Here is a 55924-nt window from a genome sequence, read left to right on the forward strand (position 1 = left end):
CATAGTCCTCAACCCGCGCTGGAAGCAGACTGAGTTGCTCTCGGCTCTCGCCGGACTTGAATGTGCGATTCGTCATGAACAGAATCGTACATCAACTCCCCGAAATGCCGAGTTCTTGCTCGGCCTCGTCGGGCAAAACACCCCAGCGGTCGGTCAATTAGCTGCGGTGAAAATATTCCACTTTACCGAAATTCGGAAACGGCGTATCCATTGCCGCAACCCGGCCCAAGGAAGAGGGGCGTATCGCGATCGTCACGACACGCGGGCCGGGCGGCGGTGGACGTGGGCCGCATCGGCGCGACAGGCTTCGCAGGGCGGGCAACCGTGAGCGAAGACCTCGCGCCAACGACGGATGCGGTTCGCGTACGGCAAAATCGTGTGGTCCTGACGCCCGGGGTCTGTGCGTCAAGTCTTGCGGTGATGCGTGCGGCCCAACCGGGCCCGCGCATCAGTCATCGGCAAGGCGACGGGGGCAATAGTGCATCGCTCCCCGGGGAGCGCACGACATAAGCCGTTCCAACCATCGCGCAGGGAAGGCCGGGATGCTCCGGCTGCCCTGTTTCCCCGCTGTGCATTGTAGCGCAATCTGCTTCTTCGCATGGCGGTCAATGGGAGCCAGCCGGCTCCCGGCCTTCCCTGCGCCCTCTTTCATTTGAGGGTGAGACGATGAAGCAAAGCTCGGGCGAAACAAGCCGCGAGGATGCGAAGGTGTGTCTGCGGCCGTAGGATGGGTAGAGCACTTGCGAAACCCATCATGTTTCAGCGCGGAGAAAGCGTTGATGGGTTTCGCTTCGCTCTACCCATCCTACGATTTTGCGCCAAACTCCGCTCTCGTGCCCCGGCTCTGCGCAGCAGCGCCATAAGCGCGTTCACGCGCGTCTTCGACACGCTATGGCGCTGCAGCGCGTCCGGGACGCGAGACCCTCGTTAAACCGGCTTGCCCGTATACGGCATCGACGCGGTCAGGCCGCCGTCCACGGGGAATGCCTGGCCGTTGACATAGGACGCCTCGTCGCTCGCCAAGAACAGTCCCATCGCGGCGAGCTCGTGCGGCTGGCCGGGGCGCTTCAGGGGGTTGAGCTGGCCGATCTTGTCCTGGGTGCCGCGCTCCTTGGCGCGGTCGAAGATCGGCTTGGTCATGCCGGTTTCGATCAGGCCGGGGCACACCGCGTTGATGCGCACGCCGGTGCCGGTGAGCGAATACGCGGTGGTCTGCACCAGCGAGATCACGCCGGCCTTGCTCGCCGCATAGGGATGTCCGCTCGCGCCGGCCTTGAGGCCCGCAACGGATGCGGTCAGCACGATCGCGCCGGACTGCTGCTTCACCATGTGCGGCATCGCATGCTTCACCGCGAGGAACGGTCCAATCAGATTGACGCGCAGCACCTCCTGCCACTGTTCCACGGTCTGCTCGCCGAGCGGAACGAGCCCGCCGGAGACGCCGGCATTGGCCCAGATCACGTCGAGCCGTCCGTGCGTCTTCACCGCCTTGTCGATCACGGCCATGACGTCCTTCTCGGAGCCGGCGTCGGCGATCATCGCTTCCGCAATGCCGCCGGCCTTCTTCACCTCGTCGACGGTCTCCTTCACCGCCTCGGTGCGATCGACCGCGATCAGCTTTGCACCTTCCCTGGTGAATAGCAGCGCAGCCGCACGGCCGATGCCGCTGCCGGCGCCGGTGATGATGACGGATTTGCCTTGCAGACGGCCCATGCGTTTCTCCCTTTGGTTCGTCCCGACGCTTGCCGCGCGACGGAATTTCAAACAGAATTTCAAACGGTAAAGTGTCTTGAGACACGTTAGCTACTGACGTACAGCGACATCACACGGGATGGAAGAGGCTCATGACAACCGCAGACAAGCCGAAAGTGGTCACGACACGCTGGTGGTGGGTTCGTCATGCGCCGGTGCGCAACGACGGCGGCAACATCTACGGACAGAGCGATCTCGCCTGCGACACCAGCGACACCTACGTGTTCAATGCTGTTGCCAAGGTGCTGCCACGCAAGGCGGTCTGGTATTCGAGCAATCTGATGCGCACGCATCAGACCGCCGAAGCGATCTGGGATGCCGGCTATCCGCGGCCCGCATCGATGAAATGGGAGGCCGACCTCGCCGAGCAGAATCTCGGCCGCTGGCAGGGCATGAACCGCGCCGAGTTCATCGCCAGCCGTCCCGTCGGCTCGAGCTGGTTCGCCGACATCAACGAGCCCGCGCCGGGCGGCGAGAGTTTCATGGATCTCTACAACCGCACGCGCCGCACCGTCGAGCGGATCAACAATGAGGCGGCCGGGCAGAACGTGATCGCGGTCGCGCATGGCGGCACCATCAAGGCGGCGATCGGCCTCGCGCTCGACGGCCAGGTAGAGCGGGCGCTGTCGTTCGACATCGACAATGTCTCGATCACCCGGCTGGATTATTTCGCAAGCCCCGAACGCTCGGTCTGGCGGCTGCCGATGGTGAACCAGCAGCCCTGGATCGCCGATGACGCGCATGCCGAGATGCATCAGCTGGCGGGGCCGGAAGTCAAGAAGCTCGCCTAAGTCTGCTGTCCGTTCGCGCCGGCGCGGCGTAAGCTTCAAGCAATCAAATCACACTCTGGGAGAGAAACATGACCTTGTTCGACATGAAGGGGAAAGTCGCCGTCATCACCGGATCGACGCGCGGCATCGGGCTCGCGATCGCCGAGCGCATGGCCGAGCACGGCGCCAAGGTGGTGATCTCCTCGCGCAAGGCCGATGTCTGCGAGCAGGTGGCGAAGGACATCAACGACAAGTTCGGCAAGGGCATCGCCGTCGCGGTCGCCGCCAACATCTCGTCGAAGGAAAATCTGCAGAACCTCGTCGACGAGAGCAACCGCGCCTTCGGCAAGATCGACGTGCTGGTGTGCAACGCCGCGTCGAACCCGTATTACGGTCCGCTCGCTGGCATCTCCGACGATCAGTTCCGCAAGATTCTCGACAACAACATCGTTGCCAACAACTGGCTGATCTCGATGGTGGTGCCGCAGATGATCGAGCGCAAGGACGGCTCGGTGATCATCGTCTCCTCGATCGGCGGATTGAAAGGCTCGACCATTCTCGGCGCCTACGCGATCTCGAAGGCGGCCGACATGCAGCTCGCGCGCAATCTCGCCTGCGAATACGGCAAGCACAACATCCGCGTGAACTGCATCGCGCCCGGCCTGATCAAGACCGACTTTGCGAAAGCGCTGTGGGACAATCCGGATAATTTGAAGGCCTCGACCTCGCGCTCGCCGCTGCTGCGCATCGGCATCCCCGACGAGATCGCGGGCGCGGCCGTATTCCTGGGCTCTGCGGCCGGTGACTTCATGACCGGCCAGACCATGGTGATCGACGGCGGCGCGACGATTAGTTGAGCGTCTCGCGGGGAGGGGCACGCAGACCGCCTAACAACAGGTGTCATCGCCCGCGAAGGCGGGCGATCCAGTATCCCAGAGACCGGCAATAGAGAGCTCGCTCTCGCCACATCCGCCGCGGCGTACTGGATGCCCCGCCTTCGCGGGGCATGACAGTGAAGGTGGGGATGCGGCGTCGCGACGAGACGTCGCGCGACCGAGCTACGTCAATCCACCGCCGCGTAAACCAGGTCCCGCACCAAGGTCCGCGTAAAATCACGTTGTCCCGGGCCCTGCGTCATGAACACCGTGAACAGATCCTCCTTCGGATCGATCCAGAAGAACGTCCCGGCAATGCCGCTCCAGAAATACTGGCCGACGCTGCCGGGGAAGGGCGCGATGCCGGCCTCGCGGCGCACCGCGAAGCCGAGTCCGAAGCCGTGGCCGGGCGAGAGCAGCGTGCCGTTGGTCACGACGTCAGGCCCGAGGTGATCGGACGCCATCAGCTCCAGCGTCTTGCGGCCGATGATCCTGACACCGTCGAGTGTGCCGCCATTGCGCAGCATCAGCGCGAAGCGAGCGTAGTCCATCGTGGTCGAGACCAGACCGCCGCCGCCGGACTCCATCACCGGCTGCTCGAGCATGTTGAACAGCGCGACCTTGTCGCCGGTCCAGGGATCGGCTTCGAACGGCTGCGCGAGCCTGTTGGCATTGGTTTCGCTGGTGGAGAAGCCGGTCTCGGTCATCTGCAGCGGCGCGAGGACGCGCTCGGTCAGGAACGTGCCGAGCGATTTGCCGCTGACGACCTCGATGATGCGGCCGAGAATGTCGGTGGAGCGGCTGTAGTTGAACTCCTCGCCGGGATGGCAGACCAGCGGGAAGCTCGCCACCAGCGCGGCGTGCTCGGCATTGGTGATCTTGCGGCTGCGGACGCGGGATTCCTGGTAGAGCTTGTGTACGGGGCCGTCGCCCTGGTGCTCGTAAGTGAGACCCGAGGTGTGGCGGAGCAGGTCCTGCACCGTCATCGGGCGCTTCGGCGGAACGAGGTCCAGTCTGCCGCCGCTGACCACGCCGACCTTCTGGTCCGCAAACTCGGGAATGAATTTGGCGACGGGATCGCCGAGCAGCAGGTGGCCGTCCTCGACCAGCGCCATGATGCCGACCGAGACGATCGGCTTGGTCATCGAGAATATCCGGAAGATCGAATCAAGCGCCATCGCCGGGCCCGCCGGGGCCTGCTTGCCGAGCGCCTCGAACCAGCCGACCTGGCCGCGCCGGGCCACCAGCACGGTCACGCCGGGAACGGTTCCCTTGTCGATCTCTCGCTTGAAGGCGTCCGACATCGCCTGGAGGCGGGAGCGCGACAGGCCCAGCGTTTCGGGCTTGGCCTCGGGAAGGGGCGGGGTTTTCGGCGCGGTCGAGGGGCGGGCGGCGGTGGCGGTCGTCATGGGGGCTCCCGGTTGTTCTTGATTATCGGGGACGGACTGTGGCCCAGAAGCCGTTGCATAAACAAGCGAAGCCAGCGCGCTTCACCCTTGCAATCCGGCCGTCCCCTGTGCTTGAAAGCGCCGTGACCCGTGGCGACGCGGGTCCGTAGGAGTGTAGCTCAATTGGTAGAGCACCGGTCTCCAAAACCGGGGGTCGCAGGTTCGAGCCCTGCCACTCCTGCCAGCGTCGCTTTATCCCGCTGATTTAATGCCGGCATTGTTGGTGCGACGATCTCGTTGCGCCATTGCGCGAGACGTTGCGGACCCGCGCCGGCGTCGTCACGAGCTTGGCGCGCCAAATCGGAAATGAAGCTGATTCCGAATCGGCGACAGCGCGCGGAAGCCCGGCGACGGCGGTCGCCACGAAACCATTCCGGCGCGCGTACGAAATGATCCCGAAATACATGCCTTCGACAATCTCCTGGGTCGCTGGGGGAGTTGATCATGAAACGGATTCCGCAAGTCTGCCGATCGCAAGCCATTGAGGCCGGCGGTCAATGGCAATCCGTGAGCCGACCGACTTTCCTTTTGGCCCGCGGCGGGCAGGAAAGCCTGCATGCGAACCCTGCCGACACTTTTCAGCAAAGAATGTTCTGGAGGTTCAAATGAAGCTTGGTGTTTGGCTATTCGCACTTGCCATGGTGCTCGGGACCAAGGCGAATGCCGCTGCGACGATCTACGGAAACTATTACGACGAGACGACCTATGTCAGTTGCGACAACAATGTCGGCTGCAGGGCTTCGTTCTCTCAGACGCCGCCTGACAAGCTAATCGAGATCACCAATGTCGCCTGTTACGGCAACACCAGCAAACAGCTGGTATTGGTAATGCTGGGGGTCGCGGCTACGGCTGGTGGCTTTGGGATGCAGCGTCAAGTTCCTTTGCAGTTGCCTCAACCGTACGTCTACAATTCGCTCAATATTGTTTTCTCATTGAACCATCCGGTTCGCTTCCTTGTGGGCCCGGGGAGATTTCCCTTCATACAATTTTCGGCGTTTGATAACGTCTCAGTCACTGGCGGCACCTGCCATATCGTCGGAAATATCATGGCCCCAGTCCAGTAGTCGTCGAACAGCCCTGCAAGCTGCGGTCGCATCTGGCACCGCGCCAGCCTTGGCGGCTGACGCAGGCGAGGCCCCCCGATATGAGCGGCCGATTCGACGCTCGTCTGGCGCTTCATCGGGGGCGGATAACCCCTTGATCCTGATCGGCTCTCGCGGGGCTGCCGGGGCGCCGGGCGTTTCGGGGGGCGAGCGCGCGCACCTTGACCTTTGGCCCCATCCGCAGTAGATACCCCGCACTCGCAGCCGGCCCGTTAGACGCGGATTTCCGGCGCGGCTTTGAAATCCCCCGAACAATCGAGCCCGGTTTTCCGGCTCATCCTTCGAGACAGAGGGCTGGGCCACAGGCGGCTGTTCGGATCCCTGAAATCCTTAATCGCGTCTGGCGACGGACGTTGGACCTCAAACGATGGCAGTCAGCCCGTTCAAGTTCTTGCAGGAAGTGCGCTCGGAGACCGCCAAGGTCACCTGGCCGACCCGTCGTGAGACCACGATCACCACCATCATGGTGTTCGTGATGGTCGCCGTGGCCTCGGTCTTCTTCTTCGCCGCCGACCAGATCATCCGTTACCTCATCACCTTCCTTTTGGGCATTCACTGATGGCAACAGCAACCGCTCAATTGTCCGACAAGCGCTGGTACATCGTCCACGCCTATTCGAACTTCGAGAAGAAGGTCGCTGAATCGATCCGCGAGCAGGCCAAGCAGCGTGGTCTCGAGGAGCTGTTCGAGCTGGTGCTGGTTCCGACCGAGAAGGTCACGGAAGTGCGCCGCGGCCGCAAGATCGACGCCGAGCGCAAGTTCTTCCCGGGCTACGTGCTGGTGAAGATGAAGCTGACCGACGAGGCGTTTCATCTGATCAAGAACACGCCGAAGGTCACGGGCTTCCTCGGCGCCGAGAACAAGCCGATGCCGATCTCGGAGAGCGAAGCCATGCGCATCCTGCACCAGGTGCAGGAGGGCGTGGAACGGCCGAAGGCGTCGGTGTCGTTCGAGATCGGCGAGAACGTGCGCGTGGCCGACGGCCCGTTCGCCTCGTTCTCGGGTGTGGTCGAGGAAATCGACGAGGCGCGCTCGCGCGTGAAGGTCGCGGTGTCGATCTTCGGCCGCGCCACGCCGGTCGAGCTGGAATTCGGTCAGGTCGAGAAGGTCTGACCGGGTAACGCGGGACGCCGAAAGGCTTCCGGCAAAGAGAGGCCGTGGGAGGGAGAGGGCGGTTGCCAGCCGCATCCGACCCAGACCACGAACCTGAAACCGCCGGCACTCGCCGGCACAACAGGAGTGATACATGGCAAAGAAAGTGACCGGATACCTGAAGCTTCAGGTCCCGGCCGGTGCGGCGAATCCCTCGCCCCCGATCGGTCCCGCGCTCGGTCAGCGCGGTCTCAACATCATGGAGTTCTGCAAGGCGTTCAACGCCCAGACCCAGAAGGAAGAGAAGAACACCCCGATTCCCGTCGTGATCACGATCTACGCCGATCGTTCGTTCACGTTCGAGATGAAGACCCCTCCGATGTCCTTCTTCCTCAAGCAGGCCGCCAAGATCCAGTCCGGCTCGAAGGCGCCGGGCCGTGACAAGGCCGGCAAGGTGACCAAGGCGCAGGTGCGCGAGATCGCCGAGAAGAAGATGAAGGATCTCAATTGCGACACCATCGAATCGGCCATGAAGATGGTCGAGGGCTCTGCCCGTTCGATGGGTCTGGAAGTGGCGGGGTAAGCGGTCATGGCAATCGGAAAGCGTTTGAACAAAGCCCGCGAAGGTGTTGACCGCGAAAAGCTTTACCCGCTCGCGGACGCCATCAAGATGGTCAAGGAACGCGCGAAAGCGAAGTTTGACGAGACCATCGAGGTCGCGATCAATCTCGGCGTCGATCCGCGTCACGCCGACCAGATGGTCCGCGGCGTCGTGACCCTGCCGAACGGCACCGGCCGTACGCTCCGCGTCGGCGTGTTCGCCCGCGGCGCCAAGGCTGACGAGGCCAAGGCTGCAGGTGCCGACGTCGTCGGCGCCGAGGACCTGGTCGAGAAGGTGCAGAACGGCTCGATCGATTTCGACCGCTGCATCGCCACCCCCGACATGATGCCGCTGGTCGGCCGTCTCGGTAAGGTGCTGGGCCCGCGCGGCCTGATGCCGAACCCGAAGATCGGCACCGTGACCATGGACGTCACCGGTGCGGTGAAGGGTGCCAAGGGCGGCTCGGTCGAGTTCCGCGTCGAGAAGGCCGGCATCCTGCAGGCCGGCGTCGGCAAGGCCTCGTTCTCCGAGGACAAGCTGGTCGAGAACATCAAGGCCCTGGCTGACGCCGTCACCAAGGCGAAGCCGGCCGGTTCCAAGGGCACCTACATCCAGCGCGTTGCGGTGTCCTCGACGATGGGCCCGGGCGTGAAGGTCGAGCCGGGCACCATTCTCGGCTGAGGTTTGGAATTTGCATGAGGCGAGGGGCGGAATTGGGCAACCGATTCCGCCCCTCGTCGTTTGTGGCGGCGTTTACCGGAAACAAGAACAATGGCTGACAAGGTCCTGATCTACTCGCGCTTTCCCAAGACGATGATGGCGCGCTTCGCCGAGCGGTTCGAGCTGCTCGACACCGGTGGCAAGCCTGCTCATGAGGTGTTTTCGGCCGGCGAGCTCGGCGGCATCCGCGCGATGCTGACCGCGGGCGGCTCGCCGCTGGGAGCCGAGGCGATGGACCTGTTTCCAAAGCTCGGCGCCGTCGTCTGCTACGGCACCGGCTATGACGGCGTCGACCTCAAGGCGGCAGCCGCCCGCAACATCGCGGTCGGCCACAGCCCCGGCGCGAATGCGGCCTCGGTCGCCGACATCGCGATGACCCTGATGCTGGCGACGACGCGGCGCATTTTGGTCGCCGACCAATATGTCCGCAGCGGCGATTGGGCGGCCTCAAAACAGTCGCCGATGATGCGTCCCCAGGCCGGCATGCCCGGCCGCCGCATCGGCGTCTACGGCATGGGCGAGATCGGCCGCAAGATCGCCGCCCGCTGCGCCGCCTTCGAGAGCGAGGTCGGCTATTTCAGCCGCACCAGATACGATCTGCCCTATCAGTATTTCTCCTCGCTGGAGGCGCTGGCCGAGTGGTGCAGCGTGCTGATGATCGCGGTCCGGGCAGGGGCCGACACCCAGCACGTCGTCAACGTGGACATCCTGAAACGGCTCGGCGCGGACGGGTATGTCGTCAACATCTCCCGCGGCTCGGTCATCGACGAGAAGGCCCTGGTCGCGGCGCTCACCGACAAGACCATCGCCGGCGCCGGCCTCGACGTGTTCGACAAGGAGCCGCACGCGCCCGACGCGCTGACTGCGCTCCCCAACGTGGTGTTCGCCCCCCATATCGGCGGCCATACCCTCGAATCGCACGTCGCCATGCAGAACTGCGTGCTGGCGAACCTGACCGCGTTCTTCGCGGGCAAGCCGCTGCCCCATGGGGTCAAATCGGCCTGAATCGGCCTGAATCGGCCCTTATCGGCCCGCCTCAGGCCCTGCCGGCAACGGATTGGAACTGGTGCGAATTTTGCTCTTGGCAAGCCGGCAGAGAGCGGTTAAAGAACCGCTTCCGGACGTGCCGGCCTCGGCTGGCGCGTTCGTGCACGCATTCCGAAAACCCGACACGACAGGAGATCATTCCTTTTCAGGACGTCCGTAAGGATTTGCCGGAAAAGGAAGGAAAATCCGTCGGTTGGCTGGGGTGCGGGCAGGGGTCGGGCGGTTCGCCGGCTGACCTTGTCCTGTCCAAGACTGCAGGCGCCCGCGGGGAATTTCGATTTCTCAACGGCTTAATCGCATGGCCTGCATAGACGGGTGAAGACCGGATTTCACTTCGCACCCAGCTTTAAGGGCTGGTTTCGCGAAAAGGGTCTGGTTCGGACCTCGACACGCCGTGGGCCCTTGGGCTCCCGGAGGGCAGGCTTTGAATTGTCGTCTTGCCCGGCGTGTCCGAAGGGTTTTGGCCCCGAGGTTCAGGTTTGGGCGGGACGATGGGTGCAACCCGGCGGTCCCGCTTTCGCGATGGCCGCCAACCGGAAAGAGCTTGCTGTGGAACGAGCGGCAAAAAAAGACGCGGTCGAACAGCTCAATGGGGTCTTCAAGACCACGAGCGTCGCGATCGTTGCTCAATATTCCGGCCTGACCGTTGCCCAGATGCAGAAGCTGCGCATGCAGATGAAGCAGGCTGGCGCCTCGGTGAAGGTCTCGAAGAACCGTCTCGCCAAAATTGCTCTTGAAGGCACTGACGTCGTTGCCATCGGTCCCATGCTGAAGGGACCGACCGTGATCGCCACTTCGAACGATCCGGTAGCGGCGCCAAAGGTCGCCGTCGAATTCGCCAAGGCGAACGAAAAGTTCGTCATCATTGGCGGCTCGATGGGAAAGACCGTCCTGAATGTCGACAGCGTGAAGGCGCTTGCCTCACTGCCGTCGCTTGACGAACTGCGCGGCAAGATCGTCGGCCTCATCGTGGCCCCGGCGACCAAGCTGGCTCAACTCGCCAACGCGCCCGCGGGCAAGCTCGCGCGCGTCATCCAGGCTCATGCCTCAAAGGGCGAAGCGGCCTGACGCCCTTCGCAAAACTCAAACCCGAACCAGACTTACACCTAAGGAAACTGAACAATGGCTGACTTGCAGAAGATCGTTGACGACCTCTCGAGCCTCACCGTGCTCGAAGCCGCTGAACTCGCGAAGCTCCTCGAAGAGAAGTGGGGCGTTTCGGCTGCCGCGGCCGTCGCCGTGGCCGGCCCGGCTGGCGGTGGCGCTGCCGCTGCTCCGGCGGAAGAGAAGACCGAGTTCACGGTCGTTCTCGCCTCGGCTGGCGACAAGAAGATCGAAGTCATCAAGGAAGTCCGCGCCATCACCGGTCTCGGCCTGAAGGAAGCAAAGGACCTCGTCGAGGGTGCTCCGAAGCCGCTGAAGGAAGGCGTGAACAAGGAAGAAGCCGAGAAGATCAAGGCCCAGGTCGAGAAGGCTGGCGCCAAGGTCGAGCTCAAGTAAGCACCGCTTACTGGTACAAGATCCCGGGCGCGCCTCAGGCGGTGCCCGGGATCTTGGTCCACCCTCAAGAGGGCGGGCCGGATGCAAAAGGCGTGCGACGGAACGTCCCGACGCGGGCCGAACACGAAAATGTGTTGGGATTTGAGGGTTTACCCCTCGAATCTGCACTATGGTCGCCCCATATCGGGTCGACAGCACGAAAGCGCGGTGGGCAGGGAGGCCGGATTTCCCTGTAAGCCGTTGGGAGAGCAGGCTATTTCGGGCTTTTGCAGTCCGTGAAGACGATCGTTGTGACGGGCGGGCGCGCCTATGCGCCCCGCGCGTTTCTTTGCGTTTTGAAGGTCTGAAGAACAGATTCAGGACATTCCCACCTGAAACTGAGTCTCCGGCCCCCAAAGCGGGTTCGAAAAATTCAACCCGGGGAGCGGCGGCAGCCGCGTTCCGGACGGCGCGCCCAGAGCGGGCGACGAAAATGAGAGGCCACGATGGCGCAGCAGACATTCACCGGTCGCAAACGTGTTCGCAAGTTCTTCGGACACATCAAGGAAGTCGCCGAGATGCCGAACCTCATCGAGGTTCAGAAGGCGTCTTATGACCAGTTCCTGATGGTGGATGAGCCCGCCGGTGGCCGTCTCGACGAGGGTCTGCAGGCGGTGTTCCGCTCGGTGTTCCCGATCTCCGACTTCTCGGGCACCTCGATGCTGGAATTCGTCCGCTACGAGTTCGAGCAGCCGAAATACGACGTCGACGAGTGCCGCCAGCGCGGCATGACCTTTGCGGCTCCCCTCAAGGTGACGCTGCGCCTCATCGTGTTCGATATCGACGAGGAAACCGGCGCGAAGTCGGTGAAGGACATCAAGGAGCAGGACGTCTACATGGGCGACATCCCGCTCATGACGATGAACGGCACCTTCATCGTCAATGGCACCGAGCGCGTCATCGTCTCGCAGATGCACCGTTCGCCCGGCGTGTTCTTCGACCACGACAAGGGCAAGACCCATTCCTCGGGCAAGCTGCTGTTCGCTGCCCGCGTGATCCCGTATCGCGGTTCCTGGCTCGACATCGAGTTCGACGCCAAGGACATCGTCTATGCGCGTATCGACCGTCGCCGCAAGATTCCGGTGACGTCGCTGATGTTCGCCCTCGGCCTCGACGGCGAGGCGATCCTGTCCACGTTCTACAAGAAGATCCTCTACAAGCGGACCAAGGAAGGCTGGCGCGTTCCGTTCGACGCCAACCGTTTCCGCGGCTACTCGACCGTCAACGATCTGATCGACGCCGATACCGGTAAGGTCGTGCTCGAGGCCGGCAAGAAGCTGACCGTCCGTGCCGCCCGCCAGCTCCAGGAAAAGGGGCTGAAGGCGCTGCGTCTGTCGGATGAGGAGCTCGTCGGCAACTATCTCGCCGAGGACCTCGTCAACCCGAAGACCGGTGAGATCCACGCCGAAGCCGGCGAGGAAATCACCGACAAGAACATGAAGGCGCTCAACGAGCACGGCTACAAGGAGCTGCCGCTGCTCGACATCGACCACGTCAATGTCGGCCCCTACATCCGCAACACGCTCTCGGCCGACAAGAACATGACGCGCGAGGATGCGCTGTTCGACATCTACCGCGTGATGCGTCCGGGCGAGCCGCCGACGCTGGATTCGGCGCAGGCCATGTTCCAGTCGCTGTTCTTCGACGCCGAGCGTTACGACCTCTCCGCGGTCGGCCGCGTCAAGATGAACATGCGCCTCGACCTCGATGCGCCCGACACCCAGCGTACGCTGCGCAAGGAAGACATCCTCTCCGTCATCAAGACGCTGGTGGACCTGCGCGACGGCAAGGGCGAGATCGACGACATCGACCATCTCGGCAACCGCCGTGTGCGCTCGGTCGGCGAGCTCATGGAGAACCAGTACCGCATCGGCCTCCTGCGCATGGAGCGCGCGATCAAGGAGCGCATGTCCTCGGTCGACATCGACACGGTCATGCCGCAGGACCTGATCAACGCGAAGCCGGCGGCTGCCGCCGTGCGCGAGTTCTTCGGCTCCTCGCAGCTCTCGCAGTTCATGGACCAGACCAACCCGCTGTCGGAGATCACCCACAAGCGCCGTCTGTCGGCACTTGGACCGGGCGGTCTGACCCGCGAGCGCGCCGGCTTCGAGGTGCGCGACGTGCATCCGACGCATTACGGCCGCATCTGCCCGATCGAGACGCCGGAAGGTCCGAACATCGGTCTGATCAACTCGCTCGCGACCTTCGCGCGCGTGAACAAGTACGGCTTCGTCGAGACGCCTTATCGCAAGGTGAAGGACGGCCGCGTCACCGACGAGGTCGTGTACCTCTCGGCGATGGAAGAGGGCCGCTACACGGTCGCGCAGGCCAACGTGCCGCTCGACCCGAAGGGCCGCTTCACCGAAGATCTCGTGGTCTGCCGTCACGCCGGCGAAGTCTTGCCGGTGACGCCGGACAAGGTCGACTACATGGACGTGTCGCCGAAGCAGCTCGTTTCGGTCGCAGCAGCCCTGATCCCGTTCCTCGAGAACGACGACGCCAACCGCGCGCTGATGGGCTCGAACATGCAGCGCCAGGCGGTGCCGCTGGTTCGCGCCGAGGCGCCGTTCGTCGGTACCGGCATGGAAGGCGTCGTTGCGCGTGACTCGGGTGCTGCGATCGCGGCGCGCCGTTCGGGCGTGATCGACCAGATCGACGCGACCCGCGTCGTCATCCGCGCCACGGAAGATCTCGATCCGACCAAGTCGGGCGTCGATATCTACCGTCTGATGAAGTACCAGCGCTCGAACCAGTCGACCTGCATCAACCAGCGTCCGCTGGTGAAGGTCGGCGACATCGTCAAGAAGGGCGACATCATCGCCGACGGTCCGTCGACCGATCTCGGTGAGCTCGCGCTCGGCCGCAACGTGCTCGTCGCGTTCATGCCGTGGAACGGCTACAACTTCGAAGACTCGATCCTGCTCTCCGAGCGGATCGTGAAGGAAGACGTCTTCACCTCGATCCACATCGAGGAGTTCGAGGTGATGGCCCGCGACACCAAGCTCGGACCCGAGGAAATCACCCGCGACATTCCGAACGTCTCGGAAGAAGCGCTGAAGAACCTCGACGAAGCCGGTATCGTCTACATCGGTGCGGAAGTGCGCGCCGGTGACATCCTGGTCGGCAAGATCACGCCGAAGGGCGAAAGCCCGATGACGCCGGAAGAAAAGCTCCTGCGCGCCATCTTCGGCGAAAAGGCCTCCGACGTTCGCGACACCTCGCTGCGCGTCCCCCCGGGCGTGCAGGGCACGATCGTGGAAGTCCGCGTGTTCAACCGCCACGGCGTCGACAAGGACGAGCGTGCGCTGGCGATCGAGCGGGAAGAGATCGAGCGTCTGGCCAAGGACCGCGACGACGAGCAGGCGATCCTGGACCGCAACGTCTACAACCGTCTTGCCGAGCTCCTCGAGGGACGGCAGGGCATTGCGGGCCCGAAGGGCTTCAAGAAGGACACCAAGATCACCCGTGCGGTGCTCGAGGAGTACCCGAAGTCGCAGTGGTGGCTGTTCGCCTCGCCGAACGACAAGCTGATGGCCGAGATCGAGGCCATGCGGAAGCAGTACGACGAGTCGAAGAAGGGGCTTGAACAGCGCTTCCTCGACAAGGTCGAGAAGCTTCAGCGCGGTGACGAATTGCCGCCCGGCGTGATGAAGATGGTCAAGGTCTTCGTCGCGGTGAAGCGCAAGATCCAGCCCGGCGACAAGATGGCCGGCCGCCACGGCAACAAGGGCGTGGTGTCGAAGATCGTGCCGATCGAGGACATGCCGTTCCTCGAAGACGGTACGCACGCCGACATCGTGCTCAACCCGCTGGGCGTGCCCTCGCGCATGAACGTCGGACAGATCCTCGAGACCCATCTCGGCTGGGCCTGCGCCGGCCTCGGCAAGCGTATCGGCCAGACGGTCGATGCCTATTTGTCGAAGCAGGACATCAAGCCGCTGAAGGAAACCTTGAAGAAGGTCTACGGCGAGGACGAGACCATCAAGACGCTCAACGACAACGAGCTGCTTGAACTCGGTCACAACCTCAGCCGCGGTGTTCCGATCGCGACGCCGGTGTTCGACGGCGCCAAGGAAGCCGACATCGAGGAGATGCTGAAGCTTGCCGGTCTCGACGCTTCGGGTCAGTCGACCGTCTATGACGGCCGCACCGGCGATCCGTTCGATCGCAAGGTGACGGTGGGCTACATCTACATGCTCAAGCTGCACCATCTGGTCGACGACAAGATCCATGCGCGTTCGATCGGTCCGTACTCGCTCGTCACCCAGCAGCCGCTGGGCGGCAAGGCGCAGTTCGGCGGCCAGCGCTTCGGCGAAATGGAGGTGTGGGCGCTCGAGGCTTACGGCGCGGCGTACACGCTCCAGGAGATGCTGACGGTGAAGTCGGACGACGTCGCCGGCCGTACCAAGGTGTACGAGGCGATCGTGCGCGGCGACGACACGTTCGAGGCCGGTATTCCGGAATCGTTCAACGTGCTGGTCAAGGAAATGCGCTCGCTCGGCCTCAACGTCGACCTGCACAACTCCAAGATGGGTCCGGCGCCGACGTCGGAAGCGGCCGAGTAATTCGACCTTTCATGCCCGGCCGTCACGGCCGGGCATTGGCGCCCTTCCCGAGGCCTTGAGGGCAGGGCGCCCCGCTAAGTGATTTTCGAATTTGCGGCCGGAGGCGACCGGCACGCGAGGAGAAGACGATGAACCAAGAAATTATGAATCTCTTCAACCCGACGACGCCGGCTCAGGTCTTCGACCAGATCCGGATCTCGATCGCGTCCCCAGAGAAGATTCTGTCCTGGTCCTACGGCGAGATCAAGAAGCCGGAGACCATCAACTACCGTACCTTCAAGCCCGAGCGCGACGGCCTGTTCTGCGCCCGCATCTTCGGGCCGATCAAGGACTACGAGTGCTTGTGCGGCAAGTACAAGCGCATGAAGTACAAGGGCATCATCTGCGAGAAGTGCTCGGTCGAGGTCACGCTGTCGCGCGTCCGGCGCGAGCGCATGGGCCATATCGAGCTCGCTGCCCCCGTCGCCCACATCTGGTTCCTGAAGTCGCTGCCCTCGCGCATCGGCCTTCTGCTGGACATGACGCTGAAGGATCTCGAGCGGATCCTCTACTTCGAATATTACGTCGTTCTCGAGCCGGGTCTCACCGCGCTCAAGGACCGTCAGCTGCTGTCGGAAGACGAGTATCTGAAGGCGCAGGACGAATACGGCCAGGACAGCTTCACCGCCATGATCGGTGCCGAAGCGATCCGCGAGCTGCTCAAGGGCATGGACCTCGAGAAGCTCGAAGCTTCCTTGCGCATCGAGATGCAGGAGACCGACTCCGACATCAAGCACAAGAAGCTCGCCAAGCGCCTGAAGATCGTGGAGGCGTTCCGCCACTCCGGCAACAAGCCGGAATGGATGATCATGACCGTGGTTCCGGTGATCCCGCCGGACCTGCGTCCGCTGGTGCCGCTCGACGGCGGCCGCTTCGCGACCTCGGACCTCAACGACCTCTACCGCCGCGTCATCAACCGCAACAACCGCTTGAAGCGGCTGATGGAGCTGCGCGCGCCGGACATCATCATCCGCAACGAGAAGCGCATGCTTCAGGAAGCGGTCGATGCGCTGTTCGACAACGGCCGCCGCGGCCGCGTCATCACGGGTGCCAACAAGCGTCCGCTGAAGTCGCTCGCCGACATGCTCAAGGGCAAGCAGGGCCGGTTCCGTCAGAACCTGCTCGGCAAGCGCGTCGACTATTCGGGCCGTTCGGTGATCGTGGTCGGTCCCGAGCTGCGCCTGCATCAGTGCGGCCTGCCGAAGAAGATGGCGCTCGAGCTGTTCAAGCCGTTCATCTACTCGCGGCTTGACGCCAAGGGCCTGTCCACCACGGTGAAGCAGGCCAAGAAGCTGGTCGAGAAGGAGCGGCCCGAGGTCTGGGACATCCTGGACGAGGTCATCCGCGAGCACCCGGTGCTGCTGAACCGCGCGCCGACGCTGCATCGCCTCGGCATTCAGGCGTTCGAGCCCGTGCTGATCGAGGGCAAGGCGATCCAGCTTCACCCGCTGGTCTGCTCGGCGTTCAACGCCGACTTCGACGGCGACCAGATGGCCGTGCACGTCCCGCTGTCGCTCGAAGCGCAGCTGGAAGCGCGCGTCCTGATGATGTCGACCAACAACATCCTGCATCCGGCGAACGGCCAGCCGATCATCGTGCCGTCGCAGGACATCGTGCTCGGTCTCTACTACGTCTCGATCATGCGCGAAGGCCTGCCCGGCGAAGGCAAGGTGTTCGGCGACATGGCCGAGCTCGAGCACGCGCTGCACGCGAAGGTCATCCACCTTCACACCAAGATCAAGTACCGGTGGGAAGGCATGGACGAGACCGGCAAGGTCTCCAAGCGCTGGATCGAGACCACCGCCGGCCGCGTCATGCTCGGCAATCTGCTGCCGAAGAACCCGCGCGTCACGTACGAGATCATCAACAAGCTGATGACCAAGCGCGAGATCTCGGGCGTCATCGACCAGGTCTACCGTCACTGCGGTCAGAAGGAGACGGTAATCTTCTGCGACCGCATCATGGCGCTCGGCTTCTACAACGCGTTCAAGGCCGGCATCTCGTTCGGCAAGGACGACATGGTCGTGCCGAACTCCAAGTGGAAGATCGTCGACACCACCCGTACGCTGGCGAAGGATTTCGAGCAGCAGTACAACGACGGTCTGATCACCCATGGCGAGAAGTACAACAAGGTCGTCGACGCCTGGTCTAAGGCCACGGAAGAAATCGCCAAGGCGATGATGAAGGAGATCTCCTCCACCAAGAAGACGGCGAGTGGAGCGGATGCCGACATCAACTCGATCTACATGATGGCTCACTCCGGTGCCCGCGGTTCGCCGGCCCAGATGCGCCAGCTCGCCGGCATGCGCGGCCTGATGGCCAAGCCGTCGGGTGAGATCATCGAGACGCCGATCATCTCGAACTTCAAGGAAGGCCTCTCGGTTCTCGAGTACTTCAACTCGACCCACGGCGCCCGCAAGGGCCTCGCGGACACCGCGTTGAAGACCGCGAACTCGGGCTACCTGACCCGTCGTCTGGTCGACGTCGCGCAGGACTGCATCATCACGCAGTCGGACTGCGGCACCAAGCTCGGCATCAAGATGCGCGCCATCGTCGATGCCGGCACCGTGGTCGCTTCGCTCGGCTCGCGCATCCTCGGACGCACGGCCTGCGAGGACATCCGTGACAGCTCCGGCAAGGTGATCATCAAGCGCGATACGCTGATGGAGGAAAGCCATCTGGACGCCATCCAGCAGGGTGGTGTGCAGGAGGTGAAGATCCGCTCGGCACTGACCTGCGAACTCGTCAACGGCATCTGCGGCAAGTGCTACGGCCGCGACCTCGCCCGCGGCACGCCGGTCAACCACGGCGAAGCGGTCGGCGTCATCGCGGCGCAGTCGATCGGCGAGCCGGGTACCCAGCTCACTATGCGCACCTTCCACATCGGTGGTGCGGCGCAGCTCAACGAGCAGTCCTTCGTCGAAGCCAATTTCGACGGCAAGATCGTGATCAGGAACAAGGCCATCGCCCGCAACAGCGAAGGTCACCTGGTGGCGATGGTGCGCAACATGGTGGTGGCGATCGTCGATGCCGACGGCACCGAGCGTGCGACGCACCGCGTCCAGTACGGCTCGCGCCTGCACGTCGACGAGGGCGACATGGTCAAGCGCGGCCAGCGCGTCGTCGAGTGGGATCCCTACACCCGTCCGCTCCTCACCGAAGTCGAAGGAACCATCGGCTTCGAGGATCTGGTCGAGGGGCAGTCGATCTCGGAAACGCTCGACGAGGCCACCGGTATCGCCAAGCGCGTGGTCATCGACTGGCGCTCGACCCGCGGCGGCTCGGACCTGCGTCCGGCCATCGTGGTCAAGGGCAAGGACGGCAAGGTGCTCAAGCTCGCCCGTGGCGGCGATGCCCGCTACATGCTGTCGGTCGACGCCATTCTCTCGGTCGACGTCGGAGCCAAGGTCAATCCGGGCGACATCCTCGCCCGTGTCTCGACCGAAAGCGCCAAGACGCGTGACATCACCGGCGGTCTGCCGCGGGTGGCGGAACTGTTCGAGGCACGGCGTCCGAAGGATGCGGCGATCATCGCCGAAATCGCGGGCACCATCCGGTTCGGACGCGACTACAAGAACAAGCGTCGCATCTCGATCGAGCCGATGGACAAGACCGAGGAGCCGCGCGAGTACCTGATCCCGAAGGGCAAGCACATCCACCTTCAGGACGGCGACGTCGTCGAAAAGGGCGACTTCATCGTCGAAGGCAACCCGGCGCCGCACGACATCCTTGCGGTCAAGGGCATCGAGGAGCTCGCGGCCTACCTGGTCAACGAAATCCAGGAGGTCTACCGGCTCCAGGGCGTGCTCATCAACGACAAGCACATCGAGGTGATTGTCCGTCAGATGCTCCAGAAGGTGGAAGTCACCGACCAGGGCGACACGGACATGATCTCCGGCGAGCAGGTCGACAAGATCGAGTTCGACGCGCTGAACGAGAAGGCCAAGGAAGAGGGCAAGAAGCCCGCCACGGGAACGCCGGTTCTGCTCGGCATCACCAAGGCGAGCCTGCAGACCCGCTCGTTCTTCTCGGCGGCTTCGTTCCAGGAGACCACCCGCGTCCTCACGGAAGCGGCGGTCAACGGCAAGGTCGATCCGCTCGAGGGCCTCAAGGAGAACGTCATCGTCGGCCGGCTGATCCCGGCGGGCACCGGCGCCTCCATGGCCAAGATCCGCGAAGTCGCGATGAAGCGCGACAAGCTGATCCTGGACGAGCGCGAGAAGCAGGCGGCCGTCGTGCCGCCGGCCGCGCCGGAAGCCGAGCCGATGGCTCTGCCGCCTGCGGAATAATGGTTCATCCGTAGGAATACCGAGGACAATGAAAAGGCCGGCGAAAGCCGGCCTTTTTGCTGCTTTGTTTCCCTGTTGCGTTGCGGGATCAACCTTTGTTCATCTTTCCTTCAGACGCAAAAGCGCTTCTGCTAGGGGAGCTTAGACCGGTGGATCCCGTGACGGGGGCAGGGCCGGAGACCACGGAACTGATATGCTTGATCTCGCAATCGTAGGCGGCGGCCCCGGCGGGCTGATGAGCGCCTGGTACCTGAAGCGTAAGCTCGGCGATCTCTGCCGCATCACCATCTATGAGGCGTCCGACCGGCTCGGCGGCAAGATCGTCACCCGCAAATTCGATTCGGCGCCCGCGATGTACGAGGCCGGCGTTGCCGAGATCTACGACTACTCGATGACGGGTCCGGATCCGCTGCGCGAGTTGATCCAGCATTTCGGCCTGCAGACGATTCCGATGGACGCCGAGCAGGTGCAATTCGGCGGCGAACTGCTCAACGACGTTCCGGGCATGCGCCGCAAATACGGCGCCAAGACTGCGGACGCGATCGAATCGTTCCGCAAGCGCTGCGCCGAGGCGATGTCGCCGATCGAATATTACGAAGGCGTCGGCGCGCACGACAACGAGAACCCCTGGGCCTACAAGACCGCCGAGCAGGTGCTCGACGAGGAGGTCGAGGACGAGACCGCCAAGCGATTCTTCAAGGTGATGGCGCGCTCGGACATCGCGACCGAGAGCCACAACACCAACGGCCTCAACGCGCTCAAGAACTACCTGATGGACGTCGACGGCTATATCGGCCTCTACTCCATCCAGAACGGCAACGAGCAGCTGATCGAGTGCCTGCAGTCGGAGGTCAACGCCGACATCCAGCTCAACCATCGCGTCCTCACCGTCGGCAAGGCGCCGACCGGCCGCTACCAGCTCAAGATGATGAACGGCAAGGGGCCGGAGACGCGCGATTTCGATCTCGTGCTGGTCTGCCTGCCGCACTCCTGGCTGGCCACGCTCGGCTGGGAGGGCGAGCAGCTGCGCAAGTCGATGGTCAAGCACGTCTCCTATTTCGACCGTCCCGCGCACTATCTGCGCGTCTCGATCCTGTTCGAGTCCCCGTTCTGGGGCGAGAAGATTCCCGGCGCCTGGTTCATGTCGGAAGCCTTCGGCGGCTGCTGCGTCTACAACGAGGGCGCGCGCCACGACGTCGGCAAGCACGGCGTACTGAACTGGCTCATTCCCGGCTCCGACGCACTGGCCTTCGCCAATTTGTCCGATCAGGAGCTGATCGATGCCGCGCTGAAATCGCTGCCGGCCTCGCTCGGCGATGCGCGTGAGCATTTCCTGGAAGGCAAGATCCACCGCTGGCTGTCGTCGGTGAATGCGATTCCGGGCGGTCTGCCGGTGCGCGACGTCATGACCAATCACCGGCCCGAGCCGAAGGAACATCCCGGCATCGTCGTGGTCGGCGACTATCTGTTCGACTCGACGCTGAACGGCCTGCTCGACTCCTCGGACGCGGCGACCGACATCATCCTGACCGAGATGATGCGCCTGCGCCGCGAGCGTGCGCAGGAGGATGGCGAGCCGATCTCGGACAAGATCGACCGCGACTATTTCGAGAATTATCGCGGCCTCGGTCCCTATCACGAGGTGTGGCAGCAGTTCACCGATCCCGATTACCTCAGCAAGCTGATCGGCATCGTCTGGGGCAAGGCCAGGGGCGCCAAGCTGCTGGTCGCGGGCTCCGCCAGCGGCGAGCTGGTCGGCGCGCTGCGCGATCGCGGCATCGACGCCTGGGGCATCGAGAACAACCGCGCCATCCACGCCAGGACGCCGAAGGCGCTGAAGAAGTACAACAAGCTCGGCTCGATCACCGACATGCCGTTCAAGGACGGCTCCTTCGACTTCGTGTTCGAGACCAGCCTCTGCCACGTTTCCCCGAAGCAGGTGGTCCGCGCGATCCGCGAGCTCAACCGCGTGGTCAAGACCGGCCTCGTGTTCGGCTCGATCACCTCGGACATGGCATCGGTGGTGATCGACCGCTACGACCTCTTGCGCGGGGTGAAGAAGCTCGGCACCTGGTGGGAATGGTCGGAACTGTTCTTCGGCAACGGCTTCGACCTGTCGATGCACCGCAAGGACTGCACCGATGCGCTCTGGGAGGCGACGCTCGCCGCGGGCAAGGGCCCGGGCCAGTGGTACGCCGACGCCGACAGTCTGCGCTATTCGTTCTTCGACAAGGTCGAAGACGAGGACGACGACTAGTCGCAAGGGTCGGATGAATTCGCCAATTGTTTTGCCGAATTCATCCTGATCGCATAGAATCGGTGCGATAGCGGTTTGCCGCTATGTCCTGCGTTCTCTGCGGTCATGCCGGCCGTCAGCATCGGTTGGTTTCATGGCGTCCAAGCCTCTCTCGCCCGACAAACAGAAGCTCGCCTCCGACGAGGCGACCGAGCTCGACGACAAGCTCACTCCCGCCAAGCCCGATCTCGAAGACGACGAGGACGACGAAGACGAGGAGGGTGACGAGCTGGAGCTCGATGACGACGATGAGGACGAGGAGCTCGTCGTCTTTACCGCGCGCGAGGCCGCCGGCGCGCTCGCGACGATCCTGGGCTTCGTCAAGCCTGTTCTCGTCAACTACAAGCGGATGCTGTCATTCGTGGCGTTCGGCGTCGTCGTCGAGACGCTGTTCAACGTCATCATGCCGCTCAGCCTGAAATACCTGATCGACGACGCGCTCGGCGAGGAGGATTTCCACGCGCTCTACAAGATCCTCGGCGTGCTCGCGGTCGCCGGCATCTTCACCTCGATCGTCGCGGTCTGGTACGAGCGCTGGGACGCGCGGCTCGCGGCCTGCATCATTTCCGACGTCCGCAAGCGCCTGTTCGAGCACGTCCAGGACCTCCCGGCGGCCTATTTCGGCCGCACCAAGCGCGGCGAGATCCTGTCGCGTTTCTCGGTCGACCTCTCGGCATTCGAAGGCTCGGTGAAGACCTTCGCCAACAGCGCGGCGCTGCCGTTCCTGGAACTGATCGCCGGCATCATCCTGATGCTGTTCCTGAACTGGCAGCTCGCGGTGGTCGCGCTGCTGGTGTTCCCGATCACGCTGATCGGCCCGCGCATCCTGACCCCGAAGGCGGTGCAGGCCAATTACGAGCAGAAGCAGAACGAGAGCGCACTGCTCGGCATGGTGCAGGAGAACGTCGCGGCGCAGGCGGTGATCAAGGCGTTCAGCCTGCAGCGCAAGATGTTCGGCTTCTTCCGCTTCCGCAACGACGAGACCCGCCACAAGATCGCCTCAGCGGCGTTCCTGTCGACCATGGTGGAGCGCACCGTCACCATCTCGGTGCTGTTGCTGCACCTCGTGGTGCTCGCGATCGGCGCGTATCTGGCGACCAAGGGCCAGATCACGATCGGCACCTTCGTCACCTTCGAGAGCGCGTTCTGGGAGGTGTCCTACAACATCGCCCATGTGATGCATTTCATCCCGGTGTCGATCTCCTCGGCCGCCGCGATCCGCCACATCCAGGAACTGCTGGACGAGCCGACCCGCGGTGCCGATCGGCCCGGCGCGCCCGACCTGCCGCGCATCACCAACGACATCACCTTCGACCACGTTACCTTCCAGTACGAAAACAGCCAGACGCCGGTGCTGGACAATCTCAGCCTCAAGCTCAAGGTCGGCAAGAGCATCGCCGTCGTCGGCCCTTCCGGCTCCGGCAAGAGCACGCTGCTCAACCTGATCCTGCGGCTCTACGTGCCCGACGAGGGGCGCGTCACCATCGACGGCGTCGACGTGCGCAAGGTGACGCTGGATTCGCTGCGCCGGAGCATGGCGGTCGTGTTCCAGGAGAACATGCTGTTCAACATGTCGATCCGCGAGAACATCCGGCTCGGCAAGGAAGGCGCGACCGACGAGGAGGTGGAGGAGGCCGCGAAGAAGGCCGAGATCCACCGCTACATCATGAGCCTGCCGCAGCGCTACGACACGCCGGTCGGCGAACGTGGCGATACGCTGTCGGGCGGCCAGCGCCAGCGCATCGCGATCGCGCGCGCGATCATCCGCAATCCGTCCGTGCTGCTGCTGGACGAGGCCACTTCGGCGCTCGACCAGACCACGGAAGCCGCGATCAACCGCACGCTGCTGAAGGTCGCCAAGGGCCGCACCATGATCTGGTCCACCCATCGCCTGACCTCGGTGGTCGAGATGGACGAGATCATCGTGATCTCAGGGGGCAGGGCGATCGAGCGCGGCTCGCATGCCGAGCTGCTCGCCAAGAACGGCACCTATCGCAAGCTGTGGAACGACCAGATCCACCAGCCGCATGGCGCGGTGGCTCAGGCCGACGACGACAGCGACGATGATGACGACGAGGAAGAGGACGACCTCGACGAGGATGATGAGGACGAGGACGACGAGGAGGAGTGACCGAGGAAGTTCGGCTCCAGATGGAAGGCGCCTCCAAGCGGCCGCAAGAGCCCCTGAACCGACCAGGCCATGAAGCGCGCCCAGCGCTGCGCCGTCCAATAGGGGCTCGTGTCGACCGAGACCGAGCGGAAGGCGAACGCCTTCGCCGCCGACCATTCGTCGCAATCCCGCTTCACCGGATCGGCGTAGAAGCCGGCGATCTTGCCCGCATCCATGCCGTCGGACGCGAGCCATTGCGGGATATGGACGTTACAGAGCCGCTCGACGTCGGTGAAAACCTTGTCGCAGCCGGTGCCGGCGGCGGGGCAGGAGGTCGCGAACGCATCGCCCACCAGCACCAGGCCGGGCAGGCCGCTGGAATCATTCACATAGAGATCGACCGGGCGGATCTTGATCTCGCCGGGAATGTCGAAGGCGCCGGTGATGCGCTTGAGCCGGGGCAGGGCGGCGTTCAGCGTCTCGCTTGGGGCGCGGCGCAGCTCGCGCAGCCAGGGATCGTCGAAGCCGCGATACACGAACAGATTCGCACGCATGCACGTACCGATCGGAAACAGCGTGATGTAGGGGATGCGGTCGCTCGGCCGCTCCGAGAAATAGGTCAGCGCCGGGAAGTCGAAGGCAGTCCGCCCGGCCGGCACGACGTCGAACCCGATCGAGATCGAATGGCAGGCGCTGACGACCCTTCGCGCGATACCGAGCTGGTGGCGCAGGCCGACATTGAGGCCGTTGGCGAGCACCACCAGGCGGGCCGAGATGGTCTCGTCATTGGACAGCGTAATCCGCTGCCGCTCGGGGCTCGTCTCGACCGCGATCGCCTTGGCGCAGATGCGTGCAACGCTTGCGGGGATTTCGTCGCGGACCGCGTTCACCAGGGAATCGTAGAGGATGTTGAATTGTCGGCTCGGCGCCTTGTCGAGCAGATGGCCGAAGCGCGCGATCCAGTTCTCGCCGGCGAAGGTCGCGCGGCGCAGCACCGATTCTCCGATTCCCGTCTTCAGGAATCGCTCGACCTGCAGCTGGCCGCTGAGTTTTTCGACTCGAAAGTCCGCTGGATAGCTCTCATGCGGATCGATCAGCACTGCCGAAATGCCGGCGCGGCCGAGCATCGCGGCGGCGGTCGAGCCGGATAATCCCCCGCCGATAATGGCAATGTCGGTGTACCGCATGGCGCAAATCTCTGCCGAAGGTGGCAGATTGACGCATCAACAGGAAAAAAAGCCTTAGCGAGGGATATAAAAGTATATTTCTCCCGGGTATAAATGGGCCGGAGGGGTAGCGGAACACGGCCGGGGTGCCCATATCGGGGAGGCGCGGTGAGTGCGGTGAACGTCGATTTCGACAGGCGCGAGAAGCGCTTTCTGACTGTCGTTTCACCTTGACTTGACCGATTCTCACTTATAGAAAGCGCCTCACTTAACGACAGGCGGTGAGCATAGCCAACGTCGGAACGGGCCACCCGTTAGATCCCAGGGATTAAATCCTGAGGGGTCATTTTATAGCGGGCACCAACCTCGACGAATGCCGCTCAAACGCTGTCGATCATAGCTAGGCAATGCCAGTGCGATTCTAGGTCTCTTGAGCTCGTTCTCTTGAGATCGAATTCGGATGCATGACCTCAGTTCGCGGGCCGCGGCTTCAAGCTGATCGGCCTTGATACTGCGGTCCTCTGTGGCGTCGTAACGCTTTCCGCTCAGTGATGGAGCGGTTGGCGCAATTTCGCTTTGTGCGGATTGTTCCGCGTGAGGCGGCCTCGTCGAGCAGGTGGCTCGAAAAGAATTTGCGGTCCCGGTAACGGGCCGCGCCAAGACAGCGGACCTGACAGGGGCCGCGGCAGAACAAAGGGTAAGGCCAGGATGCCGACGATCAACCAGCTGATCGCTCAACCGCGTGAAGTGCAGAAGTCGCGCAAGAAGGTGCCGGCGCTGCAGCAGTCGCCGCAGAAGCGTGGTGTTTGCACCCGCGTCTACACGACGACCCCGAAGAAGCCGAACTCGGCGCTTCGTAAGGTCGCCAAGGTGCGTCTGACCAACGGCTTCGAGGTGATCGGCTACATCCCCGGCGAGGGTCATAACCTCCAGGAGCACTCGGTGGTCATGATCCGCGGCGGCCGCGTCAAGGACTTGCCCGGCGTGCGCTACCACATCCTCCGCGGCGTTCTGGATACCCAGGGCGTCAAGAACCGTAAGCAGCGTCGTTCGAAGTACGGCGCCAAGCGTCCGAAGTAAGCGGGAACCAAGCCTATGTCTCGTCGCCACTCAGCGGAAAAGCGCGAAGTTCTCCCGGATCCGAAGTTCGGGAACATCATCGTCACCAAGTTCATGAACTCGGTGATGTACGCCGGCAAGAAGTCGGTCGCCGAAGGCATCGTCTACGGTGCGTTTGGTATCATCGAATCCAAGACCAAGCAGAACCCGCTCGGCGTGTTCGAGCAGGCACTCGAGAACGTCATGCCGACGATCGAAGTGCGCTCCCGCCGCGTCGGCGGCGCGACCTACCAGGTTCCGGTCGAGGTTCGTTCGACCCGCCGTCAGGCGCTGGGCATCCGCTGGCTGATCTCGGCTGCGCGCGAGCGCAACGAGAAGACGATGACCGAGCGGCTCTCGGCTGAGCTGCTGGACGCATCGAACAACCGTGGCAACGCCGTCAAGAAGCGTGAAGACGTGCACCGGATGGCGGAAGCCAACCGTGCCTTCTCGCACTATCGCTGGTAACGGCGAAACAAACGGACTCGCAAGGAACACCCCATGCCCCGCCAACATGCCATCGAAGACTACCGTAACTTCGGTATCATGGCGCATATCGACGCCGGCAAGACCACGACGACCGAGCGCATCCTCTATTACACCGGCAAGAGCCACAAGATCGGCGAAGTGCACGAAGGTGCCGCGACGATGGACTGGATGGAGCAGGAGCAGGAGCGTGGCATCACGATCACCTCGGCTGCGACCACCGCCTTCTGGGCCGGCAAGCGCCTGAACATCATCGACACTCCCGGCCACGTCGACTTCACCATCGAAGTCGAGCGTTCGCTGCGCGTGCTCGACGGCGCCGTCTGCGTGCTCGACTCGAACCAGGGCGTCGAGCCCCAGACCGAGACCGTCTGGCGCCAGGGCGACAAGTACAAGGTTCCGCGCATCGTCTTCGCCAACAAGATGGACAAGACCGGCGCCGACTTCTTCAAGTGTCTGTCCGACATCGTCGACCGCCTCGGCGCCAAGCCGATCGCGATTCAGCTTCCGATCGGTGCCGAGAACAACTTCAAGGGTCTCGTCGACCTCGTGAAGATGAAGGGCATCGTCTGGAACGACGAGTCGCTCGGCGCGAAGTTCGACTATGTCGACATTCCGGAAGACATGGTCGACCAGGCCAAGGAATACCGCGAGAAGATGGTGGAAGCCGCCGTCGAGCTCGATGACGACGCCATGGCCGCCTATCTGGACGGCAAGGAGCCGGACGAGGCGACCCTGAAGCGTCTGCTCCGCAAGGCGGTGCTGACCGGTGCGTTCTATCCCGTGCTCTGTGGCTCGGCCTTCAAGAACAAGGGCGTGCAGCCGCTGCTCGACGCCGTCGTCGACTATCTGCCGTCGCCGATCGACGTGCCCGCCATCAAGGGCACCGACGACGCCGGCAACGAAGTCGTGCGCAAGGCGGACGACAAGGAGCCGCTGGCGCTGCTCGCGTTCAAGATCATGGACGACCCGTTCGTCGGCACCATCACCTTCTGCCGCATCTACTCCGGTATCCTGCAGAGCGGCACCGGCGTCGTGAACTCGACCCGCGAGAAGAAGGAGCGCATCGGGCGCATGCTGTTGATGCATGCGAACAACCGCGAAGACATCAAGGAAGCCTATGCCGGCGACATCGTCGCGCTGGCCGGCCTGAAGGAAGCGCGCACCGGTGACACGCTGTGCGATCCCGACAAGCAGGTAATCCTCGAGAAGATGGAATTCCCCGAGCCGGTCATCGAGATCGCGATCGAGCCGAAGTCCAAGGCCGACCAGGAAAAGCTGGGCGTGGCGCTGGCCAAGCTCGCTGCGGAGGATCCGTCCTTCCGCGTGTCGACCGACCAGGAGTCCGGCCAGACCATCCTCAAGGGCATGGGCGAACTCCATCTCGACATCAAGGTCGACATCCTCAAGCGCACCTACAAGGTCGACGCCAACATCGGCGCGCCGCAGGTTGCGTTCCGTGAGCGCGTCACCAAGAAGGCCGAGGTCAAGTACACCCACAAGAAGCAGACCGGCGGCACCGGTCAGTTCGCGGAAGTGTCGATCGTGGTCGAGCCGAACGAGCCCGGCAAGGGTTACGAGTTCGAGTCCAAGATCGTCGGTGGTGCGGTTCCGAAGGAATACATCCCCGGCGTCGAAAAGGGCCTCAACAGCGTGATGAGCTCTGGCGTGGTCGCGGGCTTCCCCGTGGTCGACGTCAAGGTTCAGCTCGTCGACGGCAAGTATCACGACGTCGACTCGTCGGCGCTCGCCTTCGAAATCGCATCGCGCGCGGCCTTCCGCGAAGCGCTGCAGAAGGGCAAGTCCGTCCTGCTCGAGCCGATCATGAAGGTCGAAGTGGTGACCCCGGAAGACTACACCGGCTCGGTCATCGGCGACCTGAATTCCCGGCGCGGTCAGATCCAGGGGCAGGACATGCGCGGCAACGCCAACGTCATCAACGCGATGGTGCCGCTCATGAACATGTTCGGTTACGTGAATAACCTGCGCTCGATGAGCCAGGGTCGCGCAACCTTCACCATGCAGTTCGACCACTACGCAGAAGCGCCGGCCAACGTGTCGGCAGAAGTCCAGAAGAAGTTTGCCTGATTGTCGTCGGTCACGAACTGACGATTGAACGGAGAGTCAAATGGCCAAAGCAAAGTTTGAACGTAACAAGCCGCACTGCAACATCGGCACCATCGGTCACGTCGACCATGGCAAGACGTCGCTGACCGCGGCGATCACCAAGGTTCTCGCCGAAGCCGGCGGTGCGACGTTCACCGCGTACGACCAGATCGACAAGGCGCCGGAAGAGAAGGCGCGCGGCATCACCATCTCGACCGCGCACGTCGAGTACGAGACGCCGAACCGCCACTACGCGCACGTCGACTGCCCCGGCCACGCCGACTACGTGAAGAACATGATCACCGGCGCCGCCCAGATGGACGGTGCGATCCTGGTCGTGTCGGCCGCTGACGGCCCGATGCCGCAGACCCGCGAGCACATCCTGCTCGCCCGCCAGGTCGGCGTGCCCGCGCTCGTCGTGTTCCTCAACAAGTGCGACATGGTCGACGATCCGGAACTCCTCGAGCTCGTCGAGCTCGAAGTCCGCGAACTGCTCTCGAAGTACGAATTCCCGGGCGACAAGATCCCGATCATCAAGGGTTCGGCGCTCGCCGCTCTCGAAGATTCGGACAAGAAGCTCGGCCACGACGCCATCCTCGAGCTGATGAAGAACGTCGACGAGTACATCCCGCAGCCGGAGCGTCCGATCGACCAGCCGTTCCTGATGCCGGTTGAAGACGTGTTCTCGATCTCGGGCCGCGGCACCGTCGTGACCGGCCGTGTCGAGCGCGGCATCGTCAAGGTCGGCGAGGAAATCGAGATCGTCGGTCTCCGCGCCACCCAGAAGACCACCGTCACCGGCGTCGAAATGTTCCGCAAGCTGCTCGATCAGGGCCAGGCCGGCGACAACATCGGTGCGCTGCTCCGTGGTACCAAGCGTGAAGACGTCGAGCGCGGTCAGGTTCTGGCCAAGCCGGGTTCGGTCAAGCCGCACACCAAGTTCAAGGCTGAGGCTTACATCCTCACCAAGGAAGAGGGCGGTCGCCACACCCCGTTCTTCACCAACTACCGTCCGCAGTTCTACTTCCGCACCACCGACGTGACCGGTGTCGTGCACCTGCCGGAAGGCACCGAGATGGTGATGCCGGGCGACAACATCGCGATGGAAGTGCACCTGATCGTGCCGATCGCGATGGAAGAAAAGCTCCGCTTCGCGATCCGCGAAGGTGGCCGCACCGTCGGCGCCGGCGTCGTCGCTTCGATCATCGAGTAATTACGAGAATAGGGATCGGCGAGTAGCGAATGGGGACATTCGCTATTCGCTATTCGCCACCCAACGAAGAGAGACCACGGCAATGAACGGCCAAAATATTCGCATCCGTCTCAAGGCGTTCGACCATCGTATCCTCGATACGTCGACCCGCGAGATCGTGAACACGGCGAAGCGCACCGGCGCGCAGGTCCGCGGACCCATTCCGCTGCCCACCCGCATCGAGAAGTTCACCGTCAACCGTTCGCCCCACGTCGACAAGAAGAGCCGCGAACAGTTCGAGATGCGCACTCACAAGCGCCTGCTCGACATCGTCGATCCGACCCCGCAGACCGTCGATGCTTTGATGAAGCTCGACCTGGCCGCCGGTGTCGACGTCGAGATCAAGCTCTAAGATTTTTGGATCCCGTTCGCGCAAGCGGACAGAAAGAACAGGAAGCAAGCCGATGCGCTCCGGAGTGATCGCACAAAAGGTCGGGATGACGCGGGTCTTTACGGAGGCCGGCGAACATATCCCCGTGACCGTGCTGAAGCTCGGCAATTGCCAGGTCGTAGGCCACCGCACCGAAGAGAAGAACGGTTACGTCGCGCTCCAGCTTGGTTCTGGTGCCCGCAAGACCGTTTACATGCCCAAGGCAGAGCGCGGCCAGTTCGCGGTCGCCAAGGTCGAGCCGAAGCGGCGGGTCGAGGAGTTCCGCGTCACCGCGGACGCCATGATCCCGGTCGGTGCCGAGATCCAGGCCGATCACTTCGTCGTCGGCCAGTTCGTCGACGTCACCGGCACCTCGGTCGGTAAGGGCTTCGCCGGCGGCATGAAGCGCTGGAACTTCGGCGGTCTGCGCGCCACGCACGGTGTGTCGATCTCGCACCGTTCGATCGGTTCGACCGGTGGTCGTCAGGATCCCGGCAAGACCTGGAAGAACAAGAAGATGCCCGGCCACATGGGTGTCGACCGCATCACCACGCTCAACCTCCGCGTCGTTCAGCTCGATGTCGAGCGCGGCCTGATCCTCGTCGAAGGCGCCGTTCCCGGCTCCAAGGGCGGCTGGATCCGCGTGCGCGACGCCGTCAAGAAGCCGCTGCCTAAGGAAGCTCCGAAGCCCGGCAAGTTCAAGGTTGCTGGCGACGCGGAAGCCGCCCCGGCTGCGCAGGAGGCGTGAGATGGAATTGAAGGTCACCACTCTCGAAGGTAAGGAAGCCGGCTCCGTCCAGCTCTCCGACACCATTTTCGGTCTCGAGCCGCGCCAGGACATCATTGCACGTTGCGTGCAGTGGCAGCTCAACAAGCGCCAGGCCGGCACGCACAAGGCCAAGGGCCGCGCCGAGATCTGGCGCACCGGCAAGAAGATGTACAAGCAGAAGGGCACCGGCGGTGCTCGTCACGGCTCGGCCCGCGTGCCGCAGTTCCGTGGCGGTGGCCGTGCCTTCGGTCCGGTGGTGCGTTCGCACGCCACCGACCTGCCGAAGAAGGTCCGCGCGCTCGCTCTCAAGCATGCGCTCTCGGCCAAGGCCAAGGACGGCGATCTCGTCGTGATCGAGAAGGCCGCGCTGGAAGCCGCCAAGACCAAGGCGCTGCTCGGTCACTTCTCGGGTCTGGGCTTGACCAACGCCCTGATCATCGACGGCGCCGAGCTCAACAACGGCTTTGCCGCTGCGGCTCGCAACATCCCGAACATGGACGTGCTGCCGATCCAGGGCATCAACGTTTATGACATCCTGCGCCGTCAGAAGCTTGTTCTGACCAAGGCCGCCATCGATGCGCTGGAGGCGCGCTTCAAATGAGCAAGAACATCGAGCCTCGCCACTACGACGTGATCCTGTCGCCGGTCGTGACCGAAAAGGCGACGATCGCTTCGGAGCACAACAAGGTGCTGTTCAAGGTGGCCGCCAAGGCGACCAAGCCGCAGATCAAGGAAGCGATCGAGAAGCTGTTCGACGTCAAGGTCAAGAGCGTCAACACGCTGGTCCGCAAGGGCAAGACCAAGGTCTTCCGCGGCAATCTCGGCTCGCAGTCGAACAGCAAGCGCGCGATCGTGACCCTCGAAGAGGGCCACCGCATCGACGTCACCACCGGTCTGTAAGGTCGAACGACGATGGCACTGAAGACATTCAATCCCACGACGCCGGGCCAGCGCCAACTGGTCATGGTCGATCGTTCGGCCCTGTACAAGGGCAAGCCGGTCAAGGCGCTCACTGAAGGCAAGCATTCCTCGGGCGGTCGCAACAACACCGGTCGCATCACCGTGCGCTTCCGCGGCGGCGGTCACAAGCAGACCCTGCGCCTCGTCGACTTCAAGCGCGACAAGGTCGATGCGCCCGCGACGGTCGAGCGGCTGGAATACGATCCGAACCGCACCGCGTTCATCGCGCTGGTCAAGTACGAAGACGGCACCCAGGCCTATATCCTGGCGCCGCAGCGTCTGGCGGTTGGCGATTCCGTGGTCGCCGGCAACTATGTCGACGTGAAGCCGGGCAACGTCATGCCGCTCGGCAACATGCCGGTCGGCACGATCATCCACAACATCGAGGTCAAGATCGGGAAGGGCGGCCAGCTCGCCCGTTCCGCCGGCACCTATGCCCAGCTCGTCGGCCGCGACCAGGACTACGTCATCATCCGCCTGAACTCGGGCGAACAGCGCCTGGTGCACGGCCGTTGCCGCGGCACGATCGGCGCGGTGTCGAACCCGGACCACATGAACACCTCGATCGGCAAGGCCGGCCGCAACCGTTGGCTGGGCCGCAAGCCGCATAACCGCGGTGTTTCGATGAACCCGATCGACCATCCGCACGGCGGTGGTGAAGGTCGTACCTCGGGCGGTCGTCACCCGGTCACTCCGTGGGGCAAGCCGACCAAGGGCAAGAAGACCCGCAGCAACAAGTCGACCAACAAATTCATTCTCCTAAGCCGCCACAAGCGGAAGAAGTAAGGAACGCCGGACATGGTTCGTTCAGTCTGGAAAGGCCCGTTCGTCGAGGGTTCTCTGCTCAAGAAGGCAGATGCCGCGCGCGCGTCCGGCCGTCACGACGTCATCAAGATCTGGAGCCGTCGCTCGACGATCCTGCCGCAGTTCGTCGGCCTGACCTTCGGCGTCTACAACGGTCAGAAGCACGTGCCGGTGGCCGTCAACGAGGAAATGGTGGGTCACAAGTTCGGCGAGTTCTCGCCGACCCGGACCTTCCATGGCCACTCGGGCGACAAGAAAGCCAAGAAGGCTTGAGGATTAAACGATGAGCAAACCTAAGCGCGAACGGAGCCTCGCCGAGAACGAGGCCAAGGCGGTCGCCCGGATGCTGCGGGTGAGCCCGCAGAAGCTCAACCTGGTCGCCCAGCTCATTCGCGGCCGGAAGGCTTCGGCTGCGCTCGCCGACCTGCAGTTTTCGCGCAAGCGGATCGCGGTTGACGTGAAGAAGTGCCTGGAATCGGCTATCGCCAACGCCGAGAACAACCACGATCTCGACGTCGACGATCTCGTCGTGGCGCAGGCCTTCGTCGGCAACGGCCTCGTGATGAAGCGCTTTGCCGCCCGCGGCCGCGGGCGCTCGGGCCGTGTCTACAAACCATTTTCGCAACTGACGATCATTGTTCGTCAGGTCGAAGCCGAAGCAGCAGCGGCTTAAGGGTCGCAGGAGAAAACGATGGGTCAAAAGATCAATCCGATCGGTCTGCGTCTCGGCATCAACCGGACCTGGGATTCCCGCTGGTTCGCCGGCAAGCAGGAATACGGCAAGCTGCTGCACGAGGACGTCAAGATCCGCGAGATCCTGCACAAGGAGCTCAAGCAGGCGGCCGTCGCCCGCATCGTGATCGAGCGTCCGCACAAGAAGTGCCGCGTCACCATCCACTCGGCTCGTCCGGGCGTGGTGATCGGCAAGAAGGGCGCCGACATCGACAAGCTGCGCAAGAAGGTCGCGGACATCACCTCGTCCGACGTCGTCATCAACATCGTCGAAATCCGCAAGCCGGAACTCGATGCGACGCTGGTGGCCGAGTCGATCGCGCAGCAGCTGGAGCGCCGCGTGGCGTTTCGCCGCGCCATGAAGCGCGCCGTTCAGTCGGCGATGCGTCTCGGCGCGGAAGGCATCCGCATCAACTGCTCGGGTCGTCTGGGCGGTGCGGAAATCGCGCGCATGGAGTGGTACCGCGAAGGTCGCGTGCCGCTGCACACGCTGCGCGCCGACATCGACTACGGCGTCGCGACCGCGTTCACGACCTTCGGCACCTGCGGCGTCAAGGTCTGGATCTTCAAGGGCGAGATCCTCGAGCACGATCCGATGGCCCAGGACAAGAGAATGGCCGAAGGCGAGACGGGCGGCAGCAGCGATCGTGGTGGCCGTGGGCGCCGCGATACGGCCGCAGCCTGATCCAGCACAGGAATTTGAGGGCTTAAAGCCATGATGCAACCTAAGAAAACGAAGTTCCGGAAGGCGCATAAGGGCCGCATCCACGGCGTTGCGTCTTCGGGCGCGACGTTGGCGTTCGGCCAGTTCGGCCTGAAGGCGACCGAGCCTGAGCGCGTCACCGCGCGCCAGATCGAAGCCGCTCGCCGCGCGCTGACCCGTCACATGAAGCGCGCCGGCCGCGTCTGGATCCGCGTGTTCCCCGACGTTCCGGTGTCGAAGAAGCCGGCCGAAGTCCGCATGGGCTCCGGCAAGGGTTCGCCGGAATTGTGGGTGGCGCGCGTCAAGCCGGGCCGGGTGCTGTTCGAGATCGACGGCGTCAACACCCAGACCGCGAAGGAAGCGCTGACGCTGGCGGCTGCCAAGCTGCCGATCAAGACGCGCTTCGTCGAGCGCATTGCGGAGTAATGGCCATGGCCCAGATGAAGATCGAAGACATCCGCGCGATGAGCCCCGACCAGCAGGATGACGCCATCCTGAACCTGAAGAAGGAGCGCTTCAACCTGCGCTTCCAGCGCGCCACCGGGCAGCTCGAGAACACCTCGCGCCTGCGCGAGGCTCGCCGTGACATCGCCCGCATCAAGACCGTCGCCGCGCAGAAGCGCGCGAAAGAGAAGTAAGGGGCTTACGAATATGCCGAAACGTACTTTGCAAGGCGTGGTCGTCAGCGACAAGACTGCCAAGACCGTCGTTGTGCGCGTTGATCGCCGCTTCACGCACCCGATCTACAAGAAGACGATCCGCCGTTCGAAGAACTACCACGCGCACGACGAAGACAACCAGTTCAAGCCGGGCGACATGGTGTGGATCGAGGAATCGAAGCCGATTTCGAAGTTGAAGCGCTGGGTCGTGATCCGGGGCGAACACAAGAAAAGCGCCTGATCTGTTGGCTTTAGCCGACTGACTTCAGGGAAATGTTGAGCGCCGGCTGGGCTGGCGCAATTGGAAAGAGGACGAGGTGCATCAATGATTCAGATGCAGACCAACCTCGACGTGGCCGACAATTCTGGCGCACGCCGTGTCATGTGTATCAAGGTGCTCGGGGGTTCCAAGCGCCGCTATGCCACCATCGGCGACATCATCGTCGTCTCGATCAAGGAAGCGATTCCGCGTGGCAAGGTGAAGAAGGGCGACGTGATGAAGGCCGTCGTGGTGCGCGTCCGCAAGGACATCCGCCGCGCCGATGGTTCGGTCATCCGCTTCGACCGTAACGCCGCTGTTCTGATCAACAACCAGTCCGAGCCGGTCGGCACCCGTATCTTCGGGCCCGTGCCGCGCGAGCTGCGTGCGAAGAACCACATGAAGATCATCTCGCTCGCGCCGGAGGTGCTGTAATGGCTGCGAAGATCCGCAAGGGCGACAAGGTCGTCGTGCTGACCGGCCGCGACAAGGGCCGGACCGGCGAGGTGTTCGAGGTTCGCCCCGACGCCGGCACGGCGCTGGTGCGCGGCATCAATATGGTCAAGCGTCACCAGAAGCAGACGCAGGCCCAGGAGGGCGGCATCATCTCGAAGGAGTCGCCGATCCAACTGTCCAACATCGCGTATGTCGGCAAGGACGGAAAGCCGACCCGCGTCGGATTCAAGATTCTGGCGGACGGCAAGAAGGTCCGCATCGCCAAGAGCTCGGGAGCTGAGATCGATGGCTGAGGCCGCTTACACCCCGCGCCTGCGCGCGGAATACGACGCGAAGATCCGCACCGCCATGACCGAGAAGTTCGGTTATGAGAACGTGATGCAGGTTCCGCGCCTGGACAAGGTCGTGCTGAACATGGGCGTTGGCGATTCCGTCAACGACCGCAAGAAGGCCGAGACCGCCGCTGCCGAGCTGACCCAGATCGCCGGCCAGAAGGCGATCGTGACCTACTCGCGTATCGCGATCGCGACCTTCAAGCTGCGTGAGAACCAGCCGATCGGCTGCAAGGTCACGCTGCGCAAGGCCCGCATGTACGAGTTCATCGATCGCCTGGTGACGGTCGCGCTGCCGCGCGTCCGCGACTTCCGCGGCCTGAACCCGAAGAGCTTTGACGGCCGCGGCAACTACTCGCTCGGCATCAAGGAGCACATCATTTTCCCCGAGATCGACTTCGACAAGGTCACGGAAGCCCGCGGTATGGACATCACCGTCTGCACCACGGCCAAGACCGACGAAGAGGCGAGGGCCTTGTTGACCGCTTTCAATTTCCCGTTCCGGCAGTGAGACGCTGACCTAAAGCCTCTCAAACGCGGATACCCAGGAGCCAAGCATGGCAAAGAAGAGTTCAGTCGAGAAGAACAACCGGCGCAAGCGGATGGTGAAGAACGCCGCCCCGAAGCGCGAGCGGTTGAAGGCGATCATCGCCGACAAGACGCTGCCGATGGAGGAGCGGTTCGCCGCCACCCTGAAGCTTGCGGAAATGCCGCGCAATTCGTCGGCGACCCGCGTCCGTCTGCGTTGCGAGCTGTCGGGCCGCCCGCGCTCGAACTACCGCAAGAACAAGCTGTCCCGTATCGCGCTCCGCGACCTTGGCTCCAAGGGCATGGTCCCGGGCCTCGTCAAGTCGAGCTGGTAAGGAGGGTCGTTTAGATGTCTACGCACGATCCAATCAGCGATCTGATCACCCGCATCCGCAACGCGCAGATGCGCTCGAAGAGCAAGGTCTCCACGCCCGGCTCGAAGATGCGCGAGAACGTGCTCGAGGTCCTCAAGACCGAAGGCTACATCCGCGGCTACGCCACGCTCGAGCACTCCTCGGGCCGCAGCGAGATCGAGATCGAGCTGAAGTATTTCGATGGCGAGCCCGTCATCCGCGAGATCGAACGTGTTTCCAAGCCCGGGCGTCGTGTCTACGCCTCGGTGAAGAACCTGCCGCGGGTCAACAACGGACTCGGCATTTCGGTGTTGTCGACGCCGAAGGGGATCATGGCCGACCACAGCGCGCGCGACGCGAATGTGGGCGGTGAAGTCCTCTTCACGGTGTTCTGAGAAGGATTTTTCATCCATGTCACGAGTTGGCAAAAGGCCTGTGGCGGTTCCGTCGGGTGTGACCGCGACCGTCGATGGGCAGACCGTCAAGATGAAGGGGCCGAAGGGCCAGCTTCAGTTCGTCGTCCATGACGACGTCGAGGTGAAGCTCGAGAGCGGCCAGATCAAGGTCAAGCCGCGCGCCGAGACCAACCGCGCCCGCGCGCTGTACGGTACCGCTCGCGCCCAGGTCGCGAATCTGGTCGAAGGCGTCACCAAGGGCTTCGAGAAGAAGCTCGAGATCACCGGCGTCGGTTACCGCGCCGCGATGCAGGGCAAGAACCTGCAGCTCGCGCTCGGTTACAGCCACGATGTGGTCTATGCGATCCCGGAAGGGATCACGATCACCGTGCCGAAGCCGACCGAGATCACGGTGACGGGCAGCGACATCCAGCGCGTCGGCCAGGTCGCCGCCGAGATCCGCAGCTATCGTCCGCCGGAGCCCTACAAGGGCAAGGGCGTGAAGTATGTGGGCGAATTCATCTTCCGCAAGGAAGGCAAGAAGAAGTAACGGAGCCGGTCATGTCCAAAGCCAAGGTTACCAATGCCCGGCGCAAGCGGAGTGTGCGGCTGAAGCTGCGCCGCTCCGGTGGCGGTCGTCCGCGTCTGTCGGTGTTCCGCTCGTCCAAGCACATCTACGCCCAGGTCATCGACGACCTGAAGGGCGAGACGCTGGCCTCTGCCTCTTCGCTCGAGAAGTCGATGCGCGACGGCGGCAAGACCGGCGCCGACATCGATGCGGCGAAGGCGGTCGGCAAGCTGCTGGCCGAGCGCGCCGCCGAGAAGGGCGTCAAGGAAGTCGTGTTCGATCGCGGCAGCTACCTCTACCACGGGCGCGTCAAGGCTCTCGCCGACGCAGCGCGTGAGAGCGGGCTGAGCTTCTAACAGAATTTGAGGATTGAGGCGCAAGCCTCTGAAGGATTGGAAAAATGGCAGAACGCGAACAACGTGGTGGACGCGATCAACGCGGCGGCGGACGCGAGCGCAAGGAGCGCGAGGAGCGCGACAGCGAGTTCGTCGACAAGCTCGTCCACATCAACCGCGTGGCCAAGGTCGTCAAGGGCGGCAAGCGCTTCGGTTTCGCAGCGCTGGTCGTGATCGGCGATCAGAAGGGCCGCGCCGGCTTCGGTCACGGCAAGGCGCGCGAAGTGCCTGAGGCGATCCGCAAGGCCACCGAGTCCGCCAAGCGCAACCTGACCCGCGTCTCGCTGCGCGAGGGCCGCACGCTCCATCACGACATCGCCGGCCGTCATGGCGCGGGCCGTGTCTATCTGCGTGCAGCTCCGGCCGGTACCGGTATCATCGCCGGCGGCCCGATGCGCGCCGTGTTCGAGACGCTCGGCGTCCAGGACGTGGTCGCCAAGTCGATCGGTTCGTCGAACCCCTACAACATGGTTCGCGCAACCTTCGACGCGCTGAAGCATCAGGATTCGCCGCGTTCGGTCGCAGCCCGCCGCAACATCAAGGTGTCCACTCTGCAGTCGCGCCGTATCGGTGGCGATGCCGAGGCGGCTGCCGACTAACGGAAGCTTTGGAGTAGACTCCCATGGCCAAGGCCAGCAAGACGATCAAGCTCGAGCAGATCGGCAGCGCGATCCGCCGCCATCACTCGCAGCGCTCGACGCTGATCGGGCTCAAGCTCAACAAGATCGGTCGCACCAGCGAACTGCAGGACACCCCGGCGGTCCGCGGCATGATCGAGAAGGTTCACCATCTCGTTCGCATCGTCGACGAGAAGTAAGAAGCGGCGTGCGATCCCGAAAGCGGGCTATCCGTTTTCGGTGAAGATCGTGCGCAAGACACAAGGAGAAGGGCGATGAAGCTCAGCGATATCGCCGACAACGCCGGCTCGCGCAAGAAGCGTATGCGCGTCGGCCGCGGCATCGGTTCGGGCAAGGGCAAGCAGTCCGGCCGCGGCGGCAAGGGTCAGACCGCGCGTTCGGGCGTGCGCATCAAGGGTTTCGAAGGCGGCCAGATGCCGATGCATCGCCGTCTGCCCAAGCGCGGCTTCAACAACATCTTCCGCGTCGAGTTCGCCGAGATCAATCTCGACCGGCTCCAGGAAGCGGTCGATGCCAAGAAGATCGACGCCGGCAGCGTCGTGAACGTCGAGGCCCTGGTGAAGGCCGGCGTGCTGCGCCGCGCCAAGGCTGGTGTGCGGCTGCTCGGCCGTGGCGAGCTCAAGTCGAAGCTCAACATTGAAGTGCACGGCGCCACCAAGACCGCGATCGCTGCGGTCGAGAAGGCCGGCGGTTCGGTGAAGATCCTCGCCCCTGCCAAGGAAGAAGGCGAGGCGGCGTAACAACTGCGTCATTGGCCCGCGCCTCGCGGGCCTTTACGCATGCGGGACGTGGACTTATCGAAGCCGAGCCCCAGATAATGTCCGGCGTCCGCTCTAATGTAGCCCGGCCGCGGGCATGACGGCGCAATAGGCGGCGGGAGAAAGTCCAAGATGGTCTCTGCAGCGGAACAACTGGCAGCCAATCTCAATTTCGGCGCGTTTGCCAAGGCCGACGAACTGAAGAAGCGCATCTGGTTCACCCTGGGTGCGCTGCTCGTTTATCGGCTCGGGACCTACATCCCGCTGCCCGGCATCGATCCCAACATCTGGGAGCAGGTGTTCCGCTCCCAGGCGGGCGGCATCCTCGGCATGTTCAACATGTTCGCCGGCGGCGGCATCCACCGCATGGCGATCTTCGCGCTGAACATCATGCCCTACATCTCGGCATCGATCATCATCCAGCTCCTCACCACCGTCTCGCCGCAGCTCGAGGCGCTGAAGAAGGAAGGCGAGGCCGGCCGCAAGACGCTGAACCAGTATACCCGCTACCTGACGGTGATCCTGGCCGCGTTCCAGTCCTACGGCATCGCGGTGGGCCTCGAAGGCGCCGGCAACGTCGTCAGCGACCCCGGCATGTTCTTCCGCCTCTCCACGGCGATCACGCTGACCGGCGGCACCATGTTCCTGATGTGGCTGGGCGAGCAGATCACCTCGCGCGGCATCGGCAACGGCATCTCGCTGATCATTCTCTCCGGCATCGTCGCCGAGCTGCCCGCGGCGCTCGCCAACATGCTCGAGCTCGGCCGTCAGGGCGCGATGTCGACCGGCCTGATCCTGGTCGTCATCATCATGGCGGTCGCCGTGATCGCCTTCATCGTGTTCATGGAGCGCGCCCAGCGCCGGCTGCTGATCCAGTATCCGAAGCGCCAGGTCGGCAACAAGATGTTCGAGGGCCAGTCCTCGCATCTGCCGCTCAAGCTCAACACCTCGGGCGTGATCCCGCCGATCTTCGCGTCCTCGCTGCTGCTGCTGCCGACCACGGTCGCGAACTTCAACGCCGGCAGCGGGCCGGAATGGTTCCAGTGGATCACCACCCAGCTCGGCCACGGCCGTCCGCTGTTCCTGATCCTCTATCTCGCGCTGATCGTGTTCTTCGCGTTCTTCTACACCGCGATCGTGTTCAACCCGACCGAGACCGCGGACAATCTGAAGAAGCACGGCGGCTTCATTCCGGGCATCCGTCCGGGCGAGCGCACCGCCGAATATATCGACTACGTGCTGTCGCGCATCACCGTGCTGGGTGCGATCTATCTGGCGATCGTCTGCTTGATCCCGGAAATCCTGATCTCCTACGCCTCGGTGCCATTCTACTTCGGCGGCACCTCGCTGCTGATCGTGGTCAGCGTCACCATGGACACGGTGGCGCAGGTGCAGGGCTATCTGCTGGCCCATCAGTATGAAGGCCTGATCCGGAAGTCGAAGCTGCGCGGCCGTCGCAGGTGAGCAGGGAGCTCGCGCGCCGAATCGGTTTCACGATCGGCGCGCTGCTCCTTTTCAGGCTCGGCACGCAGATCCCGATTGCGGGGTTGGATGTTTCGCGCCTCGCGTCGTTGCCCAACTTCAACGTCCGCCTTTCGCTGTTTTCGCTCGGCCTCATTCCCTATCTGACTGCGGCGATCTTTATCCGGTTGCTGTCGGTGGTGTGGCGCGGCCTCAATTCGCTCGAACGCTCGGGCGAGGACGGCCGACGCAAGATAGCCCGTGCCACGCTCGGCCTCACGCTCGCGCTTGCTGTCTTTCAAGCCTACGGCATCGCCTCCGCATTGATCTCGATTCCGGAGCTCGTCAGGAATCCTGACGGCTGGTTTGTCGTGACGGCGACGGCCTCGATGGTGGGTGGCGTCTTCGTGCTGGTGTGGCTCAGCGAACAGATGACCCGCTACGGCATCGGCAACGGCCTGGCGCTGATCCTGAGCGTCGGCATGCTCGTCACCCTGCCGCGAGACGTCGCCGGCATCGCAGATGTCGTGCGGAGCGGGGCGGTCTCGGGCAATCTCGTATTCATCCACGCGGTGCTCTGGGTCGTGACCGTCGCCATGATTGTGCTCGTCGAAGGCGCGCGGCGAAATGTCCGGGTTGCGTTCGGCGCGGTCAATGTCGGCGCGCGGCAATTGCCGGCGCGCGCCGGGGTGCTGCCGATCAAGCTCAACAGCGCCGGGTTCCTGATTCCCGTCAGCGTGGCGCCGTGGATATTCTTTCTGCCGCTCGCCTTTGCGGGCTTCATCCTGGGCGGCGATCATCCTCTGATCGCGGCAGCCTACCGGCATCTCCAGCTGGGGCAGCCGGCGCACATGATCCTCGTGTCGATCGCCGTGTTCGTGCTCGCCTTCGTCTACACGGCGTATGTCGTCGACCCCGAAGACACGGCCAAATCCCTGGCGCAGCGTGATGGCACAATTCCCGGTGTCGCGTCGGGCGAGGCGACGGCCGACTATCTCGATCGCGTCGTGTCATTGACGACGGTCGTCGGAGCCGTCTACCTGACTGCGTTGCAGTTGATTCCGGAGGTCTTCGAGCTTTACGGGATCGGTTTGCCTTATAGTATGGTCGTCAATGGTGGTGCGGCGCTGGTTGTGGTTTGCACTGTCCTTGATATCAAAACACAGGTGCGCGACGTATCGCTCACCAATCCGGGGGGCGTACGCCGATGAGAATTATACTTCTGGGACCGCCGGGATCGGGCAAGGGGACCCAGGCGCAGCTGCTGGTGCAGCGCTATGGCATCGTCCAGCTCTCGACCGGTGAAATGCTGCGCGCGGCCGTGGCGGCGGGAACGCCGGTCGGGCTGAAGGCCAAGGAGATCATGGCCAGCGGCGGCCTGGTCCCCGACGAGATTGTGGTGGGGATCATCTCCGACCGCGTCGACCAGCCGGACGCCAAGAACGGCTTCATCCTCGACGGCTTCCCGCGCACCGTGCCGCAGGCCGAGGCGCTGGATGAACTGCTCAAGCACAAGCATCTCAAGCTCGATGCGGTGATCGAGCTCCGGGTCAACGAGAGCGCGCTTTTGAGCCGCGTCGAGACCCGCGTCGCCCAGATGCGGGAGCGCGGGGAGGAGGTCCGGGTCGACGACACCCCGGAGGTCCTGACCAAGCGACTTGCCAGCTACCGCAACCAGACGGAGCCGCTGATTCACTACTATTCCGAGCGGCGGAAGCTCTCCACCATCGACGGCATGATGGCCATCGACGAGGTCACCCGCGCCATCCACCGCCAGCTCCTGGCGCTCGGGGCGGTGGAACCGAAGACCCATGCCCGCAGCGCGGCCAAGGCGGCCCCGGCCAAGAAGGCCAAGCCGGCGAAGAAGTCGGCCAAAAAGCCGGCGAAAGCGGCTAAAAAGGCCGCCAAATCGGCCAAAACCGCCAAAAAGGCGGCCAAGAAGGCCGCCAAGAAAACGACCAAAAAGGTAGCCAAGAAAGCTGCCAAGAAGACCGTCAAAAAAGGTTCGAAGAAGGGACCAAAAAAGGTCACGAAAAAGCGAGCCAAGCGCTAGCAGCGGTTGACGAAAGCCCCCGGAATCCCCTAATAAGCCCCGCATCCAAGTCGGATAGTTTCAGACGATGCCGGGCCCCAGGAAGACCGGGGGTGGGCGTCGTGTTCGCGTTTGTGAACACCTGCCCGAGAACGCAAGCACTTAAAGCCTGATTCCTGACGAGGGATCGGCAACAGGAGAGAAGGTCGTGGCCCGTATTGCCGGCGTGAACATTCCCACCAACAAGCGCGTGCTGATCGCGCTCCAGTACATCCATGGCATCGGCCCGAAGATCGCCGGTGACATCATCGAGAAGGTGAAGATCCCCGAGGATCGTCGCGTCAATCAGCTCAGCGACGCCGAAGTGCTTCAGATCCGCGAAGTGATCGACCGCGACTATCTCGTCGAGGGCGACCTGCGTCGTGAAGTCGGCATCAACATCAAGCGTCTGATGGACCTCGGCTGCTATCGCGGCCTGCGTCATCGTCGCGGTCTGCCGGTGCGCGGTCAGCGGACCCACACCAATGCGCGTACGCGCAAGGGTCCGGCCAAGGCCATCGCCGGCAAGAAGAAGTAAGTTTTCGAATCCAATCGCGGCGTGTGGCGATGCGGGGAGACCCGTTCGCCACGCGCTTTTCGTTCCACAGGTGTAGCCGCTGGCATTACGGCGGCGTTTGAGATCTCCAGGAAAGGTCATCAATGGGCAAGGAAGCCACCCGCGTTCGCCGTCGTGAGCGCAAGAACATCGCCTCCGGCGTTGCGCACGTGAACTCGTCGTTCAACAACACGACCATCACCATCACCGACGCGCAGGGCAATACGATTGCCTGGTCCTCCGCCGGCACGATGGGCTTCAAGGGCTCGCGCAAGTCGACCCCGTACGCCGCGCAGGTTGCCGCCGAAGACGTGTCGAAGAAGGCGCAGGAGCACGGCATGCGCACGCTGGAAGTCGAAGTCGCCGGTCCCGGTTCGGGCCGCGAGTCGGCGCTCCGCGCTCTGCAGGCCGCGGGCTTCACCGTCACCTCGATCCGCGACGTGACCACGATCCCGCACAACGGTTGCCGTCCCCGTAAGCGCCGGCGCGTTTGATACCAAGTTGCGGGCGCATCGGCGCCCGCAATGACTTTTGCAAGAAGCCGCGGGTGCGACCTGCGGCCTTTCTCCAACGCCAGTGTCTGCAACGGCAGTTCGACTGGCCTGTATGGGTGAAACAGTGACGATCCAGAAAAATTGGCAAGAACTGATTCGGCCGAACAAGCTCCAGATTCAGCCCGGTAGCGATTCGACCCGCTTTGCGACCATCGTCGCCGAGCCGCTCGAGCGTGGCTTCGGCCAGACCCTCGGCAACGCGCTGCGCCGCATCCTGCTCTCCTCGCTCCAGGGCGCGGCGGTGCAGTCGGTGCACATCGACGGCGTGCTGCACGAGTTCTCCTCGATCGCTGGCGTCCGTGAGGACGTCACCGACATCGTGCTCAACATCAAGGACATCTCGATCAAGATGCAGGGCGAAGGCCCCAAGCGCATGGTCGTGAAGAAGCAGGGCCCGGGCGTCGTCACCGCCGGCGACATCCAGACCGTGGGCGATGTCGTGGTGCTCAATCCGGACCTCCAGATCTGCACGCTCGACGAGGGCGCCGAGATCCGCATGGAGTTCACAGTCTCGACCGGCAAGGGCTACGTGCCCGCCGAGCGCAACCGTCCCGAGGACGCGCCGATCGGCCTGATCCCGGTCGACAGCCTGTACTCGCCGGTCCGCAAGGTCTCCTACAAGGTCGAGAACACCCGCGAGGGCCAGATCCTCGACTACGACAAGCTGACCATGACGATCGAGACCAACGGCGCGCTGACGCCGGATGACTCGGTGGCTTACGCCGCCCGCATCCTGCAGGATCAGCTCAACGTGTTCGTCAACTTCGAAGAGCCGCGCAAGGAAGTCGCCCAGGAGATCATCCCGGACCTCGCCTTCAACCCGGCCTTCCTCAAGAAGGTGGACGAGCTCGAGCTGTCGGTGCGTTCGGCCAACTGCTTGAAGAACGACAACATCGTCTATATCGGCGACCTCGTGCAGAAGTCGGAAGCGGAAATGCTCCGCACCCCGAACTTCGGCCGCAAGTCGCTGAACGAGATCAAGGAAGTGCTGGCCCAGATGGGTCTGCATCTCGGCATGGAAGTGCCGGGCTGGCCGCCGGAGAATATCGACGAGCTCGCCAAGCGCTTCGAAGATCATTACTGATCGACTTCACTGTCGCGGCCGGAGAAATCTGGCCGCGATTTTTATGGGCGAACGCAGGAAGCCCACCTGAGCAACTGGTCCGACGAACCGTCGCGGCAGTTCATACGTAAGGAATAGAGACATGCGTCACGGCAAGGTTCATCGGAAGCTCAATCGCACAGCCGAGCATCGCCGCGCGATGTTCGCCAACATGTGCGCCGCGCTGATCAAGCACGAGCAGATCGTCACCACGCTCCCGAAGGCGAAGGAATTGCGCCCGATCGTGGAGAAGCTGATCACCCTCGGCAAGAAGGGCGGACTGGCCATGCGCCGTCAGGCCATCTCCGAGATGCGCGACAAGGATCAGGTCAAGAAGCTGTTCGACACCCTCGCGCCCCGCTACAAGGACCGCCAGGGCGGCTACACCCGCATCATCAAGGCCGGCTTCCGCTACGGCGACAACGCCGCGATGGCCGTGATCGAGTTCGTCGATCGCGACGTCGATGCCAAGGGCCAGGATTCGGGCCCGGTGCAGGAGAAGGAAGCCGAGGCGGCGTAAGCCTGCAGGTACCAAGGTTTCAGAAAGCGGCGCCCCTGGGCGCCGCTTTTTTGTATGGCGCGGCGATTTCTCAGGCTGCGCACGATGATTTTGCGGACGCGGATTTGTTTGGGGGATTCGATGAGGGCCAAGATCGCCATTGCACTCGCGCTGCTGACGTCGCCGGCCATGGGCGAGACGCTGGCCGAGCGCGGCGCCTATCTCGTCAACAGCGTGATGGTCTGCCACAACTGCCACACGCCGCGCGGGCCGCAAGGGCTCGACCTCTCGCGCGCACTCTCCGGCGGCAGCCAGGTTTTTGACGAACCCGCCTTCAAGGTCTCCGGCTCCAACATCACGCCGGACAAGGACACCGGCATCGGCAATTGGAGCGATGCCGAGCTGAAGCATTTCCTCGTCAGCGGTGTCAGGCCCAACGGCACCAAGGTCGCGCCGATCATGCCGACCGCGTTCTACACGGTCCTCACCGCCCGCGATCTCGATGCGCTCGCTGCTTACCTGCGCTCGGTACCGCCGGTACGGCACGAGACGCCGGCGCCGGAATACAGGATCGCCTTGAAGCCGGAAGTGCCGACCTATGCCGGCAAGCAAGCGAACGAGGCCGAGCTGTCGGACAAGCTTGCGCGCGGCCGTTATCTGCTCACCATCGCCCATTGCCTCGAATGCCACACGCCGGAAGGCCCGTCCGTCGTGCACGATTTCGCGGCCGCGAGCGGCAAGGGCGGCCGCACCTTCAGGGGGCCGTGGGGCGAATCCATCTCGCCCAACATCACCGCCGATCCCGCGGCAGGCCTTGGCCAGTGGAGCGACGACGAAATCAAACGTGCGATTACGCAAGGTGTGGCGCGCGACGGTCGCAAGCTCAAGCCGCCGATGGCGTATGCTGCCTATGCCAGCATGACGCCGCAGGATCTCGATGCCATCGTCGCCTTTGTACGGACATTGCCGCCGAAGAAGTAGGTGCCGTAGGGTGGGCAAAGGCGCAAAGCGCCGTGCCCACCATTCCATCCGTATCCCGCGCTGACTTGGTGGGCACGCTTCCGCCTTCGCTCGTCGAGCTACGGCGGACAAGCCGCTTTGCGCGCCCGACAAGCTCACGCATCGGTGAGCGGTGATTGCAGCTGGCTGCGCAGCGCACGATATGCGCATCAACCTCAATGGAGACGACGTATGAAGATCGACCTTTCCGGCAAGACCGCCCTCGTGACCGGCTCGACCGCCGGCATCGGCCATGCCATCGCCAGGGGCCTTGCCGGCTCGGGCGCCAGCGTGGTCATCAACGGGCGCGGCCAGGACAAGGTCGATGCGGCCGTGCGCAAGCTGGAAGCAACGGGCGCCAAGGTGCGCGGCATCGCCGCCGACGTCTCGACCGCTGCGGGCTGCAAGGCCCTCGTTGCGGCGCTGCCCGAGGTCGACATCCTCATCAATAATGCCGGCATCTTCGAGCCCAAGGACTTCTTCGAGATCCCGGACGAGGACTGGAGCCGCTTCTTCGAGGTCAACGTGATGAGCGGCGTGCGGCTGTCGCGCGCGTACATGAAGGGCATGCTGAAGCGCAACTGGGGCCGCATCGTCTTCATCTCCTCGGAGTCCGGGCTGAACATTCCCGTCGAGATGATCCACTACGGCATGAGCAAGACGGCCCAGCTCTCGGTGGCGCGCGGCCTCGCGCAGCTCACCCGCGGCACCGGCGTCACGGTGAACTCGGTGCTGCCTGGCCCGACCATGTCCGAGGGCGTCGAGACTTTCGTGAAGGATCTCGCCAAGCAGAACGGCCAGTCGGTCGACGAAGCCGCCGCCAATTTCGTCAAGCAGCATCGCCCGAGCTCGCTGATCCAGCGCTTCGCCAGTGTCGACGAGATCGCCAACATGGTGGTCTATGTTTCGTCGAAGGAAGCGTCCGCCACCAATGGCGCGGCCCTGCGGGCGGAAGGCGGCATCGTCAATACGATCGCCTGAGGTCGGCCCATGCCGGCCTATGTGATCTCCGAAGTCGAGATGCGCGATCCCGACGGATTTGAGGCCTATCGCGTGCTCGCCGCGAAGACGATCGCGCAGTATGACGGCCGCTATCTCGTCCGCGGCGGCAAGGCGGAACTGGCCGAAGGCGATTTGCCGCCGAAGGCCATCGTCATCGTCGAATTTCCGTCGATGGCGAGGCTGAAGCAATGGTACACTTCGCCGGAATATGCCGAGGCGTTGAAGATCCGCGCCGGCGCCCTGGAGCGCCGGCTGCTGTTCGTCGAGGGCGTGGTTCCGGCCTAGCTGGTCTGCCCACTTACCGCTTCAATTCGGGGCGCGACCGGCTAAAACGAGGGCTCCATGCTCTGGCCCCTCTCGACCCGCCACAAGCGCCTGTTCAGGCTGACATCTGCGCGATGGCAGCGGCGGGCGATCTTTTTGCTCGGCGGGATCGGGGTCGGCGCTGCGGCGGTGGCACTGGCGCAGCTCGCCGATCTCGCGCAGCATGCCTTTACGCTCCTTTTGGCGAAGTCGCGCTATGCCGTGCTGGCGGTGACGCCGCTCGGCTTCATGTTGTCGGCCTATCTGACCATCCGTCTGTTTCCGAATGCGCAGGGCAGTGGCATCCCGCAGGCGATCGCCGCGCGGCACCTGACCGATCAGGCGGCGCGCGAGAGCCTGGTCTCGATCCGGATCGCGATCGGCAAGGTGATCTTCACCCTGTTCGGGCTGTTGTGCGGCGCTTCCGTGGGGCGGGAAGGGCCGACCGTTCAGGTCGGCGCCTCCATCATGTTTGCGCTTGGCCGTGTCTCGCCGCGCCGCCAACCCGGGTTGATCCTGGCCGGCGCCGCCGCCGGCGTCGCTGCGGCCTTCAACACGCCACTTGCGGGAATCGTCTTCGGCATCGAGGAGATGAGCCGCGCTTTCGAGACCCGTACATCCAGCCTCATCATTGCAGCCGTCATCGCGGCCGGTCTGACTTCGCTCGCGCTGGCCGGCAATTACGCCTATTTCGGCAGCAGCGCGATGTCGCTGGCACGTGGTGCCGACTGGCTGGCTGTTCCGCTGTGTGGCGTGGCCGGCGGTCTCGCGGGCGGCCTGTTCAGCCGCCTCGTCATCGCCATGGCGCGCGGTTTCAAGAACCCGCTCGGCCGTACGATCAAAGGCCATCCGCTCTGGTTCGCGTTTGCCTGCGGCCTCGCTGTTGCGATTTGCGGCCTCGTGTCCGGGGATACGATCTACGGCACAGGCTATGAGCAGGTGAAGACAGCGCTGGAGCAGGGCTCGCCGCTGCCGCGAGACTTCGGCGTCCTCAAGCTTCTGGCTACCAGCTTCGCCGCGATCAGCGGCATACCGGGCGGCATCTTCTCGCCGTCGCTTGCCGTCGGCGCCGGTATCGGTAGCAATATCGCGGCGTTCTTCCACGACGCGCCGCTCGGTGCGATCATGCTGCTCGGCATGGTCTCGTATTTCGCCGGCGTCGTGCAGGCGCCGATCACCGCCTTCGTGATCGTGACCGAGATGACCGATAATCACGGCATGGTCGTGCCGTTGATGACGGCCGCGCTGATCGCGCATTTTGTCTCGCGGATGATCTGCGAGGAGGGTATCTATCACGCGCTCGCGAAAGGCTTCGTCGAGCGCGCGACGCGTCCGCGCGACAGGGAGGGAAGATGAGCCGTTTCTGGAGCAGCTTGACGCATGACTTGAAGCCCTACGTGCCGGGTGAACAGCCCCGCATCGCGGACCTGGTCAAGCTCAACACCAACGAGAACCCGCTCGGTCCGTCGCCGCGGGCGCTGGAGGCGATCCGCGAGGCGGCAGCCGATACGCTGCGTCTCTATCCGGACCCGCAGGCGAGCGCGCTGCGGGTCTCGCTGGCCGCCTATCACGGCGTGAAACCCGAGCAGGTGTTCGTCGGCAATGGCTCGGACGAGGTGCTGGCGCATGCCTTCGTCGCCCTGCTGAAGCAGGATGCGCCGCTGCTGTTTCCCGACATCACCTACAGTTTCTATCCGGTCTATTGCCGTCTGTTCGGCATTGCCTACGAGACCGTGCCGCTCGATCCGGCCATGCAAATCCGGCTCGCCGATTATCGCCGGCCGACTGGGGCGATCATCGTTCCAAATCCGAACGCGCCGACGGGCATCGCGCTGTCTCGCGCCGAGATCACGCGGCTACTGGAAGAGCATCCTGACGTGCCCGTGGTCGTCGACGAGGCCTATGTCGACTTCGGCGCCGAGACCGCTACTCCGCTGGTTGCGTCCCATCGGAATCTCCTGGTCGTGCAGACCATGTCCAAGTCGCGCGCTCTCGCCGGACTTCGGGTCGGATATGCGATCGGCGATGCCGATCTGATCGATGGGCTCACGCGCGTGAAGGACAGCTTCAATTCATATCCGCTCGGCCGGCCGGCTCAGGCCGGTGCGATCGCCTCGCTGGAGGACGAGCCCTATTTCCAGCACGGCCGCCTCCGTGTGATCGAGGGCAGGGAGCGACTGACCCGCGGACTGAAGGAAGCCGGCTTCGAGGTGCTGCCGTCCCTGGCCAACTTCGTCTTCGCGCGCCATCCTGCGCATGAGGGTGCCGCGCTCGCGGCGGCGCTGCGGGAGCAGGCGGTGATCGTCCGCCACTTTTCCGCACCTCGCATCTCGGACTATCTGCGGATCACCGTGGGCACGGATGAGCAGATCGACCGTCTGTTGTCGGCGTTGTCGCGGATCCTGAGCTAGCGATAGAAATCGTAGTGTGGGCAAAGCGGCTTGTCCGCCGTAGCTCGAAGAGCGAAGGCGGAAGCGTGCCCACGATTTCTCAGCCGTCCGTTGCGAGATGGTGGGCACGGCGCAAGTGCGCCTTTGCCCACCCTACGCACCGGCGACGTGGTCGCCTACCACCCCTCCAGCACGATCTTGCCGCGTGACTTGCCGCTCTCGAGCAGCGCATGGGCGCGCTTGAGATTGGCCGCGTTGATCGTGCCGAAGGTCTGGTCGAGCGTGGTGCGCAGCACGCCCTTGTCGATGAGGTCGGCGACGTCGTCGAGCAGATGATGCTGCGCGATCATGTCCGGCGTCTGGAACGAGGAGCGCGTGAACATCGATTCCCAATGCACCGAGATCGCCTTGCCCTTGAAGGTGCTCATGGTGAATTCCGGCGGATCGTCGATCAGGCCGAACCGGCCCTGCGGCGCCATGAAGTCGGCGATGCTCTTGTAGTGCTGGTCGGTGAAGGTGAGGCTCGCCACCAGCGCGACGGGCGGCAGCTTCAGCTTCTCGACCTGCTCCTTCATCGGCTTGCCGTGGTCGATCACCGCATGCGCGCCGAGATCGAGGCACCATTTTTGCGACTCCGGCCGCGTCGCGGTCGCAAGCACTGTCAGCCCAGTGAGGCGGCGCGCAAGCTGGATCAGGATCGAGCCGACGCCGCCGGCGCCGCCCGTGATCAGCAGCGTGCGCGGATCGACGCTCTTGCCGGGCACGGCGCCGAGCCGGTCGAACAGCAGTTCCCACGCGGTGATGGAGGTGAGGGGGAGAGCGGCGGCCTGCGCGAACGACAGGCTCTTCGGCTTGTTGCCGACGATGCGCTCGTCGACCAGGTGGAATTCGGCGTTGGTGCCCTGGCGCAGGATCGAGCCGGCGTAGAACACCTCATCGCCCGGCTTGAACAGCGTGACGTCGGGGCCGACGGCATCGACCACGCCGGCGGCGTCATAGCCGAGAATCTTGGTCTCGCCCTCGGGCGGGGCGGCGCGCTTGCGCACCTTGTAATCGACCGGATTGGCCGAGATCGCCTTCACGGCGACGCGGATGTCGCGCCCCTTGGGCTCGGGCTTCGCGGTCTCGAAATCGATCAGCGCGTCCTGATCCTCGATCGGAAGCGATTTCTTGTAGCCGACGGCCTTCATGGCTTGTCTCCATCAGATGGCGCCCAGCTTGTGACGTGCGCCTGACCTGCTAACTGTCCCGCTGGCTCCAATTTGGCAAGTACTGTAAATTTGGGGATATAGTCCCTGTTTGGATACTAATGGGAAAACACGCATGAAACGGCGCGACTTTGCCCGTCGTCCCGGCTGCTCGGTCGAGGCGACGCTGGATCTCATCGACGGCAAATGGAAGGGCGTGATCCTCTATCACCTGCAAAGCGGCACCCAGCGCTTCGGCGAGTTGCGCCGCCGGATGCCCGGCATCACCCAGCGCATGCTGACAAAGCAGCTTCGCGCGCTGGAGGAGGACGACCTCGTCATCCGCAAGGTCTATGCCGAGGTGCCGCCGCGCGTGGAGTATTGCCTCTCCGAGCTCGGCGAAAGCCTCAAGCCGGTGATCGACATCCTGAAGGCCTGGGGCGAGAGCCACCAGCAGCGGCTGTCCTGCGCGCCGCCGCCGGTGGTCGTGAAGAAGAAGCGCGCGGCGTGAACATCCGGGAGCGGCATGCCGCTCCCGGATGGGGCAGTCTTAGAACGCGACCTGCGTGCGCATTGCCACCGCATTGAACGACGAGCCCGTGTTCACCGCGGAGACGGCGCTCGCCTGCCTGGAGATGTCGCCGTGCAGATAGTCGAGCATGAAGCGGACGTTGTTGTTGACGTACCAGTTCAGCGCGGCGGTGTAGATGGTCTGCCGTCCGCCTGCGATGCCGGCCGCGGTCGCAAGCTGATCGTTCAGGTTCATCGTGCTCACGCGTCCTGCGATTTCCCAGGCGCCCCAGCCGCCACCGGCCAGTGAGAAGGGATTCGCCGGCTTGACGCCGCCGTACGCGGCGTTCGCCGCATTGTAGGCACGGCTCTCACCGGTCAGCACATAGCCGACCTGTGCGTAGCCGCCTTCGAATTTCAGGCTCGTCGCGCCGAACGGCGGCAGGCCGGTGTTCGCGCTGCGGTCGATGTTGAACCAGTAATATTCGCCCTGCGCGATGAACGGACCATAGGTCGCGGCCGCCTCGACGCCGTAGACCTGCGCGCCCGATACGTTGGCGATCGCACCGGTCGAGATCAACGTCGTCGGATCGATCCGCAGCTCGGGCCGGTCGCTCAGCGTGAGCGTCTGTGCCTGCGTCACCAGATTGCGCGGCGGCTGGATCAGCCATTCCGCATCGGCGCCGATATGGACGGAATAGCCGTTGCCACTGATCGGGTTGCCGGCGACACGGACGACCGCGCCATATTGCTCGCTGGTGCCTGGCGGAGAGACGCTGGAGGCGGAGTGGATCTGGCCCGTGGTCGGCCCGGTGACATAGGCGCCCACCCATAGCTGGTCGGTCCACCAGCGGGTGCCGATCGCCGAACGGAAATCGCCGGCTGCGATGTTCTGCGCGATGAGGCCGGACGAGGCGCGCTCCATGAACATGATGTCGTTGGAGCTGGTGGATTCGTCGAGCGTCCAGGGGATGTCCATGATGCCGGCCTCGATCGACATCTTGCCGCCGAACGGCTTGAGACCGGTGTAGCTCAGATACGCATTTTCGATGCCCGATGTCCCGCCGCCCGGCAGGAAGCCCACCGCGGTGCCGCCGGCGGCGCCGGTGCCGCCAAAACCGTCGGACGAGCCGCCGAAGTCGTAGATCAGGGCGTAATTCCAGTCGCCGAAGAACTTGCCGACGATGCCGATACGCGCGCGGCGGACGTTTTCGCCGCTGTCGAGCTGTTGCGGCGTCGTTGCTGCCGTGTTGGGACGATAATTATACCCGCCGACATCCCAGTGCACGCGGCTCGTGATGGCGACACAGTTCTGCTCGTCCGCAGTGCAGATGGTCGGACGGTTGTTCGGCATCGTGACGACGACGCCGGACGGAGCCACCGGTCCCTTGACCGGGATTGCCGCGTTCGCGTTGGCGACGACCGCTTTCGCCTCCGAACGCGCCTCGGCCTTCGCTTCAGCCTTTGCTTCGGCTTTGGCCCTCGCGGTGGCCGCCGTGTTCGCAGCGGTCTGGCTCTGCAGCTTGTCGAGCTTCTGCTCCAGCAACTTCAATTGCTGCTTCAGCAGTGCGATCTCCTGCTCGCTGCTGCTGGCCGATTGAGCCTGGGCCTGCGAGGCCGCCAGCACGCCGGCGAGACCAATCGCCGTGGCTGCCATTCTTGTCCTGCTCACGATACGCCTCCGTCGTTTTTGATGAACTTCCCCAAGTCGTGGCGGAGAGCCTAGGTAGGATCGATGACTGCCCCGCGACGGTGCACCCCGGTTGCGTGGTTCCCACTGGTGCAAATTCGCCGCAACCGAATCCGCCACCGAACAGAATGCTGGATGATGCGTGTCATGCCAATCTGTCGCGCCAAGGCGACTTGCGATTTCGCACGGAGGCTTGCATTCCGGCGACACCCGGAAGGGGGTGAATAATGGCGCCTGGCGGCCTTCTATTGGCGGGCGAACGCGCCTATATTCCGGCGTCTTTTCCGAGAGGTAGGAATGTTTCGATCGACCTGGACCGCCGCCATCGTCACGGCATTGTGCATAGCGTTTTCGGCCCACTTCCACCCTGCTGCGGCGCAGGACCGCCGTGTCCCGTCGTCGTCGGCCGAGCTGCGGCTGTCCTATGCGCCGATCGTGCAGCGGGTGCAGCCGGCGGTCGTCAATGTCTATGCCGCCAAGGTGGTGCAGAACCGCAATCCGCTGCTCGACGACCCGCTTTTCCGCCGCTTCTTCGGCGTGCCGGGCCAGCAGCAGGAGCAGGTGCAGCGTTCGCTCGGCTCGGGCGTGATCGTCGATTCCTCCGGGCTCGTGGTCACCAACGTTCATGTGATCGAAGGTGCCGACCAGGTGAAGGTGTCGCTGTCGGACAAGCGCGAGTTCGAGGCCGAGATCGTGCTGAAGGATTCGCGCACCGATCTCGCGGTGTTGCGGCTGAAGGATTCGAAAGAGAAGTTTCCGGCGCTCGAATTCACCAATTCGGACGAGCTGATGGTCGGCGACGTCGTGATGGCGATCGGCAACCCCTTCGGCGTCGGCCAGACCGTGACCCACGGCATCATCTCGGCGCTGGCGCGCACGCAGGTCGGCATCACCGACTACCAGTTCTTCATTCAGACCGATGCGGCGATCAATCCCGGCAATTCCGGCGGCGCGCTGGTCGACATGAACGGCCGGCTGGCCGGCATCAACACCGCGATCTATTCGCGCTCCGGCGGCTCGCAGGGCATCGGCTTTGCGATCCCCGCCAACATGGTGCGCGTCGTCGTCGCCTCCGCCAAGAGCGGCGGCAAGGCGGTGAAGCGTCCGTGGCTCGGCGCGAAGCTGCAGGCGGTGACGCCCGAGATCGCAGAGAGCCTCGGCCTGCGCTCGCCGACCGGCGCGCTGGTCGCAAGCGTGGTGTCGAGTGGCCCCGCGGCGAAGGCCGGCCTGAAATCCTCCGATCTCATCACCGGCATCGACGGCCAGACCGTGGATGATCCCAACGCCTTCGACTATCGCTTCGCCACCCGTCCGCTCGGCGGCACTGCGCAGATCGACGTGCAGCGCGGCGGCAAGCCGGTCAAGCTGACGGTGGCGCTGGAGACCGCGCCCGACACGGGGCGCAGCGAGCTCGTGATCACCGCGCGTTCGCCGTTCCAGGGCGCGAAGGTCTCGACCATCACGCCGGCGGTCGCTGACGAGCTGCACCTCGACGCCGACACCGAAGGCGTCGTGATCGCCGATCTCGGCGGCGACAGCGCGGCTGCGAATGTCGGCTTCCAGAAGG

At 63.7% G+C, this 55924-nt stretch carries 58 protein-coding genes, 1 tRNA gene and 1 pseudogene (1 of these 60 cut by a window edge); 55 read left to right on the forward strand and 5 right to left on the reverse strand.

Features of this window, described 5'->3' with window-relative positions; genetic code table 11:
• A pseudogene (locus VGR99_RS18925) lies at positions 1-328 on the forward strand (hypothetical protein); the annotation flags it as partial.
• A 599-nt stretch (positions 329-927) separates the two neighbouring features.
• On the opposite strand, the gene VGR99_RS18930 reads toward VGR99_RS18925, so the two are convergent.
• Positions 928-1713 (reverse strand): SDR family oxidoreductase, encoded by a 786-nt coding sequence (locus VGR99_RS18930; protein ID WP_326900347.1) that lies wholly within the window; start codon positions 1711-1713, stop codon positions 928-930.
• Positions 1714-1844: 131 nt separating this feature from the next.
• Here VGR99_RS18930 and VGR99_RS18935 point away from each other — a divergent pair, with 131 nt between their 5' ends.
• Together VGR99_RS18935 and VGR99_RS18940 are read left to right on the forward strand one after the other, a co-directional pair.
• A complete protein-coding gene (locus VGR99_RS18935; RefSeq protein ID WP_326900349.1) occupies positions 1845-2543 on the forward strand; it encodes a histidine phosphatase family protein in 699 nt (232 codons plus the stop codon).
• Positions 2544-2611: 68 nt separating this feature from the next.
• Positions 2612-3379 carry an SDR family oxidoreductase gene (locus VGR99_RS18940; protein ID WP_326900351.1) on the forward strand — a complete coding sequence of 256 codons (768 nt, stop codon included), beginning with the start codon at positions 2612-2614 and terminating at the stop codon, positions 3377-3379.
• 206 nt (positions 3380-3585) lie between these two features.
• Here the strand turns inward: VGR99_RS18940 and VGR99_RS18945 are convergent, their stop codons facing one another.
• Complete coding sequence (locus VGR99_RS18945) at positions 3586-4806, reverse strand: serine hydrolase domain-containing protein (protein ID WP_326900352.1); 1221 nt, start codon at positions 4804-4806, stop codon at positions 3586-3588.
• A 147-nt stretch (positions 4807-4953) separates the two neighbouring features.
• Here VGR99_RS18945 and VGR99_RS18950 point away from each other — a divergent pair.
• From VGR99_RS18950 to VGR99_RS19010, 13 genes are all read left to right on the forward strand, one after another.
• Positions 4954-5029: transfer RNA gene (locus tag VGR99_RS18950), tRNA-Trp, on the forward strand.
• A gap of 421 nt (positions 5030-5450) precedes the next feature.
• Positions 5451-5909 (forward strand): hypothetical protein, encoded by a 459-nt coding sequence (locus tag VGR99_RS18955; protein ID WP_326900354.1) that lies wholly within the window; start codon positions 5451-5453, stop codon positions 5907-5909.
• Between the two features lie 406 nt (positions 5910-6315).
• On the forward strand, positions 6316-6507 hold the full coding sequence (gene secE / locus VGR99_RS18960; RefSeq protein WP_027564420.1) for a preprotein translocase subunit SecE: 192 nt from the start codon (positions 6316-6318) through the stop codon (positions 6505-6507).
• Positions 6507-7061 carry a transcription termination/antitermination protein NusG gene (gene nusG, locus VGR99_RS18965; protein ID WP_008136441.1) on the forward strand — a complete coding sequence of 185 codons (555 nt, stop codon included), beginning with the start codon at positions 6507-6509 and terminating at the stop codon, positions 7059-7061. The genes secE and nusG overlap by 1 nt, the downstream gene beginning before the upstream one ends.
• A 133-nt stretch (positions 7062-7194) precedes the next feature.
• Positions 7195-7623, forward strand: a complete 429-nt coding sequence (gene rplK, locus VGR99_RS18970; protein ID WP_008136439.1) for a 50S ribosomal protein L11 — start codon at positions 7195-7197, stop codon at positions 7621-7623.
• Between the two features lie 6 nt (positions 7624-7629).
• Positions 7630-8322: a 50S ribosomal protein L1 gene (rplA, locus tag VGR99_RS18975; protein WP_326900376.1), complete on the forward strand. Its 693-nt coding sequence runs from the start codon at positions 7630-7632 to the stop codon at positions 8320-8322.
• A gap of 90 nt (positions 8323-8412) precedes the next feature.
• Positions 8413-9366, forward strand: coding sequence for a 2-hydroxyacid dehydrogenase (locus VGR99_RS18980; RefSeq protein WP_326900378.1), 954 nt, complete (start codon positions 8413-8415; stop codon positions 9364-9366).
• A gap of 591 nt (positions 9367-9957) precedes the next feature.
• Entirely contained in the window at positions 9958-10476 is a 519-nt protein-coding gene (gene rplJ / locus VGR99_RS18985) for a 50S ribosomal protein L10 (protein WP_194402797.1), read from the forward strand.
• Positions 10477-10530: 54 nt separating this feature from the next.
• Positions 10531-10908 carry a 50S ribosomal protein L7/L12 gene (rplL, locus tag VGR99_RS18990; RefSeq protein ID WP_326900379.1) on the forward strand — a complete coding sequence of 126 codons (378 nt, stop codon included), beginning with the start codon at positions 10531-10533 and terminating at the stop codon, positions 10906-10908.
• A gap of 485 nt (positions 10909-11393) precedes the next feature.
• Positions 11394-15512 carry a DNA-directed RNA polymerase subunit beta gene (gene rpoB / locus VGR99_RS18995; RefSeq protein ID WP_326900381.1) on the forward strand — a complete coding sequence of 1373 codons (4119 nt, stop codon included), beginning with the start codon at positions 11394-11396 and terminating at the stop codon, positions 15510-15512.
• Between the two features lie 128 nt (positions 15513-15640).
• Entirely contained in the window at positions 15641-19840 is a 4200-nt protein-coding gene (rpoC, locus tag VGR99_RS19000; RefSeq protein WP_326900383.1) for a DNA-directed RNA polymerase subunit beta', read from the forward strand.
• Positions 19841-20033: 193 nt separating this feature from the next.
• Positions 20034-22097 carry an FAD-dependent oxidoreductase gene (locus tag VGR99_RS19005; RefSeq protein WP_326900385.1) on the forward strand — a complete coding sequence of 688 codons (2064 nt, stop codon included), beginning with the start codon at positions 20034-20036 and terminating at the stop codon, positions 22095-22097.
• 133 nt (positions 22098-22230) lie between these two features.
• Complete coding sequence (locus VGR99_RS19010) at positions 22231-24267, forward strand: ABC transporter ATP-binding protein (protein ID WP_326900386.1); 2037 nt, start codon at positions 22231-22233, stop codon at positions 24265-24267.
• Here VGR99_RS19010 and VGR99_RS19015 read toward each other — a convergent pair.
• Positions 24177-25433, reverse strand: a complete 1257-nt coding sequence (locus VGR99_RS19015) for an NAD(P)/FAD-dependent oxidoreductase (RefSeq protein ID WP_326900388.1) — start codon at positions 25431-25433, stop codon at positions 24177-24179. The genes VGR99_RS19010 and VGR99_RS19015 overlap by 91 nt on opposite strands.
• 687 nt (positions 25434-26120) lie before the next feature.
• Here VGR99_RS19015 and rpsL point away from each other — a divergent pair.
• From rpsL to hisC, 37 genes are all read left to right on the forward strand, one after another.
• Positions 26121-26492, forward strand: coding sequence for a 30S ribosomal protein S12 (gene rpsL / locus VGR99_RS19020; RefSeq protein ID WP_007603006.1), 372 nt, complete (start codon positions 26121-26123; stop codon positions 26490-26492).
• A gap of 15 nt (positions 26493-26507) precedes the next feature.
• Positions 26508-26978: a 30S ribosomal protein S7 gene (gene rpsG, locus VGR99_RS19025; RefSeq protein WP_008136420.1), complete on the forward strand. Its 471-nt coding sequence runs from the start codon at positions 26508-26510 to the stop codon at positions 26976-26978.
• Between the two features lie 33 nt (positions 26979-27011).
• On the forward strand, positions 27012-29084 hold the full coding sequence (fusA, locus tag VGR99_RS19030) for an elongation factor G (protein WP_326900409.1): 2073 nt from the start codon (positions 27012-27014) through the stop codon (positions 29082-29084).
• A gap of 40 nt (positions 29085-29124) precedes the next feature.
• Entirely contained in the window at positions 29125-30315 is a 1191-nt protein-coding gene (tuf, locus tag VGR99_RS19035) for an elongation factor Tu (protein WP_200455586.1), read from the forward strand.
• Between the two features lie 82 nt (positions 30316-30397).
• Positions 30398-30706: a 30S ribosomal protein S10 gene (gene rpsJ, locus VGR99_RS19040; RefSeq protein ID WP_002712302.1), complete on the forward strand. Its 309-nt coding sequence runs from the start codon at positions 30398-30400 to the stop codon at positions 30704-30706.
• 52 nt (positions 30707-30758) lie between these two features.
• Positions 30759-31472: a 50S ribosomal protein L3 gene (gene rplC / locus VGR99_RS19045; RefSeq protein WP_027554153.1), complete on the forward strand. Its 714-nt coding sequence runs from the start codon at positions 30759-30761 to the stop codon at positions 31470-31472.
• A gap of 1 nt (position 31473) precedes the next feature.
• Positions 31474-32094, forward strand: coding sequence for a 50S ribosomal protein L4 (gene rplD / locus VGR99_RS19050; protein WP_020508797.1), 621 nt, complete (start codon positions 31474-31476; stop codon positions 32092-32094).
• Positions 32091-32393, forward strand: a complete 303-nt coding sequence (locus VGR99_RS19055; protein WP_027564406.1) for a 50S ribosomal protein L23 — start codon at positions 32091-32093, stop codon at positions 32391-32393. Before rplD ends, VGR99_RS19055 begins: the two co-directional genes overlap by 4 nt.
• Before the next feature lie 12 nt (positions 32394-32405).
• Positions 32406-33239: a 50S ribosomal protein L2 gene (gene rplB / locus VGR99_RS19060; protein WP_326900453.1), complete on the forward strand. Its 834-nt coding sequence runs from the start codon at positions 32406-32408 to the stop codon at positions 33237-33239.
• A 12-nt stretch (positions 33240-33251) separates the two neighbouring features.
• Complete coding sequence (gene rpsS, locus VGR99_RS19065) at positions 33252-33530, forward strand: 30S ribosomal protein S19 (RefSeq protein WP_008136357.1); 279 nt, start codon at positions 33252-33254, stop codon at positions 33528-33530.
• A gap of 10 nt (positions 33531-33540) precedes the next feature.
• Positions 33541-33930, forward strand: coding sequence for a 50S ribosomal protein L22 (gene rplV / locus VGR99_RS19070; protein WP_057745488.1), 390 nt, complete (start codon positions 33541-33543; stop codon positions 33928-33930).
• A gap of 18 nt (positions 33931-33948) precedes the next feature.
• On the forward strand, positions 33949-34674 hold the full coding sequence (gene rpsC, locus VGR99_RS19075; protein ID WP_254132183.1) for a 30S ribosomal protein S3: 726 nt from the start codon (positions 33949-33951) through the stop codon (positions 34672-34674).
• A gap of 30 nt (positions 34675-34704) precedes the next feature.
• Complete coding sequence (gene rplP, locus VGR99_RS19080) at positions 34705-35118, forward strand: 50S ribosomal protein L16 (protein ID WP_326900467.1); 414 nt, start codon at positions 34705-34707, stop codon at positions 35116-35118.
• 5 nt (positions 35119-35123) lie between these two features.
• Entirely contained in the window at positions 35124-35330 is a 207-nt protein-coding gene (gene rpmC / locus VGR99_RS19085; protein ID WP_008136348.1) for a 50S ribosomal protein L29, read from the forward strand.
• Between the two features lie 13 nt (positions 35331-35343).
• Positions 35344-35592 carry a 30S ribosomal protein S17 gene (gene rpsQ / locus VGR99_RS19090; protein ID WP_008136346.1) on the forward strand — a complete coding sequence of 83 codons (249 nt, stop codon included), beginning with the start codon at positions 35344-35346 and terminating at the stop codon, positions 35590-35592.
• A gap of 84 nt (positions 35593-35676) precedes the next feature.
• On the forward strand, positions 35677-36045 hold the full coding sequence (gene rplN / locus VGR99_RS19095; protein ID WP_007603030.1) for a 50S ribosomal protein L14: 369 nt from the start codon (positions 35677-35679) through the stop codon (positions 36043-36045).
• Positions 36045-36359, forward strand: coding sequence for a 50S ribosomal protein L24 (gene rplX, locus VGR99_RS19100; RefSeq protein ID WP_007603031.1), 315 nt, complete (start codon positions 36045-36047; stop codon positions 36357-36359). The genes rplN and rplX overlap by 1 nt, the downstream gene beginning before the upstream one ends.
• Positions 36352-36909, forward strand: coding sequence for a 50S ribosomal protein L5 (gene rplE / locus VGR99_RS19105; protein WP_011088141.1), 558 nt, complete (start codon positions 36352-36354; stop codon positions 36907-36909). The genes rplX and rplE overlap by 8 nt, the downstream gene beginning before the upstream one ends.
• Positions 36910-36955: 46 nt before the next feature.
• Positions 36956-37261, forward strand: coding sequence for a 30S ribosomal protein S14 (gene rpsN / locus VGR99_RS19110; protein WP_014494504.1), 306 nt, complete (start codon positions 36956-36958; stop codon positions 37259-37261).
• A 14-nt stretch (positions 37262-37275) separates the two neighbouring features.
• Entirely contained in the window at positions 37276-37674 is a 399-nt protein-coding gene (gene rpsH / locus VGR99_RS19115) for a 30S ribosomal protein S8 (RefSeq protein WP_028137017.1), read from the forward strand.
• Positions 37675-37690: 16 nt separating this feature from the next.
• On the forward strand, positions 37691-38224 hold the full coding sequence (gene rplF, locus VGR99_RS19120) for a 50S ribosomal protein L6 (protein WP_212301599.1): 534 nt from the start codon (positions 37691-37693) through the stop codon (positions 38222-38224).
• A gap of 11 nt (positions 38225-38235) precedes the next feature.
• Positions 38236-38598, forward strand: a complete 363-nt coding sequence (rplR, locus tag VGR99_RS19125; protein ID WP_007603036.1) for a 50S ribosomal protein L18 — start codon at positions 38236-38238, stop codon at positions 38596-38598.
• 44 nt (positions 38599-38642) lie between these two features.
• The gene (gene rpsE, locus VGR99_RS19130; protein WP_008136332.1) at positions 38643-39236 is read left to right on the forward strand and encodes a 30S ribosomal protein S5; all 594 of its coding nucleotides are present in this window, start codon (positions 38643-38645) and stop codon (positions 39234-39236) included.
• A gap of 23 nt (positions 39237-39259) precedes the next feature.
• Complete coding sequence (rpmD, locus tag VGR99_RS19135) at positions 39260-39454, forward strand: 50S ribosomal protein L30 (RefSeq protein WP_063682757.1); 195 nt, start codon at positions 39260-39262, stop codon at positions 39452-39454.
• A gap of 75 nt (positions 39455-39529) precedes the next feature.
• Positions 39530-40015 carry a 50S ribosomal protein L15 gene (gene rplO, locus VGR99_RS19140; RefSeq protein ID WP_097658746.1) on the forward strand — a complete coding sequence of 162 codons (486 nt, stop codon included), beginning with the start codon at positions 39530-39532 and terminating at the stop codon, positions 40013-40015.
• Positions 40016-40165: 150 nt separating this feature from the next.
• Positions 40166-41497: a preprotein translocase subunit SecY gene (gene secY / locus VGR99_RS19145; RefSeq protein ID WP_326900481.1), complete on the forward strand. Its 1332-nt coding sequence runs from the start codon at positions 40166-40168 to the stop codon at positions 41495-41497.
• A complete protein-coding gene (locus VGR99_RS19150; RefSeq protein ID WP_326900482.1) occupies positions 41494-42705 on the forward strand; it encodes a preprotein translocase subunit SecY in 1212 nt (403 codons plus the stop codon). The genes secY and VGR99_RS19150 overlap by 4 nt, the downstream gene beginning before the upstream one ends.
• Entirely contained in the window at positions 42702-43547 is an 846-nt protein-coding gene (locus tag VGR99_RS19155; protein WP_326900483.1) for an adenylate kinase, read from the forward strand. The genes VGR99_RS19150 and VGR99_RS19155 overlap by 4 nt, the downstream gene beginning before the upstream one ends.
• Positions 43548-43734: 187 nt before the next feature.
• Positions 43735-44103: a 30S ribosomal protein S13 gene (gene rpsM, locus VGR99_RS19160; RefSeq protein WP_018647258.1), complete on the forward strand. Its 369-nt coding sequence runs from the start codon at positions 43735-43737 to the stop codon at positions 44101-44103.
• Between the two features lie 122 nt (positions 44104-44225).
• Complete coding sequence (gene rpsK, locus VGR99_RS19165; RefSeq protein ID WP_007603045.1) at positions 44226-44615, forward strand: 30S ribosomal protein S11; 390 nt, start codon at positions 44226-44228, stop codon at positions 44613-44615.
• Between the two features lie 112 nt (positions 44616-44727).
• Positions 44728-45759, forward strand: coding sequence for a DNA-directed RNA polymerase subunit alpha (locus tag VGR99_RS19170; RefSeq protein WP_283025678.1), 1032 nt, complete (start codon positions 44728-44730; stop codon positions 45757-45759).
• Between the two features lie 121 nt (positions 45760-45880).
• The gene (gene rplQ, locus VGR99_RS19175; RefSeq protein WP_008136314.1) at positions 45881-46297 is read left to right on the forward strand and encodes a 50S ribosomal protein L17; all 417 of its coding nucleotides are present in this window, start codon (positions 45881-45883) and stop codon (positions 46295-46297) included.
• 120 nt (positions 46298-46417) lie between these two features.
• Positions 46418-47257, forward strand: a complete 840-nt coding sequence (locus VGR99_RS19180; RefSeq protein ID WP_326900492.1) for a c-type cytochrome — start codon at positions 46418-46420, stop codon at positions 47255-47257.
• Positions 47258-47467: 210 nt separating this feature from the next.
• A complete protein-coding gene (locus VGR99_RS19185; protein WP_326900493.1) occupies positions 47468-48256 on the forward strand; it encodes an SDR family oxidoreductase in 789 nt (262 codons plus the stop codon).
• Between the two features lie 9 nt (positions 48257-48265).
• Complete coding sequence (locus tag VGR99_RS19190; protein ID WP_326900495.1) at positions 48266-48562, forward strand: DUF1330 domain-containing protein; 297 nt, start codon at positions 48266-48268, stop codon at positions 48560-48562.
• Positions 48563-48619: 57 nt separating this feature from the next.
• A complete protein-coding gene (locus VGR99_RS19195; RefSeq protein WP_326900497.1) occupies positions 48620-49936 on the forward strand; it encodes a chloride channel protein in 1317 nt (438 codons plus the stop codon).
• Positions 49933-50991, forward strand: coding sequence for a histidinol-phosphate transaminase (hisC, locus tag VGR99_RS19200; RefSeq protein WP_326900499.1), 1059 nt, complete (start codon positions 49933-49935; stop codon positions 50989-50991). The genes VGR99_RS19195 and hisC overlap by 4 nt, the downstream gene beginning before the upstream one ends.
• A gap of 155 nt (positions 50992-51146) precedes the next feature.
• On the opposite strand, the gene VGR99_RS19205 is transcribed toward hisC, so the two are convergent.
• Complete coding sequence (locus VGR99_RS19205) at positions 51147-52160, reverse strand: zinc-binding alcohol dehydrogenase family protein (RefSeq protein ID WP_326900501.1); 1014 nt, start codon at positions 52158-52160, stop codon at positions 51147-51149.
• Between the two features lie 133 nt (positions 52161-52293).
• Between VGR99_RS19205 and VGR99_RS19210 the strand changes: the two genes are divergently transcribed.
• Positions 52294-52668 (forward strand): helix-turn-helix domain-containing protein, encoded by a 375-nt coding sequence (locus VGR99_RS19210; protein ID WP_326900503.1) that lies wholly within the window; start codon positions 52294-52296, stop codon positions 52666-52668.
• 39 nt (positions 52669-52707) lie between these two features.
• Here VGR99_RS19210 and VGR99_RS19215 read toward each other — a convergent pair whose 3' ends face one another.
• A complete protein-coding gene (locus VGR99_RS19215; protein ID WP_326900504.1) occupies positions 52708-54339 on the reverse strand; it encodes an OprO/OprP family phosphate-selective porin in 1632 nt (543 codons plus the stop codon).
• Between the two features lie 315 nt (positions 54340-54654).
• Between VGR99_RS19215 and VGR99_RS19220 the strand changes: the two genes are divergently transcribed.
• Positions 54655-55924, forward strand: the 5' portion of a protein-coding gene (locus tag VGR99_RS19220) for a DegQ family serine endoprotease (RefSeq protein WP_326900506.1). It continues 140 nt past the right edge of the window; only the first 1270 of its 1410 coding nucleotides appear in the window; the start codon lies at positions 54655-54657; its stop codon lies off the right edge, out of view.

Origin of the sequence: Bradyrhizobium sp., assembly GCF_035935975.1 — a bacterium.
Classification (GTDB): Bacteria; Pseudomonadota; Alphaproteobacteria; order Rhizobiales; family Xanthobacteraceae; genus Bradyrhizobium.

Coding starts and splice junctions, on each gene's coding strand:
- VGR99_RS18930 (WP_326900347.1), bottom strand. CDS start 1,713: ATGGGCCGTCTGCAAGGCAAATCCGTCATCATCACCGGCGCCGGCAGC.
- VGR99_RS18935 (WP_326900349.1), top strand. CDS start 1,845: ATGACAACCGCAGACAAGCCGAAAGTGGTCACGACACGCTGGTGGTGG.
- VGR99_RS18940 (WP_326900351.1), top strand. CDS start 2,612: ATGACCTTGTTCGACATGAAGGGGAAAGTCGCCGTCATCACCGGATCG.
- VGR99_RS18945 (WP_326900352.1), bottom strand. CDS start 4,806: ATGACGACCGCCACCGCCGCCCGCCCCTCGACCGCGCCGAAAACCCCG.
- VGR99_RS18955 (WP_326900354.1), top strand. CDS start 5,451: ATGAAGCTTGGTGTTTGGCTATTCGCACTTGCCATGGTGCTCGGGACC.
- secE (WP_027564420.1), top strand. CDS start 6,316: ATGGCAGTCAGCCCGTTCAAGTTCTTGCAGGAAGTGCGCTCGGAGACC.
- nusG (WP_008136441.1), top strand. CDS start 6,507: ATGGCAACAGCAACCGCTCAATTGTCCGACAAGCGCTGGTACATCGTC.
- rplK (WP_008136439.1), top strand. CDS start 7,195: ATGGCAAAGAAAGTGACCGGATACCTGAAGCTTCAGGTCCCGGCCGGT.
- rplA (WP_326900376.1), top strand. CDS start 7,630: ATGGCAATCGGAAAGCGTTTGAACAAAGCCCGCGAAGGTGTTGACCGC.
- VGR99_RS18980 (WP_326900378.1), top strand. CDS start 8,413: ATGGCTGACAAGGTCCTGATCTACTCGCGCTTTCCCAAGACGATGATG.
- rplL (WP_326900379.1), top strand. CDS start 10,531: ATGGCTGACTTGCAGAAGATCGTTGACGACCTCTCGAGCCTCACCGTG.
- rpoB (WP_326900381.1), top strand. CDS start 11,394: ATGGCGCAGCAGACATTCACCGGTCGCAAACGTGTTCGCAAGTTCTTC.
- rpoC (WP_326900383.1), top strand. CDS start 15,641: ATGAACCAAGAAATTATGAATCTCTTCAACCCGACGACGCCGGCTCAG.
- VGR99_RS19005 (WP_326900385.1), top strand. CDS start 20,034: ATGCTTGATCTCGCAATCGTAGGCGGCGGCCCCGGCGGGCTGATGAGC.
- VGR99_RS19010 (WP_326900386.1), top strand. CDS start 22,231: ATGGCGTCCAAGCCTCTCTCGCCCGACAAACAGAAGCTCGCCTCCGAC.
- VGR99_RS19015 (WP_326900388.1), bottom strand. CDS start 25,433: ATGCGGTACACCGACATTGCCATTATCGGCGGGGGATTATCCGGCTCG.
- rpsL (WP_007603006.1), top strand. CDS start 26,121: ATGCCGACGATCAACCAGCTGATCGCTCAACCGCGTGAAGTGCAGAAG.
- rpsG (WP_008136420.1), top strand. CDS start 26,508: ATGTCTCGTCGCCACTCAGCGGAAAAGCGCGAAGTTCTCCCGGATCCG.
- fusA (WP_326900409.1), top strand. CDS start 27,012: ATGCCCCGCCAACATGCCATCGAAGACTACCGTAACTTCGGTATCATG.
- tuf (WP_200455586.1), top strand. CDS start 29,125: ATGGCCAAAGCAAAGTTTGAACGTAACAAGCCGCACTGCAACATCGGC.
- rpsJ (WP_002712302.1), top strand. CDS start 30,398: ATGAACGGCCAAAATATTCGCATCCGTCTCAAGGCGTTCGACCATCGT.
- rplC (WP_027554153.1), top strand. CDS start 30,759: ATGCGCTCCGGAGTGATCGCACAAAAGGTCGGGATGACGCGGGTCTTT.
- rplD (WP_020508797.1), top strand. CDS start 31,474: ATGGAATTGAAGGTCACCACTCTCGAAGGTAAGGAAGCCGGCTCCGTC.
- VGR99_RS19055 (WP_027564406.1), top strand. CDS start 32,091: ATGAGCAAGAACATCGAGCCTCGCCACTACGACGTGATCCTGTCGCCG.
- rplB (WP_326900453.1), top strand. CDS start 32,406: ATGGCACTGAAGACATTCAATCCCACGACGCCGGGCCAGCGCCAACTG.
- rpsS (WP_008136357.1), top strand. CDS start 33,252: ATGGTTCGTTCAGTCTGGAAAGGCCCGTTCGTCGAGGGTTCTCTGCTC.
- rplV (WP_057745488.1), top strand. CDS start 33,541: ATGAGCAAACCTAAGCGCGAACGGAGCCTCGCCGAGAACGAGGCCAAG.
- rpsC (WP_254132183.1), top strand. CDS start 33,949: ATGGGTCAAAAGATCAATCCGATCGGTCTGCGTCTCGGCATCAACCGG.
- rplP (WP_326900467.1), top strand. CDS start 34,705: ATGATGCAACCTAAGAAAACGAAGTTCCGGAAGGCGCATAAGGGCCGC.
- rpmC (WP_008136348.1), top strand. CDS start 35,124: ATGGCCCAGATGAAGATCGAAGACATCCGCGCGATGAGCCCCGACCAG.
- rpsQ (WP_008136346.1), top strand. CDS start 35,344: ATGCCGAAACGTACTTTGCAAGGCGTGGTCGTCAGCGACAAGACTGCC.
- rplN (WP_007603030.1), top strand. CDS start 35,677: ATGATTCAGATGCAGACCAACCTCGACGTGGCCGACAATTCTGGCGCA.
- rplX (WP_007603031.1), top strand. CDS start 36,045: ATGGCTGCGAAGATCCGCAAGGGCGACAAGGTCGTCGTGCTGACCGGC.
- rplE (WP_011088141.1), top strand. CDS start 36,352: ATGGCTGAGGCCGCTTACACCCCGCGCCTGCGCGCGGAATACGACGCG.
- rpsN (WP_014494504.1), top strand. CDS start 36,956: ATGGCAAAGAAGAGTTCAGTCGAGAAGAACAACCGGCGCAAGCGGATG.
- rpsH (WP_028137017.1), top strand. CDS start 37,276: ATGTCTACGCACGATCCAATCAGCGATCTGATCACCCGCATCCGCAAC.
- rplF (WP_212301599.1), top strand. CDS start 37,691: ATGTCACGAGTTGGCAAAAGGCCTGTGGCGGTTCCGTCGGGTGTGACC.
- rplR (WP_007603036.1), top strand. CDS start 38,236: ATGTCCAAAGCCAAGGTTACCAATGCCCGGCGCAAGCGGAGTGTGCGG.
- rpsE (WP_008136332.1), top strand. CDS start 38,643: ATGGCAGAACGCGAACAACGTGGTGGACGCGATCAACGCGGCGGCGGA.
- rpmD (WP_063682757.1), top strand. CDS start 39,260: ATGGCCAAGGCCAGCAAGACGATCAAGCTCGAGCAGATCGGCAGCGCG.
- rplO (WP_097658746.1), top strand. CDS start 39,530: ATGAAGCTCAGCGATATCGCCGACAACGCCGGCTCGCGCAAGAAGCGT.
- secY (WP_326900481.1), top strand. CDS start 40,166: ATGGTCTCTGCAGCGGAACAACTGGCAGCCAATCTCAATTTCGGCGCG.
- VGR99_RS19155 (WP_326900483.1), top strand. CDS start 42,702: ATGAGAATTATACTTCTGGGACCGCCGGGATCGGGCAAGGGGACCCAG.
- rpsK (WP_007603045.1), top strand. CDS start 44,226: ATGGGCAAGGAAGCCACCCGCGTTCGCCGTCGTGAGCGCAAGAACATC.
- VGR99_RS19170 (WP_283025678.1), top strand. CDS start 44,728: ATGGGTGAAACAGTGACGATCCAGAAAAATTGGCAAGAACTGATTCGG.
- rplQ (WP_008136314.1), top strand. CDS start 45,881: ATGCGTCACGGCAAGGTTCATCGGAAGCTCAATCGCACAGCCGAGCAT.
- VGR99_RS19180 (WP_326900492.1), top strand. CDS start 46,418: ATGAGGGCCAAGATCGCCATTGCACTCGCGCTGCTGACGTCGCCGGCC.
- VGR99_RS19185 (WP_326900493.1), top strand. CDS start 47,468: ATGAAGATCGACCTTTCCGGCAAGACCGCCCTCGTGACCGGCTCGACC.
- VGR99_RS19190 (WP_326900495.1), top strand. CDS start 48,266: ATGCCGGCCTATGTGATCTCCGAAGTCGAGATGCGCGATCCCGACGGA.
- VGR99_RS19195 (WP_326900497.1), top strand. CDS start 48,620: ATGCTCTGGCCCCTCTCGACCCGCCACAAGCGCCTGTTCAGGCTGACA.
- hisC (WP_326900499.1), top strand. CDS start 49,933: ATGAGCCGTTTCTGGAGCAGCTTGACGCATGACTTGAAGCCCTACGTG.
- VGR99_RS19205 (WP_326900501.1), bottom strand. CDS start 52,160: ATGAAGGCCGTCGGCTACAAGAAATCGCTTCCGATCGAGGATCAGGAC.
- VGR99_RS19210 (WP_326900503.1), top strand. CDS start 52,294: ATGAAACGGCGCGACTTTGCCCGTCGTCCCGGCTGCTCGGTCGAGGCG.